The sequence below is a fragment of the Methylobacterium sp. BI1 genome (assembly GCF_056680125.1).
In genome coordinates this window covers 3,473,810-3,529,623 of sequence record NZ_CM155267.1, presented here as the reverse complement: position 1 = coordinate 3,529,623, position 55,814 = coordinate 3,473,810, and the positions used below count along the sequence as shown (strand labels likewise).

At 68.9% G+C, this 55,814-nt stretch carries 54 protein-coding genes and 1 riboswitch (2 of these 55 running past the window's edge); of the genes, 26 read left to right on the top strand and 28 right to left on the bottom strand.

Annotation, left to right across the window (positions count from 1 at the left end):
* On the bottom strand, positions 1–787 hold the 5' portion of the coding sequence (locus tag AC1MGR_RS16645) for a CheR family methyltransferase (RefSeq protein WP_480232302.1). 707 nt of this gene lie to the left of the window's left edge; 787 of the gene's 1,494 nt are visible here — the first part of the coding sequence; its start codon is at positions 785–787; its stop codon lies beyond the left edge, outside the window.
* 28 nt (positions 788–815) lie between these two features.
* A complete protein-coding gene (locus tag AC1MGR_RS16640) occupies positions 816–1,286 on the bottom strand; it encodes a chemotaxis protein CheW (RefSeq protein WP_480234822.1) in 471 nt (156 codons plus the stop codon).
* A 238-nt stretch (positions 1,287–1,524) separates the two neighbouring features.
* Between AC1MGR_RS16640 and AC1MGR_RS16635 the strand changes: the two genes are divergently transcribed.
* From AC1MGR_RS16635 to AC1MGR_RS16605, 7 genes are all read left to right on the top strand, one after another.
* Complete coding sequence (locus AC1MGR_RS16635; RefSeq protein WP_108037297.1) at positions 1,525–1,797, top strand: PepSY domain-containing protein; 273 nt, start codon at positions 1,525–1,527, stop codon at positions 1,795–1,797.
* Positions 1,798–2,122: 325 nt separating this feature from the next.
* Positions 2,123–3,898: an acetolactate synthase 3 large subunit gene (locus AC1MGR_RS16630; protein ID WP_480232301.1), complete on the top strand. Its 1,776-nt coding sequence runs from the start codon at positions 2,123–2,125 to the stop codon at positions 3,896–3,898.
* A 116-nt stretch (positions 3,899–4,014) separates the two neighbouring features.
* A complete protein-coding gene (ilvN, locus tag AC1MGR_RS16625) occupies positions 4,015–4,557 on the top strand; it encodes an acetolactate synthase small subunit (protein ID WP_055949365.1) in 543 nt (180 codons plus the stop codon).
* A gap of 189 nt (positions 4,558–4,746) precedes the next feature.
* A complete protein-coding gene (locus AC1MGR_RS16620; protein WP_480232300.1) occupies positions 4,747–5,385 on the top strand; it encodes a glutathione S-transferase family protein in 639 nt (212 codons plus the stop codon).
* Between the two features lie 92 nt (positions 5,386–5,477).
* A complete protein-coding gene (locus tag AC1MGR_RS16615) occupies positions 5,478–6,122 on the top strand; it encodes a TetR/AcrR family transcriptional regulator C-terminal domain-containing protein (protein ID WP_480232299.1) in 645 nt (214 codons plus the stop codon).
* A gap of 26 nt (positions 6,123–6,148) precedes the next feature.
* The gene (ilvC, locus tag AC1MGR_RS16610; RefSeq protein WP_056219936.1) at positions 6,149–7,168 is read left to right on the top strand and encodes a ketol-acid reductoisomerase; all 1,020 of its coding nucleotides are present in this window, start codon (positions 6,149–6,151) and stop codon (positions 7,166–7,168) included.
* Positions 7,169–7,388: 220 nt separating this feature from the next.
* Positions 7,389–8,042 carry a pyridoxamine 5'-phosphate oxidase family protein gene (locus AC1MGR_RS16605; protein ID WP_480232298.1) on the top strand — a complete coding sequence of 218 codons (654 nt, stop codon included), beginning with the start codon at positions 7,389–7,391 and terminating at the stop codon, positions 8,040–8,042.
* A 46-nt stretch (positions 8,043–8,088) separates the two neighbouring features.
* Here the strand turns inward: AC1MGR_RS16605 and trpS are convergent, their stop codons facing one another.
* Both trpS and AC1MGR_RS16595 read right to left on the bottom strand, forming a co-directional pair.
* Complete coding sequence (gene trpS, locus AC1MGR_RS16600) at positions 8,089–9,156, bottom strand: tryptophan--tRNA ligase (protein ID WP_108037287.1); 1,068 nt, start codon at positions 9,154–9,156, stop codon at positions 8,089–8,091.
* Positions 9,157–9,310: 154 nt separating this feature from the next.
* Complete coding sequence (locus AC1MGR_RS16595) at positions 9,311–10,102, bottom strand: endonuclease III domain-containing protein (protein ID WP_480232297.1); 792 nt, start codon at positions 10,100–10,102, stop codon at positions 9,311–9,313.
* 257 nt (positions 10,103–10,359) lie between these two features.
* A riboswitch (glycine riboswitch) is annotated at positions 10,360–10,468 on the top strand.
* A 51-nt stretch (positions 10,469–10,519) separates the two neighbouring features.
* On the opposite strand from AC1MGR_RS16595, the gene gcvT reads away from it, so the two are divergent.
* The 3 genes from gcvT to gcvP all read left to right on the top strand — a co-directional run bounded on the left by gcvT (position 10,520) and on the right by gcvP (position 15,110).
* Complete coding sequence (gene gcvT, locus AC1MGR_RS16590) at positions 10,520–11,650, top strand: glycine cleavage system aminomethyltransferase GcvT (RefSeq protein WP_480232296.1); 1,131 nt, start codon at positions 10,520–10,522, stop codon at positions 11,648–11,650.
* Positions 11,651–11,716: 66 nt separating this feature from the next.
* The gene (gcvH, locus tag AC1MGR_RS16585; RefSeq protein ID WP_480232295.1) at positions 11,717–12,079 is read left to right on the top strand and encodes a glycine cleavage system protein GcvH; all 363 of its coding nucleotides are present in this window, start codon (positions 11,717–11,719) and stop codon (positions 12,077–12,079) included.
* A gap of 184 nt (positions 12,080–12,263) precedes the next feature.
* Complete coding sequence (gcvP, locus tag AC1MGR_RS16580; RefSeq protein ID WP_480232294.1) at positions 12,264–15,110, top strand: aminomethyl-transferring glycine dehydrogenase; 2,847 nt, start codon at positions 12,264–12,266, stop codon at positions 15,108–15,110.
* A gap of 78 nt (positions 15,111–15,188) precedes the next feature.
* Here gcvP and AC1MGR_RS16575 read toward each other — a convergent pair whose 3' ends face one another.
* Positions 15,189–15,461, bottom strand: a complete 273-nt coding sequence (locus AC1MGR_RS16575) for a hypothetical protein (protein ID WP_480232293.1) — start codon at positions 15,459–15,461, stop codon at positions 15,189–15,191.
* 202 nt (positions 15,462–15,663) lie between these two features.
* Between AC1MGR_RS16575 and AC1MGR_RS16570 the strand changes: the two genes are divergently transcribed.
* Positions 15,664–15,822 (top strand): tudor domain-containing protein, encoded by a 159-nt coding sequence (locus AC1MGR_RS16570; RefSeq protein WP_181259689.1) that lies wholly within the window; start codon positions 15,664–15,666, stop codon positions 15,820–15,822.
* 110 nt (positions 15,823–15,932) lie between these two features.
* Positions 15,933–17,162 carry a glycoside hydrolase family 191 protein gene (locus tag AC1MGR_RS16565; protein ID WP_480232292.1) on the top strand — a complete coding sequence of 410 codons (1,230 nt, stop codon included), beginning with the start codon at positions 15,933–15,935 and terminating at the stop codon, positions 17,160–17,162.
* Between the two features lie 15 nt (positions 17,163–17,177).
* Here AC1MGR_RS16565 and AC1MGR_RS16560 read toward each other — a convergent pair whose 3' ends face one another.
* Together AC1MGR_RS16560 and AC1MGR_RS16555 are read right to left on the bottom strand one after the other, a co-directional pair.
* Complete coding sequence (locus tag AC1MGR_RS16560; protein WP_480232291.1) at positions 17,178–17,579, bottom strand: helix-turn-helix domain-containing protein; 402 nt, start codon at positions 17,577–17,579, stop codon at positions 17,178–17,180.
* A gap of 479 nt (positions 17,580–18,058) precedes the next feature.
* Entirely contained in the window at positions 18,059–19,057 is a 999-nt protein-coding gene (locus AC1MGR_RS16555; protein WP_108037273.1) for a helix-turn-helix domain-containing protein, read from the bottom strand.
* Between the two features lie 391 nt (positions 19,058–19,448).
* On the opposite strand from AC1MGR_RS16555, the gene AC1MGR_RS16550 reads away from it, so the two are divergent.
* Complete coding sequence (locus AC1MGR_RS16550; RefSeq protein WP_480232290.1) at positions 19,449–19,961, top strand: methylated-DNA--[protein]-cysteine S-methyltransferase; 513 nt, start codon at positions 19,449–19,451, stop codon at positions 19,959–19,961.
* Between the two features lie 343 nt (positions 19,962–20,304).
* Here the strand turns inward: AC1MGR_RS16550 and AC1MGR_RS16545 are convergent, their stop codons facing one another.
* Positions 20,305–21,000 carry a GyrI-like domain-containing protein gene (locus AC1MGR_RS16545; protein ID WP_480234821.1) on the bottom strand — a complete coding sequence of 232 codons (696 nt, stop codon included), beginning with the start codon at positions 20,998–21,000 and terminating at the stop codon, positions 20,305–20,307.
* Positions 21,001–21,310: 310 nt separating this feature from the next.
* Here AC1MGR_RS16545 and dapF point away from each other — a divergent pair, with 310 nt between their 5' ends.
* Positions 21,311–22,204 carry a diaminopimelate epimerase gene (dapF, locus tag AC1MGR_RS16540; RefSeq protein WP_480232289.1) on the top strand — a complete coding sequence of 298 codons (894 nt, stop codon included), beginning with the start codon at positions 21,311–21,313 and terminating at the stop codon, positions 22,202–22,204.
* 1 nt (position 22,205) lies between these two features.
* A complete protein-coding gene (gene mtaB / locus AC1MGR_RS16535; RefSeq protein WP_480232288.1) occupies positions 22,206–23,450 on the top strand; it encodes a tRNA (N(6)-L-threonylcarbamoyladenosine(37)-C(2))-methylthiotransferase MtaB in 1,245 nt (414 codons plus the stop codon).
* Positions 23,451–23,473: 23 nt separating this feature from the next.
* On the opposite strand, the gene AC1MGR_RS16530 is transcribed toward mtaB, so the two are convergent.
* Positions 23,474–24,187, bottom strand: coding sequence for an RluA family pseudouridine synthase (locus AC1MGR_RS16530; protein WP_480232287.1), 714 nt, complete (start codon positions 24,185–24,187; stop codon positions 23,474–23,476).
* Between the two features lie 41 nt (positions 24,188–24,228).
* On the opposite strand from AC1MGR_RS16530, the gene ftsY reads away from it, so the two are divergent.
* Together ftsY and AC1MGR_RS16520 are read left to right on the top strand one after the other, a co-directional pair.
* Entirely contained in the window at positions 24,229–25,668 is a 1,440-nt protein-coding gene (gene ftsY, locus AC1MGR_RS16525) for a signal recognition particle-docking protein FtsY (RefSeq protein WP_480232286.1), read from the top strand.
* 67 nt (positions 25,669–25,735) lie between these two features.
* A complete protein-coding gene (locus AC1MGR_RS16520) occupies positions 25,736–26,353 on the top strand; it encodes a septation protein A (protein ID WP_108037478.1) in 618 nt (205 codons plus the stop codon).
* 25 nt (positions 26,354–26,378) lie between these two features.
* Here the strand turns inward: AC1MGR_RS16520 and AC1MGR_RS16515 are convergent, their stop codons facing one another.
* On the bottom strand, positions 26,379–27,131 hold the full coding sequence (locus AC1MGR_RS16515) for a Crp/Fnr family transcriptional regulator (RefSeq protein WP_480232285.1): 753 nt from the start codon (positions 27,129–27,131) through the stop codon (positions 26,379–26,381).
* A gap of 452 nt (positions 27,132–27,583) precedes the next feature.
* On the opposite strand from AC1MGR_RS16515, the gene AC1MGR_RS16510 reads away from it, so the two are divergent.
* Both AC1MGR_RS16510 and AC1MGR_RS16505 read left to right on the top strand, forming a co-directional pair.
* Positions 27,584–27,817: a DUF6894 family protein gene (locus AC1MGR_RS16510; RefSeq protein ID WP_480232284.1), complete on the top strand. Its 234-nt coding sequence runs from the start codon at positions 27,584–27,586 to the stop codon at positions 27,815–27,817.
* Between the two features lie 269 nt (positions 27,818–28,086).
* On the top strand, positions 28,087–28,704 hold the full coding sequence (locus AC1MGR_RS16505) for a Crp/Fnr family transcriptional regulator (protein WP_480232283.1): 618 nt from the start codon (positions 28,087–28,089) through the stop codon (positions 28,702–28,704).
* A 12-nt stretch (positions 28,705–28,716) separates the two neighbouring features.
* On the opposite strand, the gene AC1MGR_RS16500 is transcribed toward AC1MGR_RS16505, so the two are convergent.
* From AC1MGR_RS16500 to AC1MGR_RS16475, 6 genes are all read right to left on the bottom strand, one after another.
* Positions 28,717–29,328, bottom strand: coding sequence for a DsbE family thiol:disulfide interchange protein (locus AC1MGR_RS16500; protein WP_480232282.1), 612 nt, complete (start codon positions 29,326–29,328; stop codon positions 28,717–28,719).
* On the bottom strand, positions 29,325–29,489 hold the full coding sequence (gene ccmD / locus AC1MGR_RS16495; RefSeq protein ID WP_480232281.1) for a heme exporter protein CcmD: 165 nt from the start codon (positions 29,487–29,489) through the stop codon (positions 29,325–29,327). The genes AC1MGR_RS16500 and ccmD overlap by 4 nt, the downstream gene beginning before the upstream one ends.
* A 64-nt stretch (positions 29,490–29,553) precedes the next feature.
* Positions 29,554–30,366, bottom strand: a complete 813-nt coding sequence (locus AC1MGR_RS16490; RefSeq protein WP_480232280.1) for a heme ABC transporter permease — start codon at positions 30,364–30,366, stop codon at positions 29,554–29,556.
* 86 nt (positions 30,367–30,452) lie between these two features.
* Positions 30,453–32,816 carry a PAS domain-containing sensor histidine kinase gene (locus AC1MGR_RS16485; protein ID WP_480232279.1) on the bottom strand — a complete coding sequence of 788 codons (2,364 nt, stop codon included), beginning with the start codon at positions 32,814–32,816 and terminating at the stop codon, positions 30,453–30,455.
* 39 nt (positions 32,817–32,855) lie between these two features.
* Positions 32,856–33,665 carry a Crp/Fnr family transcriptional regulator gene (locus AC1MGR_RS16480; protein ID WP_108037246.1) on the bottom strand — a complete coding sequence of 270 codons (810 nt, stop codon included), beginning with the start codon at positions 33,663–33,665 and terminating at the stop codon, positions 32,856–32,858.
* A gap of 179 nt (positions 33,666–33,844) precedes the next feature.
* The gene (locus tag AC1MGR_RS16475) at positions 33,845–34,096 is read right to left on the bottom strand and encodes a hypothetical protein (RefSeq protein ID WP_480232278.1); all 252 of its coding nucleotides are present in this window, start codon (positions 34,094–34,096) and stop codon (positions 33,845–33,847) included.
* 226 nt (positions 34,097–34,322) lie between these two features.
* On the opposite strand from AC1MGR_RS16475, the gene AC1MGR_RS16470 reads away from it, so the two are divergent.
* Positions 34,323–34,538 carry a hypothetical protein gene (locus AC1MGR_RS16470; protein WP_108037244.1) on the top strand — a complete coding sequence of 72 codons (216 nt, stop codon included), beginning with the start codon at positions 34,323–34,325 and terminating at the stop codon, positions 34,536–34,538.
* 438 nt (positions 34,539–34,976) lie between these two features.
* Here AC1MGR_RS16470 and AC1MGR_RS16465 read toward each other — a convergent pair whose 3' ends face one another.
* The 6 genes from AC1MGR_RS16465 to AC1MGR_RS16440 all read right to left on the bottom strand — a co-directional run bounded on the left by AC1MGR_RS16465 (position 34,977) and on the right by AC1MGR_RS16440 (position 41,920).
* Positions 34,977–35,417 carry a YetF domain-containing protein gene (locus AC1MGR_RS16465; RefSeq protein WP_108037242.1) on the bottom strand — a complete coding sequence of 147 codons (441 nt, stop codon included), beginning with the start codon at positions 35,415–35,417 and terminating at the stop codon, positions 34,977–34,979.
* Between the two features lie 2 nt (positions 35,418–35,419).
* Positions 35,420–35,941, bottom strand: coding sequence for a hypothetical protein (locus AC1MGR_RS16460; RefSeq protein ID WP_108037240.1), 522 nt, complete (start codon positions 35,939–35,941; stop codon positions 35,420–35,422).
* 184 nt (positions 35,942–36,125) lie between these two features.
* Positions 36,126–36,581, bottom strand: coding sequence for a hypothetical protein (locus AC1MGR_RS16455; protein ID WP_480232277.1), 456 nt, complete (start codon positions 36,579–36,581; stop codon positions 36,126–36,128).
* A gap of 404 nt (positions 36,582–36,985) precedes the next feature.
* A complete protein-coding gene (locus AC1MGR_RS16450; RefSeq protein ID WP_108037476.1) occupies positions 36,986–37,243 on the bottom strand; it encodes a hypothetical protein in 258 nt (85 codons plus the stop codon).
* Between the two features lie 390 nt (positions 37,244–37,633).
* Entirely contained in the window at positions 37,634–38,716 is a 1,083-nt protein-coding gene (locus AC1MGR_RS16445; protein WP_480232276.1) for a hypothetical protein, read from the bottom strand.
* Between the two features lie 102 nt (positions 38,717–38,818).
* On the bottom strand, positions 38,819–41,920 hold the full coding sequence (locus AC1MGR_RS16440) for a penicillin-binding protein 1A (RefSeq protein WP_480234820.1): 3,102 nt from the start codon (positions 41,918–41,920) through the stop codon (positions 38,819–38,821).
* A gap of 254 nt (positions 41,921–42,174) precedes the next feature.
* Here AC1MGR_RS16440 and AC1MGR_RS16435 point away from each other — a divergent pair, with 254 nt between their 5' ends.
* From AC1MGR_RS16435 to AC1MGR_RS16425, 3 genes are all read left to right on the top strand, one after another.
* A complete protein-coding gene (locus AC1MGR_RS16435) occupies positions 42,175–43,842 on the top strand; it encodes an alpha-amylase family protein (protein WP_480232275.1) in 1,668 nt (555 codons plus the stop codon).
* 164 nt (positions 43,843–44,006) lie between these two features.
* Positions 44,007–44,288, top strand: coding sequence for a type II toxin-antitoxin system RelE/ParE family toxin (locus tag AC1MGR_RS16430; protein WP_480232274.1), 282 nt, complete (start codon positions 44,007–44,009; stop codon positions 44,286–44,288).
* Positions 44,289–44,310: 22 nt separating this feature from the next.
* Positions 44,311–44,610 carry a HigA family addiction module antitoxin gene (locus tag AC1MGR_RS16425; RefSeq protein WP_480232273.1) on the top strand — a complete coding sequence of 100 codons (300 nt, stop codon included), beginning with the start codon at positions 44,311–44,313 and terminating at the stop codon, positions 44,608–44,610.
* 15 nt (positions 44,611–44,625) lie between these two features.
* Here AC1MGR_RS16425 and AC1MGR_RS16420 read toward each other — a convergent pair whose 3' ends face one another.
* A complete protein-coding gene (locus AC1MGR_RS16420; protein WP_108037228.1) occupies positions 44,626–46,260 on the bottom strand; it encodes an AarF/UbiB family protein in 1,635 nt (544 codons plus the stop codon).
* A gap of 266 nt (positions 46,261–46,526) precedes the next feature.
* Here AC1MGR_RS16420 and AC1MGR_RS16415 point away from each other — a divergent pair, with 266 nt between their 5' ends.
* Positions 46,527–47,171, top strand: coding sequence for an MBL fold metallo-hydrolase (locus tag AC1MGR_RS16415; RefSeq protein WP_108037226.1), 645 nt, complete (start codon positions 46,527–46,529; stop codon positions 47,169–47,171).
* Positions 47,172–47,431: 260 nt separating this feature from the next.
* Positions 47,432–49,879, top strand: a complete 2,448-nt coding sequence (gyrB, locus tag AC1MGR_RS16410; RefSeq protein WP_108037224.1) for a DNA topoisomerase (ATP-hydrolyzing) subunit B — start codon at positions 47,432–47,434, stop codon at positions 49,877–49,879.
* Positions 49,880–50,019: 140 nt separating this feature from the next.
* Here the strand turns inward: gyrB and AC1MGR_RS16405 are convergent, their stop codons facing one another.
* The 5 genes from AC1MGR_RS16405 to solA all read right to left on the bottom strand — a co-directional run bounded on the left by AC1MGR_RS16405 (position 50,020) and on the right by solA (position 54,568).
* Positions 50,020–50,772 carry an amino acid ABC transporter ATP-binding protein gene (locus tag AC1MGR_RS16405; RefSeq protein WP_108037222.1) on the bottom strand — a complete coding sequence of 251 codons (753 nt, stop codon included), beginning with the start codon at positions 50,770–50,772 and terminating at the stop codon, positions 50,020–50,022.
* Positions 50,773–50,801: 29 nt separating this feature from the next.
* The gene (locus AC1MGR_RS16400) at positions 50,802–51,653 is read right to left on the bottom strand and encodes an amino acid ABC transporter permease (protein ID WP_108037220.1); all 852 of its coding nucleotides are present in this window, start codon (positions 51,651–51,653) and stop codon (positions 50,802–50,804) included.
* Positions 51,650–52,396 (bottom strand): amino acid ABC transporter permease, encoded by a 747-nt coding sequence (locus tag AC1MGR_RS16395; RefSeq protein WP_108037218.1) that lies wholly within the window; start codon positions 52,394–52,396, stop codon positions 51,650–51,652. Before AC1MGR_RS16395 ends, AC1MGR_RS16400 begins: the two co-directional genes overlap by 4 nt.
* A 40-nt stretch (positions 52,397–52,436) precedes the next feature.
* The gene (locus AC1MGR_RS16390) at positions 52,437–53,267 is read right to left on the bottom strand and encodes a transporter substrate-binding domain-containing protein (protein ID WP_108037216.1); all 831 of its coding nucleotides are present in this window, start codon (positions 53,265–53,267) and stop codon (positions 52,437–52,439) included.
* Positions 53,268–53,398: 131 nt separating this feature from the next.
* Positions 53,399–54,568, bottom strand: coding sequence for an N-methyl-L-tryptophan oxidase (gene solA / locus AC1MGR_RS16385; protein ID WP_480232272.1), 1,170 nt, complete (start codon positions 54,566–54,568; stop codon positions 53,399–53,401).
* Between the two features lie 516 nt (positions 54,569–55,084).
* Here solA and AC1MGR_RS16380 point away from each other — a divergent pair.
* On the top strand, positions 55,085–55,814 hold the 5' portion of the coding sequence (locus AC1MGR_RS16380; RefSeq protein ID WP_108037211.1) for an ABC transporter substrate-binding protein. 326 nt of this gene lie beyond the right edge of the window; the window shows 730 of its 1,056 coding nt (coding positions 1–730); the start codon lies at positions 55,085–55,087; its stop codon lies off the right edge, out of view.

The following is a 55,814-nucleotide window of genomic DNA, read 5'->3' as shown; positions in this document are numbered from 1 at the left end:
AGCCCTCCGGGGTCAGGCGCCGGCCGAGGGCGCGCACGATGCCGAGAACGGTGTCGGCCTCGAAGTAGATGAGCACGTTGCGACAGAGGATGAGGTCGAACTCCGGCAGGGGCGGCGCGGCCCGCCCGTCGAGGAGGTCCATCAGGTTGCGCCGCTCGAAGCGCACCATCCGGCGGAATTCCGGGCGCAGGGCAAAGGTGCCGTCGCGGCCCGGTCCCGCGACGGCCGGGCCCGGCACGAAGTAGCGCAGGCGCTCGCCCGGCGGCAGGGTCCGCAGGGCCCAGCGTCCGTAGATCCCCGCCCGCGCGGTCTCGAGGGCCGCGGTGCTGATATCGGTGCCGAGGATCGAGACCCGCCACTCGGGCAGGGCGGTTCCGAGGAGTTCGTGCAGCAGAATGGCGATCGAGTAGGGCTCGGCCCCGGTGGAGCATCCGGCGCTCCAGACCCGCAGCGTGCGCTCGGGGGCACGGGCAGCGATCAGTGCGGGCAGGATCGTGGTACGCAGGGCCGCGAACTGCTCGGCGTAGCGGAAGAAGAAAGTCTCGCCGATGGTGATTTCCGCCTCCAGCGCCGCCCATTCCGGCCCGCCGGTCAGGCGGTCGTCGAGGCAGGCGGCGTAGGCCGTCGCATCCGCGAGGCCGAGCGCCCGGAAGCGCTTGCGCAGGCGGTCGAACAGGAGATCGTCCTTGTCGGCGTAGTAATGATGGCCGGTGCGGGCGATGATCCGGGCCTTGAGGGCCGGAAAACCCGGATCGACCTCCAGACCGGAGCGCGGCGGACGCGTCATGGGCGCAGCATGCGGGATGGCGGCCGGGTCAGGCGGCCGGCAGGGTGGCGAGGCGCTCGGCCGCCGCATCCGTCAGGGCCGACAGGCGCGCCCGCTCCTCTGCCGTCAGGAGATGGTCCAGGCCGAGCACGTGGACCAGCCCGTCGTCCCGGGCGATCTCGGCGACGACGCAGCCGTTGAGGGTCCGCTCCGCCGGGACAGGGCGGAGCGCCACCTCCTCGACCGTGATCAGGTCCTCGACGCGGTCGACCAGGAAACCGGTGCCCCGCGGCGCATCGAGGAGAATGTGCCGGTAGGCCTCTTCGGTGTCGCAGTGCGCGGCGTCCGTGCGCAGGCCGAGGAGCCGGGCGAGATCGACCACGGGCACCGGGGTTCCGCCGAGATTGAGGAAGCCCGCGAGCGGCCCACCCCCGGCCGGCGGCGCGTGGAGGTCCGGCAGCGGCAGCACCTCGCTCACCGACGCCCGCGCTAACGCGCAGGCGACGCCCGCCACGTCCAGGAGGAGAAAAGCGCTGGTCTCGGACAGGGGCGGGGATCCTTGTGGGCGGCGGGGACCGGACGCGATCCGACTTCAAACCTTGGACCTTGGCCTTGATAGGACGGCGATGCGGCGGGGGGCAAACACGAATCCGTGGACTCGGCCCGGTGCACGCCCTCGCGCAGCCGGCCAGCCGCCCTAAGTGAGTCTGACCCCGCCCGCCTGTGCCCACCGGGGGCTGTCCTTCAGGAGCTTGTGCATGTCCCGCCCCGCCCATTCCGTTCGGACCGCCGCCGTGGCCCTCATTCTCTTCGCGGCCTCCGGGATTGCTCGCGCCGAGGTTCCGGGTGCCGATTGGCTGACCCCGGCCCAGACGAAGCAGGCCCTGAAGAGTGCGGGTTACAGCGAGATCACAAAACTCGAAGCCGATGACGGCCACTGGGACGGCGAGGGCATCAAGGACGGACGACGCATGCGGTTCGACGCGGACCCGAAGACCGGCGCCATCCTTGGGGAAGTTCCGGTCGAGTAATTCGGCCCGGATCCGGCGCCCGTCGTCTGGGGATGTGCGACGCCTGAACCTGCAAGATCGTGCGACCCGGCGTTGACCGGTGTCGCTGCCTTCGGTAAGACACCCCACACGATTTTCGATTCGCCCTGTCGGGCGGACGAACGAGGCGGACAACGACGCGATGCGTGCCATCCTTATCGTAACGGAAGCGCCACCGACGGGGCGGACCTGACAGCAGGGTCCGCGATCCGAATGGTGGCGCATGCAGGGTCCCTCGGGGCCCTTTTTTATTGCCGTGACGCGCCGGACGACACGAACAGAACAGACAGTTTCAAGGAGCAGGACGATGGGCGGCGAGGTCATGACCGGGGCCGAAATGGTCATCCGGGCGTTTCAGGATCAGGGTGTCGACACGCTGTTCGGGTATCCCGGCGGCGCGGTGCTGCCGATCTACGACGCGCTCTTTCATCAGGAGACCCTCAAACACATCCTGGTGCGCCACGAGCAGGGCGCCGTCCACGCGGCCGAGGGCTATGCGCGCTCGTCCGGCAAGGTCGGCTGCGTCCTGGTCACTTCGGGACCCGGCGCCACGAACATCATCACCGGCCTGACCGACGCGCTGCTCGATTCGATCCCGTTGGTCTGCATCACAGGCCAGGTGCCCACGCACCTGATCGGCACGGACGCCTTCCAGGAATGTGACACGGTCGGCATCACGCGCCACTGCACGAAGCACAACTACCTGGTCAAATCGATCGACGACCTGCCGCGCATCCTGCACGAGGCGTTCTACGTCGCTGCCAACGGCCGCCCCGGCCCGGTCGTCATCGACCTGCCGAAGGACGTGCAGTTCGCGTCCGGCGTCTACGAGCGCCCGACCCAGAACGGCCACAAGACCTACAAGCCGGCGTTCAAGGGCGATCCAGCCCAGATCCAGGCGGCCGTCGAGCTGATGGCCTCCGCCCGCCGTCCGATCCTCTATACGGGCGGCGGCGTCATCAATGCCGGCCCACACGCCTCGGCCCTGCTGCGCAAGCTCGCCGCCGAGACCGGCTTCCCCGTCACCTCGACCCTGATGGGCCTGGGTGCCTTCCCGGCTTCGGACGACCAGTTCCTCGGCATGCTCGGTATGCACGGGACCTACGAGGCCAACCTGGCGATGCATGATTGCGACGTCATGGTCTGCATCGGTGCCCGCTTCGACGACCGCATCACCGGCCGTCTCGACGCCTTCGCGCCGTTCTCGAAGAAGATCCACGTCGATATCGACGCCTCCTCGATCAACAAAGTCGTGAAGGTCGATGTCGGGATCGTCGGCGATTGCGGCTCGGTGCTCGAGGACATGCTGTCCGCCTGGAAGGCCCAGCCGCGCCAGCCGGACAAGGCCCGCCTGGAGGATTGGTGGAGCAAGATCCGCACCTGGAAAGCGCGCGATTGCCTCGCCTACTGGCCATCGGGGACGATCATCAAGCCGCAATACGCCGTCCAGCGCCTCTACGAGGCCTGCAAGGACCGCGAGACCTACGTCACCACCGAGGTCGGGCAGCACCAGATGTGGGCGGCCCAGTACTTCAAGTTCGACGAGCCGAACCGCTGGATGACCTCCGGCGGGCTCGGCACCATGGGCTACGGCCTGCCGGCGGCCATCGGCACGCAGCTCGCCCACCCGGACGGGCTCGTGATCGACATCGCCGGCGAGGCGTCGATCCTGATGAACATGCAGGAGCTGTCCACGGCGGTTCAGTACCGCCTGCCGGTCAAGATCTTCATCCTGAACAACGAGTATATGGGCATGGTGCGCCAGTGGCAGGAGCTGTTGCACGGCTCACGCTACTCGCAGAGCTACTCCGAGAGCCTGCCGGACTTCGTAAAGCTGGCCGAGGCCTACGGCGCCAAGGGCATCCGCTGCGAGAAGCCGGGCGACCTCGACGCGGCGATCGCCGAGATGCTCGATTATGACGGCCCGGTGGTCTTCGACTGCGTCGTCGACAAGAAGGAGAACTGCTTCCCGATGATCCCGTCGGGCAAGGCGCACAACGAAATGCTGCTGTCCGACTACCTCGGCGAGACCGGGGTCGAGATCGGCGACGTCATCTCCGAAGAAGGCAAGATGCTGGTCTGAGCCTCCGGACCCATCCTGACGCATCCGGACCGGGCGCCGCGCGCCCGGTCCTTTTCCGATCGGCCCCGCCGGGCCACACACGACACGCCATCGCAGACGAAGATCCGGGGCACGTTATGAACGCCATGAACACGCACTATCCCGATGCCGGTCGGGTCGAGCCGATCAACCGGCACACCCTGGCCGTCATCGTCGACAACGAGCCCGGCGTGCTCGCCCGGATCTCGGGCATGTTCTCGGGCCGCGGCTACAACATCGAGAGCCTGACGGTGTCGGAGACCGAGGTGGCGCGCCACCTTTCCCGCATCACCATCGTCACCGCCGGCACAGACGCGGTGATCCAGCAGATCAAGGCGCAGCTCGACCGCCTCGTGCCCGTGCACCGGGTCGTCGACCTTACGCTGCAGGGCAAGGCCCTCGAGCGCGAGCTCTGCCTCGTCAAGGTGGCGGGCACCGGCGAGCACCGCACCGAGTCGCTCACCCTCGCGGCGGCCTTCGGCGCCAAGACCCTGGACGCGACCCTGAACTCCTTCGTGTTCGAGGTCACCGGCACCACCGAGGAAATCGATCGCTTCATCAGCCTGATGACGGTGATCGGCCTCGTGGAGATCTCCCGCACAGGCATCGCCGCAATGGGACGCGGTGCCGAGCCGATGTAGGATCGGCCGCGAAGCCACCCCGAGGCGGCGGTCTGCGGCAAAACGGAACACGGGGACAGCGCCGGAGCCGGGAATCGGATGACGCGCGCTTTCTCCGGCTCATCGCCTCGATGCCGAATTCGTCCTCGCCGAAGGCCGCGGGACGTTTGCGGCCCTGATCGGCATCACGTGGAACGGGCCAGAACTCCTATGACAACCCTCTACTACGCCCCCGGCGCCTGCTCGCTCGCTTCCCACATCGCCCTGGAGGAGACAGGCGCAGCTTTCGAGACCGTGTGGCTCGACCTCGCCAAGGGCGACCAGCGGGCGCCCGCCTACCTCGCCGTCAACGAGCGCGGTCGCGTACCGGCGCTGGTGGAGGGCGACTGGGTGCTGACCGAGAACACCGCCATCCTGCGCCACATTGCGCGCGCGCATCCTGGGGCCGGCCTGTGGCCGCAGGATCCGCGCGACCAGGCCCGGGTCGACGAGTGGCTCGGCTGGCTCTCCACCGGCCACCACATCGCCTACGCGCATATCCGCCGGGCGGAGCGCTACACGAACGACGAATCGGCTTACCCCGGCATCCAGGCCAAGGGCGCGGAGACCTGCGGCGACCTGTTCACGATGACCGAGGTCAAGCTGTCCAGCGGCGGCTGGGCATTGGGCGAGGCCTACAGCGTCGCCGACCCCTACCTGCTGCTGTTCTGGACCTGGGGCCGGGGTCCGGCGCTACGCTTCGACATGGCCGAGCGCTTCCCCGCCTGGACGCGCCACGCCCGTGCCATGGCCGCGCGCCACGCCGTGCGCACCGTGTTCGCCCGCGAGGGCCTGACCCTGCCCGAATAGGCAGCCGACACGGATGTTACCCCTTGTCCGAGATGCCGAATCGGACTAGGACCCCGCGTACCGTACGGTACGGTACTGGTTTTCGGATCGGCATGAGCGCGACGGCCACACGCGACGAGACGGTGCAGGAGGCGCCTTCGGCCCGCCAGCAGGCGGTGCTCGATGCCGTGCTCGCCCTCCTCGTCGAGGAGGGGGACCAGCTCACGATGGACGCGGTGGCGCGCCGGGCGAGCTGCTCGAAGGAAACTCTCTACAAGTGGTTCGGCGACCGCGACGGCCTCCTCACCGCCACGGTGCGCTGGCAGGCCTCGCGGGTCCATGCCGGCCGCGATGCGGACGAGGCCCTCGACGCCGAGACCCTGCGCGAGCGGCTGCTCGATTTCGCCGTGAGCTGGCTCGACGTCATCGCAGGCCGTACCTCGGTGGTGCTCAACCGCATCGCTATCGCGCATGCCGGCTCGCGCAAGGGAAACCTCGGCGCCATCGTGCTGGCGAACGGCCGCCTCGCCATCGGCGCGCGGGTCAAGCCCGTCCTGGAGGCGGGACGCGCCGCCGGGCTCCTGGCGTTCGAGGACAGCGAGACCGCCTTCCGGACCTTCTTCGGCCTGGTCGGCCGCGACATCCAGATTCGGCTCCTCCTCGGCGACGCGCTCGACCTCGACGCCGCCGAGATCCGACGCGACGCGGCCCGCGCCGTCGACCAGTTCCTGGCCCTGTACGGCCGGGCCCGTTCCTGACACCCCACGAGAAGAGGATACATTCCATGCGGGTCTATTACGATCGCGACGCCGACCTCAACCTGATCAAGGGCAAGAAGGTCGTCATCGTCGGCTACGGCAGCCAGGGCCACGCCCACGCGCTCAACCTGCGCGATTCCGGCGTCAAGGACATCGTCATCGCGCTGCGCGAGGGCTCGGCCACCGCCAAGAAGGCGGAGCACGAGGGCTTCACGGTGATGTCGGTGGCCGAGGCCGCCAAGCAGGCCGACGTCGTCATGATGCTGACCCCGGACGAGCTCCAGGGCGACATCTATAAGGAGTCGCTCGAGCCGAACATGAAGCAGGGCGCCGCCCTCCTGTTCGCCCATGGCCTCAACGTGCACTTCAACCTCATCGAGCCCCGCAAGGACCTCGACGTGCTCATGGTCGCCCCGAAGGGCCCCGGCCACACCGTGCGCGGCGAGTACCTGAAGGGCGGCGGCGTGCCGACCCTGATCGCCATCGCGCAGGACGCCTCGGGCAACGCCCACGACCTCGGCCTGTCCTACGCCTCGGCCAATGGCGGCGGCCGCGCCGGCATCATCGAGACCACCTTCAAGGAAGAGTGCGAGACCGACCTGTTCGGCGAGCAGGCCGTGCTTTGCGGCGGCCTCGTCGAGCTGATCAAGGCCGGCTTCGAGACCCTGGTCGAGGGCGGCTACGCCCCCGAAATGGCCTACTTCGAGTGCCTGCACGAGGTGAAGCTCATCGTCGACCTCATCTACGAGGGCGGCATCGCCAACATGAACTACTCGATCTCGAACACCGCCGAGTACGGCGAGTACGTCACGGGTCCCCGCATCGTCACGCCCGAGACCAAGGCCGAGATGAAGCGCGTCCTCAACGACATCCAGTCGGGCAAGTTCACCCGCGACTGGATGCTGGAGAACAAGGTCGGCCAGACCTCGTTCAAGGCCACCCGCGCCAAGCTCGCCGCTCACCCGATCGAGGAAGTCGGCGCCAAGCTGCGCGGCATGATGCCGTGGATCTCCGAGAAGGCCCTGGTCGACAAGGCCAAGAACTAAGACGGGATCGGGAGGTCGGCATCGTCCGGCCTCTCCTATCGAATCTGGCCGGCGTCGCTGAGAAAGCGGCGCCGGGTTTTTTTCATGGGCGACCCGGGGCCACGGCGCCCGCGCAGGGCCGCGGCGCAGAGGCGTCGGCGGTTGTGATCCGCGGCGTTTCCCGCGATCATCGCCCGCAACGGCCGCCCGGATGAGAGCGGCCGAAACGCGGAGGACCCCCATGGCATCGCTCTACTACGACGCGCACCGCGCGCTGCAGGAGGAGTTCAAGACCGTCAAGCTCGCCGAGCGCCTGGACACGGGCTGGGTCCAGGAGCGGATCGGCGACACCGAGGCCGCCTTCATCGGCAGCCGCGACATGTTCTTTCTCTCGACCGTCGATCCCGACGGCATGCCGACCGTCTCCTATAAGGGCGGCAGCCCCGGCTTCGTGAAGGTGCTCGACGGCACCACGCTGGTGTTCCCGGGCTTCGACGGCAACGGCATGTGGTACTCGATGGGCAACATCGAGGGGCAGTCCAAGGTCGGCCTGCTGTTCATCGACTTCGAAACCCCGCTCCGGGTCCGCGTCCAGGGCCATGCCCGGATGCTGCGCGACGATCCCCTGATGGCCGAATACACGGAAGCCAAGTACCTCGTCCGCGTCGAGGTCACGAAGGCCTGGATCAACTGCCCGCGCTACATCCACAAGTACCAGAAGGTGGCGCAGAACCGGTACGTGCCCACCCCCGACAAGGAGACGCCGCTCGCCCTCTGGAAGCGCCTCGACATGGTCGCCGACGTCATCCCCGAGGCGGACAAGGCCCGCGTTGCACAGGAAGGCAAGATCGAGCTGCCCGAGTACGAGGCCCGGGTCGCCCGCGGCGAGAGCTGACACGGACAGCGCGCCCTCTCCCTCCGCCGGGAAGAGGGCGCTCCCATCACACCATCCGCAGGCGCGGGCCCCGACGGACGAAACCGACGATGTCCTTGACCGCGTCGAGGGTCGGGGCCGCGATGGCCTCGGCGCGCTCGGCGCCGTCCGCCAGAACGGCGTCGATCTCGGCCGGATCGGCCACCAGGCGCTTCATCTCGGCGCCCAGCGGCGCCAGGGTCTCGACGGCGAGTTCGACCAGCGCACCCTTGAAGGCAGAGAACTGGGCGCCGCCGAAATCGCGCAGGACCTCCTCGCGCGTGATGTCCTTCAGGGCGGCGAAGATGCCCACCAGGTTGTCGGCCTCGGGGCGCCCGGCCAGACCCGCCACCTCGGAGGGGAGGGCGTCCGGGTCGGTCTTGGCCTTGCGCACCTTGGCGGCGATCGCATCGGCATCGTCCGTGAGGTTGATCCGCGAATTGTCGGAGGCATCCGACTTCGACATCTTCTTGGTGCCGTCGCGCAGGCTCATGACGCGCGCCGCCGGCCCGCCGATCAGCGGCTCGGTGACAGGAAAGAAGCCGGCCCCTTCGTCATGCCCATGGGCAGCGATCGACTGTGAAAAATCGTTGTTGAACTTCTGGGCGATGTCACGGGTCAGTTCGAGGTGCTGCTTCTGGTCCTCGCCCACGGGGACGTGGGTGGCGCGGTAGGCCAGGATGTCGGCCGCCATCAGCACCGGATAGTCGTAGAGACCGATCGAGGCGTTCTCCCGGTCCTTGCCGGCCTTGTCCTTGAACTGGGTCATGCGGTTGAGCCAGCCCAGCCGCGCGACGCAATTGAAGATCCAGGCGAGTTCGGCATGCTGAGGCACCTGGCTCTGGTTGAAGACGATCGAGCGCTTGGGGTCGATGCCGGCGGCGAGGAAAGCGGCAGTGACCTCACGGATCTGGCCCTTCAGCGCCGCCGGGTCCTGCCACAGGGTGATGGCGTGCAGGTCGACGACGCAGTAGAGGCACTGCGCATCCCGCGCCTGCATCTCGACGAAGCGCTTGATCGCGCCGAGATAGTTGCCGAGATGAAGGTTCCCGGTCGGCTGTACGCCCGAGAACACCAGTTCCTTGAACGCGCTCATCGCGGCGGGGTCCTCGTGCGGATTGCGGGAGAGCGGCTGCGGACGAAATTCCGCGCTGCCGAGCGCCGGTTTCTGGACGCCGCGCCGGAACCGGTCAAGACTTTGCGCTCCGCAGGCGCTCGCACGGGGTCGTTGGAACGAGACTCCGGCGCCGTTACGGCTCCCGGATCGCGCCGCCGCTCCCCGTCCGCGCCTGTCCTTCGGGGCAGAGGTCGAGGAGCACGCAGCGGGTGCAGGCCGGATTTCGGTGATGGCAGACTTTCTGCCCATGCAGCATCAGCACTTCGTGGTTGTCGTAGAGGGCCTGCGCGCTCCAGTCGGCGGGCATCTGCGCCCGCAGGATCGGATGGGACGGCCCGACGTCGACGCGGGGGCCGATCAGTCCGGTGCGCTGGGCGACGCGGTGGTGGTGGCTGTCCACCGGCAGGGCCGGCATCCGCAGGATGCTGAAGGAGAGCACCGCCGCACTCGTCTTCGGTCCGACCCCGGGGATCGCCTCGAGCCAGGCCCGGGCCTCGTCGACCGTCATGTCCTTCAGGAAGTCGAGCGTGAGCGCGCCATGGCGTGCCTGCACGGCGGAGAGGATGGCCTGGAGCCGCGGCGCCTTGAGTTCAGGCCAGGTCACCCCCGCGATGGTCGTCTCGATGTCGGAGACGGGCGCGGCCAGCATCTGGTCCCAGTCGGGGTAGCGCGCCCGCAGGGCCTTGAAAGCGCGGCCGGACTCGGCGTTGCGCGTCCGGTGGGAGAGGAGCGAGGAGACGAGTTCGCTCAATGGGTCGAGGCTGTGGAAGTAGGGGATCGGGCAGCCGTAGACCGGGCAGAGGCGGGCATGGATCGCCAACGCCTTGTCCGTCAGGGCGGGATCGACCGCGGCCGGTACGGCCTTTGGAGAGCGGGTCCGGCGGGGACGGGGGCCGGCGAGGTCGTGCCCTGATGCGATCGGCATACTGGAGGAATCGAGCCCGAGTCGTCGCGGTTCCCGAAGTCGACGCCAAGCCATGTCCGGACTGACGGATTGGACAAAGCGTAACGCGCCGGCCGGGCAGGGCGCCTTGCCTGATGCAGGGCAATGTGAAACCCTGACTGGGTCATCAAAGACGATACGGGAGAGCCCAGGTCGAGCGTTTCGGACTCAGAAGCCTTCGAACCATGGCGCCGACGGAGCAACCACCCCCGGAAACTCTCAGGCACAATCACCGTACCGTTGGACAATCTGGAGAGAGGCGCCTGAGGGCGTCCACCGAAGGAGAAATCCCGGACCGCAGCCGCGGTCAGGGAGAAGCTCTCAGGTAACCGCGACAGATGGGGGCAGCCGGAAACGCTCAATCGAGCTTCCGGAGGCTTTTCGTCGTGGAGTGATCCGATGTCCCCTGATGTTGCCCGCACGCCCCTGCATGCCCTGCACCTGCGTCACGGCGGTCGCATGGTCCCCTTCGCGGGCTACGCCATGCCGGTGCAGTACCCGGCCGGCTTGCTCAAGGAACATCTGCATACGCGGGCTCAGGCCGGCCTGTTCGACGTGTCGCATATGGGCCAGATCCGGCTCACCCCGCATTCGGGGGATGTCGACGATGCGGCGCGCGCCCTGGAAACCCTCCTGCCCATCGATGTCCTGGGCCTGGAGCCGGGCCGCCAGCGCTATGGGCTGCTCCTCGACGCGGCGGGCGGCATCCGCGACGACCTCATGGTCGCTCATTGCGGCGACAGCCTCTTCCTCGTGGTCAACGCCGCCAACAAGGTCGCCGACGAGGCCTATCTCCGCGCGCATCTCTCCGACACCTGTACGGTGACCGTGCTCGCCCGCGCCCTCGTCGCCCTGCAGGGCCCGGGCGCAGAGGCGGCCCTGGCACGCCTCGCACCGGAAGTGGCCGAGATGCGCTTCATGGACGTGCGGATGCTCGGGCTGCTGGGCGCCTCCGCCATCGTCACCCGCTCCGGGTATACCGGCGAGGACGGCTTCGAGATCTCGATACCGGAGGAGAAGGCGGAGGCCCTGGCCGAGGCGCTGCTGGGCGATCCCGCCGTGCTGCCGATCGGGCTCGGCGCCCGCGATTCGCTGCGGCTCGAAGCCGGGCTGTGCCTGCACGGCAACGACATCGACCCCGGTACCGAGCCGGTGGAGGCCGGGCTGTCCTGGGCCATTCCGAAAGTACGACGCCGTGGCGGAGCCCGGGCCGGCGGCTTTCCAGGTGCGGCGCTCATCCTCGATGCGCTGGAGGCCGGCCCGGCCCGCAAGCGCGTCGGATTGCGTCCCGACGGGCCCGCTCCAGTGCGAGCGAGCGCACCGCTCTTCGCCGATGAGACCGGCGCGGCGGTCGGCCACGTGACCTCCGGTGGTTTCGGGCCGAGCCTTCAGGCGCCGATCGCCATGGGCTACCTGCCGGCCGCGCTCGCCGCCCCCGGCACCCGCGTCTTCGCCGAGGTTCGCGGCAAGCGCCTCGCCGTCACGGTCTCGGCCCTGCCCTTCGTTCCGGCAGGCTTCAAGCGCGCCTGATCGGGCCCGTTCCGTCCCCCTAGCCACCAACCAATCCCCCCATTTGCCAACAATCAGGAGAGAGCGATGCGGAAGTTCACGGACGAGCACGAGTGGCTGGACTGCGCCGGCGACGTCGCCACGGTGGGCATCACCACCAACGCCGCCGAACAGCTCGGGGATCTCGTCTTCATCGAGTTGCCGAAGGTCGGCGCGAAATTGACGAAGGGCGAGGCCGCCGCCGTGGTCGAGTCGGTGAAGGCGGCCTCCGACGTCTACGCGCCGGTCTCCGGCGAAGTCACCGAGGTCAACGACGCTGCGGTGGCCGACCCGTCCAGCGTCGGCGCCGACCCGCAGGGGGCCGGCTGGCTCTACCGCATCCGCCTCGACGATCCGGCCAGCCTCGACGGGCTGATGGACGAGACCGCCTACGCGGACTTCGCGAAGTAACGCGCGCAGACCCCAAACCCTCCCCTTCCGCGATGGAGGATACTTCGCGGAAGGGGCCGGGGAGGGGACGATCTCTCCGGATACGGGGCTTGCCGCTCCCGACCCGCTTCGCGGGCCACCCTCTCTCACGGAAGGGAGAGGGTGCGTCGGCGCAGTCCAGATCCCTCACGAGCCGAGGTCCCCCATGACCACCGATCGCTACGACCCCTATGACTTCGCCAACCGCCGGCACATCGGCCCGACCACGCAGGAAATCGATGCGATGCTCGGCATCGTCGGCGCCGAGACCCTGCATGCCCTGATGGACGAGACCCTGCCGGCCGACATCCGGCAGGAGGAGCGTCTCGATTTCGGGGTCGCCATGACCGAGCGTCGGGTGATCGAGCACATGCGGGGCATCGCCGACAAGAACCGGCTCCTCGTCTCGCTGATCGGGCAGGGCTACCACGGCACCACCATGCCGCCGGTGATCCAGCGCAACATCTTCGAGAACCCGGCCTGGTACACCGCCTACTCGCCCTACCAGCCCGAGATCAGCCAGGGCCGGCTCGAGGCACTCCTGAACTACCAGACCCTGGTCTGCGACCTGACCGGCCTCGACATCGCCAACGCTTCGCTCCTCGACGAGGCCACCGCCGCGGCGGAGGCCATGGGCATGGCCCAGCGCATCTCTGCCCATGGAAAGACCGCCTTCTTCGTCGATGCCGAGTGCCTGCCCCAGACTATCGCGGTGCTGCGCACCCGCGCCGCGCCTTTGGGCTGGACCATCGTGGTCGGCGATCCCGCCGGAGACCTCGACCCCGCCCAGGTCTTCGGGGCGATCTTCCAGTATCCCGGCGTCTGCGGCGGCATTCGCGACCTGACGCAGCCCATCGCAGCCCTGCACGCCGCCGGCGCGGTCGCCGTCATGGCCGCGGATCCGCTCGCGCTCACCCTCCTGAAGTCCCCGGGCGAGATGGGCGCCGACATCGCCATCGGCTCCATGCAGCGCTACGGCGTGCCGATGGGCTATGGCGGCCCGCACGCGGCCTACATGGCGACCCGCAACGCACACAAGCGCACCCTGCCGGGCCGCCTCGTCGGGGTCTCGGTGGATGCCCGCGGCAACCGGGCCTACCGCCTCGCCCTCCAGACCCGCGAGCAGCACATCCGCCGCGAGAAGGCGACCTCGAACATCTGCACCGCGCAGGTGCTGCTCGCGGTCATCGCGGGCATGTACGCGGTCTTCCACGGCCCGCGCGGCCTGAAGGCCATCGCGGCCCGGGTCCACCGCGACGCCGTGCGCCTTGCCGGCGGCCTCGAGGCCCTCGGCTTCACGGTGGAGCCGGAGCACTTCTTCGACACGATCACCGTGCGGGTCGGCGCGTTCCAGAGCCTGATCCTCGGACAGGCGGTGGCCAACGGCGTCAACCTGCGCAAGGTGGGCGACGACCGCATCGGCATCACGGTGGACGAGCGCACCCGGCCCGACATCCTCCAGGCCGTCTGGCGCGCCTTCGGGGCGACGGACCCGGCCTATGACGAGGCCTGGCCGGAGAGCCGCCTGCCCGCCGGGCTGGTGCGGACCTCGCCCTACCTGACGCACCCGATCTTCCACATGAACCGGGCCGAGAGCGAGATGACGCGCTACATGCGCCGCCTCGCCGACCGGGACCTGGCGCTGGACCGGGCGATGATCCCGCTCGGCTCCTGCACGATGAAGCTCAACGCCACCGCCGAGATGCTGCCGATCTCCTGGCCGGAATTCTCGGAGATCCATCCCTTTGTCCCGGCGGACCAGGCGCTCGGCTACCGCGCGCTCATCGACGACCTGTCCGACAAGCTCTGCGCCATCACCGGCTACGACGCGATCTCGATGCAGCCGAATTCCGGGGCGCAGGGCGAGTATGCCGGGCTGCTGGCCATCCGGGCCTATCACCTGTCGCGGGGCGACGCGCACCGGACCGTCTGCCTGATCCCGTCCTCGGCCCACGGCACCAACCCCGCTTCGGCGCAGATGTGCGGCATGAGCGTCGTGGTGGTGGGCGCCGACGCGCAGGGCAACGTCGATCTCGACGATTTCTGCCGGAAGGCCGAACAGCATTCCGAGAATCTCGCCGCCTGCATGATCACCTATCCGTCCACCCACGGGGTGTTCGAGGTGCAGGTCCGCGCGATCTGCGACATCGTCCACGGCCATGGCGGACAGGTCTATCTCGACGGGGCCAACCTGAACGCCCTGGTGGGCCTCGCCCGCCCCGGCGACATCGGGGCCGACGTCAGCCATCTCAACCTGCACAAGACCTTCTGCATCCCCCACGGCGGCGGCGGCCCCGGCATGGGTCCGATCGGCGTCAAGGCGCACCTGATCCCGTTCCTGCCCTCCGACCCGCGGACCGGCGCGGAGGGGGCGGTCTCGGCCGCGCCCTACGGCTCGGCTTCGATCCTGCCGATCTCCTGGAGCTACTGCCTGCTCATGGGCGGGCGCGGCCTGACCCAGGCGACCCGCATCGCCATCCTGAACGCCAACTACATCGCGGCCCGCCTGAAGGGCGCCTACCCGGTGCTGTATTCCGGCGCCAACGGCCGCGTGGCGCACGAGTGCATCATCGACGTGCGGCCGTTCCAGAAGAGCGCGGGCGTGAGCGTCGACGACATCGCCAAGCGCCTGATCGATTGCGGCTTCCACCCACCGACCATGTCCTGGCCGGTGGCCGGCACCCTGATGATCGAGCCCACCGAATCCGAGACCAGGGGCGAGATCGACCGCTTCTGCGACGCCATGCTGGCGATCCGCGAGGAGATCCGCGCCATCGAGGACGGGCGGTTGGACCGGGCCAACAATCCCCTGAAGCACGCGCCCCATACGGTGCGGGACCTCGTGGGCACCTGGGAGCGCCCTTATTCCCGCGAGGCGGCCTGCTTCCCGAGCGGAAGCCTGGGGATGGACAAGTACTGGCCCCCGATCAACCGCGTCGACAACGCCTACGGCGACCGCAACCTCGTCTGCGCCTGCCCGCCGGTGGAGGCCTACAGCGAGGCGGCGGAGTAGGCGCCGTCCAGCGCGCTCCCGGCCCATGCGGGACGGGAGCGCCTTTCCGCGTGGCAGCCACGCGCCGGAGCCCTCGGCCTATCGCCAGTCGGGCAGCGTGATCGTCACCATCTTCCCGGTCAGAGGATCAAAGATCGTCACTGTCATGACAGCCTCCGCTGGAACAGCCAAGGCATAGTCTTTTTCAGGATTGTGGCTGGAACTTGACTTTACAAAGATCAACCCGCGCCGATGCTGTTGATAGCTGTGGAATACATCCCAGCGCCCCCTCGTGATCGATTTCCCCAGTCCGCCGCCGGTCCGGATCGGCGGGGCAGGACGCCGCGGACGGACGGGCCGCAGCGCAGCCATCCGCCCCAGTCTCTGCGCCATGGATCAGACGGCTTTGACGTCAATCCCATAAACGTCTAAGATTAACATCAAATCAATACGGCAGGAAAAAATATCTATATCAATTGTCAGTCGTATTGATCGCCACGGAGGCGCCGCACGAACTGATATTCGGGTTCGAAGATGGCGCACTCCGTTGGCGAAGACGCTGGAGGATACGCCTGTGACCCCTTCCCCCTTCATCCACCTCGACCTCGTGCGCCTGCCGGATGGCCGCGTGGGCGCCGTCGTCGGCGTCTGGAACCTGGGCGAAGCCTACGAGGTCGACGTGGGCAACACCCGTGAGACCTGGTCCGCGGACGATCTGGCCCCCACCGACTAGGGCGCCGGCCACAGGGCGTCCGATCCCGCGAGACCGAAAGAGTCCCGGCCCACGCACGCCCCGTCTCATCACCCAACCAAAATCGTAGAAAAACCAAGGGAGGCACAGCGATGCCCAAGACGGCGATGTATGTCCTGCAAGGCGTGGATCCGGCGGTGATCGCGGCCGCACCGTTCGACGTGAAAGTGGTCGAGGTCTACACCGATGACGGGCGGATGTTCACGCCGACCGAGGTGAAGCAGATGGGCGGCGGCCCGGGGCAGGCCCTGCTCCTGGGCTATTTCAGCCTCGGGGAGGCCGAGGCCTACCGGGACTACTTCGCCACGATCCCGAGCGAAGCGCTCGGGCCGGAGGATCCGAAATGGGCGGGCGATTTCGAGGTCGCCTATTGGACGCCGGCGTGGAAGGCGGTCGCCGAAGCCTCCATCGATCGGATTGTCAAGGCGGGCTATGACGGCATCTACTTCGACGTGGTCGATGCGTTCGAATTGCCCTGGTCGCAGGCGCATGCCCCCGGCGGAGACGCCGCCGGTGCGATGCGGACGCTGGTCCAGGAGCTGAGCGCCTATGCCAAGGCGCAGGCCCCGACCTTCAAGGTCTGGGTCAACGGAGCCGAAGACCTGTTGACGGATAAAGCCTACGTCGACAGCATCGACGGGTTGTTCAAGGAGAACCTCTTCTACAACGATGACGGTTCCGCGAAGCAGCCCGCCGCCGAGACGCAGGCGAGCCTGGAGCATCTCAAGATCGCCCAGGCTGCCGGCAAGGACGTCGTCGCGATCGAGTACGTGACCGGCGCGCAGAAGGTCGCCGATGTCCATGCCAAGGCCGAGGCGGCCGGGATGGGCAGCTACGTCGCTAAGCTGGATCTCGTCGGCGTCGACACCGAGGGGGTCCTTCCGGGGCAGGTCCTGCACGATGACGGCCTCGGCAGTGCGGCGGCTCCGCCCGATCCGGTCCTGCCTACACCGCCCTCCGCCACACCGCCCGCCGCTACGCCACCCGCCGCCGAGGACGACTCCACCGCACCGGCCGGACCCGACCACCACGCCGTTCGGCACCAGGGCCACGGGGACCATGCGGGCAGCCATGGCCACCACGCGCTCGTGAGCGAAGCCGGTGCCGACAGCTTCGTGTTCGCGGATGAGGTTCCGGGACCGCGGGATCCGGCCGCTGACCTGCGCGTCGAGGCCATGGCCATGATGGCCGGAGCCCCGGAGCCCGGACTGCACGGGGCCGGCAATTCCGCAGCCGGGACCGATCCTGGCGCCCAGGGGGAGTTCGTCCCACACCATACCCCACATCTAGGGCCGGACCATCACGACATCCCGCTCTACTGAGCGGGACGCCGCGCATCAGCCCGGGTGGCCGGGGATCTGCGGCGGAAGCCGAGGGACCGGAGGGGCGGCCCGGCTCGCCTTGGCCACAGCGATCGTGCCGCCGTCGAGGGCGACGAAGCGGATGCCCCCGCCGCGCAGGGTGTCGACCACGAGGCGGTAGCTGCGCCGGGTGACGTCCTGCGGCTCCAGCTCGATGCGCTTGATCGTCGAGATCGAGAGTCCGCTCTCCAGGGCGAGATCGGACATCGACCAGTTGAGCAGGGCGCGCGCGGCTCGGAGATGATCGGGTGTCAGACTCCCGGTCGTGGCGATGTCGCTCTCCACTGACAGCAGAGCCGACCTGCCGAGCTTCTCGCAGAGGGTCGAGAACACGATCTCACCAAGGCGCTTCTGCAATTCGTCCTCGAGGCCCACCATATCGGCGGCGGCGAGCGAGGCCGTTTGCGCGTCGCCATCTACCGGACCGCACCCTTCAGTGAGGGTTTGCGGCGCGCCGGTCCGGGCCCGGTTCAGGTTTTCCAGCCAAACAAGCGTGGGTTCAGTGTAGGGCATTTTTGCCACTTTAGGTTGCAAAGTCAGGGCAGCATGCGAAGTGAGTCTGCAACGTCCGCACCGTGCCGGAGCAGCAAACACAACCGCACTTGCGGCGACAGATCGAAAAGTCCTTCGCCGAACATTCGAAGTCCGTCCCGCTGATGCATCGCGCTTCTAACGATTGTTTGCAGGCGAGGAACAACTTACTGAAATTCTTTCAAATGACAGAATCTGTCAAATCTTCGCAATATTGATATGCCGGCGCACGATCCTGATAGACAGGCCCGATCGCGCATCGAGCCGCGAGCGATGAACGATGCGATCTCGGCGGCCCGACACGCCTCCGGGCCGCTCCGAACGCCTCAGAAGGCGCGGCTGATACGGCGGGTTTCCGTGGGCGTGCAGCCGTACTGGCGCCGGTAACGCTGGCCGAAATCGCCCATATGGACGAAGCCCCAGGAGCGGGCGATGTCGGCGACGGACAGGGACGCCTTGGCGGGCGAAGTCAGGTCCTGATGGGCCCGCGCCAAGCGCAATTCGAGGATGACCTGGACCGGTGTGCGGCCCAGGTCGCGGCGGAACCTGTCCTGAAGCGAGCGTACGCTGATCCCCGCCACCGCCGCGATGTCGGCGAGGGTCAGGGCCCGCGAAAGATTCGCTTCGATGTAATCGAGCGCCCGCCCGAGGTTGCGGGAGGGGATCTCCTGCGCCTTGGCCGGTGCGGGGGTGGCGCGCCGGGGCCAGGCCGACAACAGCTGGTAGCTCAGGACCTCCCTGAGCAGCGGCAAGGTCAGGTCATCGTTGCAATCGACTCCCTGGGTCTGCTGCTGGACCCGCTGCAGCGTGAGAAACAGAGCCGTCATGGCCGGGGTCGCCACGGCGGCCGTGGGCGCGAGATCCGGCAGAGTGCCGTGGCTACTGCCCGTCAGGGCCGCGTGGGCGGCCATCAGCACCTCGACGCTGAACGTCCCGCTGATCGCGCTGAACGCTCCGATGGCCTGGACCTCCCGCAGGTCGCTGAAATTGACGAGGGTCGCATGGGTCGGAATGCCATCGACGTCGCCGGACCGGCGCCGATAGACGATGTGGCCGCTCGTCACGAAGCGGATCGTGATCAGCTGTGCGTTGTACTTGGGTTCCGTCACGAAGCCGCTGGATGAGCGGGTCTCCCACAGGCTGAAGGCCTTGCTCTGCGTCCCTGCGATCGCGATGTCGGGCGCGGTCGAACGCAGGATGTCGAAATTGACCGCGAGTCCGCCGCGATCGTTGAACAACTGGAGCTGTCGCATCGAGGCGATGCTGGCGACGAACCGCCCCTGGGAGCGCCAGGTGACCGGCTCGGGACGCGTATGACCCGTCATCGCAACTTGCCTGATGCCCCCACCGTCCGCCAGGTCCGGCAGCGCTCCCCGGTCGGAAAGCGCACCGGTGCGTCGCTCCTGTTAGGGGAGATGCTTCCGATCACGCAAATGATTTGCGCAAAATCTGATGGGTAAAGTGAACCGTGTGCAGCGTCAGATCCAGCTTCGACCAATATCGAACGCAAAAATCGAGCGCTGTTTACTGAAATCCTGAGTTGCAGACCGTTGACGAGATTGATCCAGCTTGGTCCATCAACTCTCCGCACCTACCCTGCGTAGGTCGCGCCGCTGGATTACCGGCCCAAAAAATCTCAGATCCAGAAAGCCCGCCCCCTGGAAATCTCGGCCTGGAAGGGGTCCAAGGTCAGGCCCCACGCTGACGAGCCTCGCCATGCCGGCAATGCGCTACACGATCCTTCCGACCCCCATCGGTCCGCTGGTCCTCGCAGGACCGGACGAACGGCTCGCCTGCATCGGCTTTCCGCGCGGCAAGGGCGCGGTGACGCCGGACACGGACTGGCACCGGGACGACACCGCCTTCGCTCCGGCGCGCGTCCAGCTCGAAGCCTATTTCGATGGGCGCCTCACCCGCTTCGACCTCGCCCTCGCACCACGGGGCACGCCGTTCCAGCACGCGGTCTGGCAGGCGCTCGCCGAGATCCCGCCGGGGGAAACGGTCAGCTACGGCGAACTCGCCCGTCGGATCGGGCGGCCGGGTGCCAGCCGCGCCGTGGGGGCGGCCAACGGTGCCAATCCCCTGCCCATCGTCGTGCCGTGCCACCGGGTCATCGGCGCTGGCGGAGCCCTGACGGGCTTCGCCGGCGGCCTCGACATCAAGCGCTTCCTGCTGACCCTGGAAGGCGGCTGGCGCGCCGCACGCCCCGAACAGCCCAGCCTGTTCTGAAAAGGGCGGCGCACCGTGGATGCCATAAGGCTCCTGTGGCCGATCTGGTCCCCTTCAGGCATTGCCTCGCTCGTTAGGCCCCTGAGTGGCCTCGCCACGGCCGCGGTGCTGGCGACGGTCAACACCGCGATCGATGCCGAAGGCGGGCTACCGGACCAGCGCCCCCCCGGGAGACAGGGCCTCATAGACTTTCACCGCACCGCGCCGATCGCATGCTTCGATCGGCTCGGCCGCCGCCTCCCGGCCTCATGAACTTGGCGGAAGACGATGACTGCGCCCCCGGCCTCCTGGCGCCGGAGACGCCGGGAGGCCCGGCCGGACGCGGTCCGGGCCTGACCGCCCGCTACTTCGGCAGGGCGTAGATGTTCACGTCGAGCTTTTCGTCGGCCTTGTCGTTCAGGTCCGTGACGTATTCCTCGATGAACTTGTCCTGCACGACGATGTCCTTGGCATCGAGGTAGGCGGTCAGGGTCTCGTAGGTGCCGTCGATCTCGTCGTAGGAGCCCTTGTGCGGGAAGCGCAGGGCGCGGCCGCTCGGCGTGGTGCCGAAGCGCAGGCCGTCGGCCTCCGCCGGCTTGGGATCCGGCATCGCGGCGATCGGGATCATCGCGTCGTACTGGAAGCCGTCATCGTCGGTCTTGGCGAAGACGGCGATCGGCCGGCCCACGGCCTGGATCCCGGCCTTGGCGAGGTCGGCCTCGATCCGCTGGAACGCGGCCTTGAGGCTCGGCACCGCCTCCTCCCACTTCGTCCGCCCGGCGAGGATCGCCGCGGGCTTCGCCGGCAGCGAAACCTCGTCGACGTCGTTGGCGTCGCCGGGGGTCGCCACCAGGGTCTGGCGCGGTCCGGCCGGCGGCGTGGCGGAGGGCGCCGTCCCGGCCTGGGCCGGCACCGGGATGTCCGCCGTGCCGGGCGTCTTCGGATCGGGATTGGTGGTGGTCGGCAGCGGGTTGGCCGCGGCCGGCGGCGTGGCGGGTTGGGCCAGGGCGGGATTCCCGGCGCAGGCAGCCGAGAGAGCGACGCATCCGGCGAGCACCATGGCGAGCGACGTGAAGCTTGGTCGGATCAAGGCGGTGGCTCCGGATCGGCGCGGGGCGCGTCGAATCGCACGCTCCCGGGCCCGTGGGGAGAAGTTAGGCGCGATGTTCCCGCCCGGCGAGCCGTCCCGGGTGCCGCGCCGCACGAAGGCGGCAGGGCGCGGCCCTTCTGCAACGCAGCCGCGGCGCCGGGCCCCGTGCGTGCGCGGTCGCTATGCCCTATAGCCCCACCAGGGCCGGGCGCCCTCGCGGGGGTCCATCGACCCGCGCGATCTCGAACACCCCGGACGCACGACATAGAGACAAGGCGGCATGAGCGAGCTTGCCCATCGACGGTTCCTGAAGATGCACGGAGCCGGAAACCAGATCGTGGTGCTGGACCTACGCGGCACGCCGACGCAGGTCACGGCCGGAGAGGCGCGTGCCATCGCGGCCTATCCGCGCTCGGCCTTCGACCAGCTCATGGTCATCCACGATACCCGCACGCCCGGCACCGACGCGTCCCTGCGGATCTACAACACCGACGGTTCGGAAGCCGGCGCCTGCGGGAACGGCACCCGCTGCGTCGCCTACGCGATGCTCGACGATCCGGCCATGGCCCGGCCGGCCGAGAGCGGCCGGCTCCTTCTCGAGACCCGCGGCGGGCTCGTGGGCGTCAAGCGCGTCGCCGAGCGCTCCTTCACCGTCGACATGGGCCGGCCGAAGCTGGCCTGGGCCGAGATCCCCCTGGCCGAGCCGTTCCAGGATACCCGCCGGATCGAACTCCAGATCGGCCCGATCGACGATCCGGTGCTGCACTCGCCGAGCGTCGTGAACATGGGCAACCCGCACGCGGTGTTCTTCGTGGACCGCGATCCCGACACCTACGATCTCGCCCGCATCGGCCCCATGCTGGAGAACCACCCGATCTTCCCGGACCGTGCCAACATCTCGGTCGCCCAGGTCCTGGGACCCGACCGGATCAAGCTGCGGGTCTGGGAGCGCGGTGCCGGGCTGACGCTGGCCTGCGGTACCGCCGCCTGCGCCACGGTGGTGGCCGCTTCGCGCCTGCGGATGATCGGCCGGGGCGCCACCGTGAGCCTGCCCGGCGGCGACCTCGTCATCGAGTGGCGCGCCGACGACCATGTCCTGATGACCGGCCCGGTGGCCCTGGAATGGGACGGCAGCTTCCCGCCGGAGATCTTCCTGGCCGAAGGCGCCCCCTGAGATGGCCGTCGAGACCCTGACCTTCGGCTGCCGCCTCAACACCGTCGAGTCCGAGGTGATGCGCGGCCATGCGGCGGCGGCGGGGGCCTCCGCGGACCTCGTCATCGTCAACACCTGCGCGGTCACGGCCGAGGCCGGGCGCCAGGCCCGCAAGGCCATCCGCAAGCTCGCCCGCGAACGTCCCGATGCCGAGATCGTGGTCACTGGCTGCGGCGCCCAAGTGGAGACCGACGCCTATGCGGCGATGCCGGAGGTGGCGCGCCTCGTCGGCAATGACGCCAAGGGCCGGGCCGAGACCTGGTCCCGTCCGGTCCGGCCGGAAGCGCGCGCCGCCGTCGACGACATCATGGCGGTGCGCCACGCCACGCCGACCCGGATCGCCGGCATCGCTGGGCAGACCCGCGCCTTCGTCCCCGTCCAGAACGGCTGCGATCATCGCTGCACCTTCTGCGTCATCCCGTTCGGGCGCGGAAACTCGCGCTCGGTGCCGGTCCGGGACGTGGTCGACCAGGTGGCCCGCATCGTCGAGGCCGGCGGACACGAGGTGGTGCTCACCGGGGTCGACCTGACCGCTTATGGACGTGACCTCGACGCGACCCCGGGCCTTGGATACCTGATACAGACCCTCCTCGCGCAGGTGCCCGGCCTTGCCCGCTTGCGCCTCTCCTCCATCGATTCCATCGAGGCCGACGCGGCGCTGATGGCGGCGATCGCCGACGAGGCGCGGCTGATGCCGCATTTTCACCTCTCCCTCCAGGCCGGCGACGACCTTATCCTGAAGCGGATGAAGCGGCGGCATGCTCGCGCCGACGCGATCCGATTCTGCAACATGGTCAGGGCCTTGCGCCCCGGCGCCGTCTTCGGGGCCGACCTGATCGCGGGCTTCCCCACCGAGACCGAGGCGCAGTTCGCCCGCTCCCTCGAACTCGTGGCGGAATGCGGCCTGACCCATCTCCACGTCTTCCCATACTCGTCCCGCCCCGGCACCCCGGCGGCCCGGATGCCGCCCGTCCCCGGCGACGTCATCCGGGACCGCGCCGCCCGCCTGCGGGCCACCGGCGACGCCGCCCTCGCGGCCCATCTCGCCGGCGAAGTGGGCCATACCCGCCGGGTCCTGACCGAGCGGGGCGGTCTCGGACGCACGGAAGCATTCACGCCGGTCCGGCTTGCACCGGAGACATCACCCGGGATCTTCGCAGACGTGACGATCATCGGGCACGACGACCGGGCACTCATCGCCGCCTGAGAGGATCGCAGCCGATCGGTCAGCTAAGCGAGGTCCGTTCCCGCGAGCCCGCACACCGCCAATCCCGTCTGCATGTGCCCCGGAGCCGGCGCCTCGACCCGGATCGGGGGCTTCTTTGGGTAGAGCGGGAGCTGGAGCGCTCGGGCATGCAACTGGAGGCCCGGTCCGCCACTGCGGGGAGCGGTGCCGTAGATCGGGTCGCCGAGGATGGGAAAGCCCATCGCGGCGCAGTGGACGCGCAGCTGATGCGTCCGCCCGGTGACCGGCGCGAGCGCGAGCCAGGTCAGGCCGCCGCCGCGCCCGAGCACCGTGAAACGGGTGAGGGCGGCATCGCCCGCCGGGTCGACCTTCATCCACCAGGAGCGGGAATCCTCGGAGCGCCGCGCCAGGGGCAGGGCGATCTCGCCGGCCTCGGTCTCGGGACCTCCCTCGACCAGAGCCCAATAGGTCTTCTCGACCGTGCCGGTCGCGGCGAAGAGCTTGTTCAAGCGGGCCAGGGCCTTGGCGTGGCGTCCGAGGGCGAGGCAGCCCGAGGTATCGCGATCCAGGCGATGGGCTGCCTCCGGACGGCGGGGCAGACCGAAGCGCAACGCATCGAGATGATCGGTGAGGGTTTCCCCGCCCTTTGGGCCGGGATGGACCGGCAAACCTGCCGGCTTGTCGATGACGAGCACAAGGGCATCGCGGTAGAGGAGGCGCGCGCCTATGTCTGTTACGAGGGCATCGGCTGGGGGCATGGCCCTGCGCTAACCATGCCGGGTCCGGGGAGCAAGCGGGAATGAACGAAGACAAGAGGCCGGGCTGGCTGCTGCGCAAGATGTTCGGCACCAAGGAGGAGGAGCGGCCTGCTCCGGTGCCGGTCCAACCGCCGGACCCCAAACCGGTCGCAAAGCCCGTCGTCGAGCCGGTGGTCGAACCGGCCACGCTACCTGTCGACTCCCCTGCCTCGCTGTCCGAGGGCCAACCGGATTTCGCCACGGCCGCGACGGACGTCTCCCACGTCCCGCCACCGCCCGGCGAGCCGGGCGAGGCGACACCGGACAAGAACGCGATCCCGGACGAACTCGAGGGTGCCGACCTCCAGCCCGTGGAGGGCGCGGTGGAGCGCCCGCCCGCCGGAACCGCCGGCGACGATCCCGCAAGGGGGGCCGAGGCCGCCGACTCGACGAGCCAAGCCTTCGCGCCGGAGCCGGCTCAGGCAGTCCCACTCGCGCCTCTGCCCGGACCTGAGCCAGAACCCGAAGTCGAGACCCAGATTTTCATGCCGGAGCCCGACGCGGCTTCCGAGGATCCCAAGCGCGGCTGGTGGAGCCGCCTGACGGGCGGCATGAAACGCACGTCCTCGGCCCTGACCGAGCGCGTCACCGGCCTCTTCACCAAGCGCAAGCTCGATGCCGACACCCTGGAGGAACTCGAGGACGCCCTGATCCAGGCCGATTTCGGCATCGAGACGGCGACCCGGATCTCGGAGGCCGTCGGCAAGGGCCGCTACGAGAAGGGCATTTCTCCGGATGCGGTCCGCGAGATCCTGGCGACGGAGGTGGAGCGCGCGCTCACGCCCGTGGCGATTCCCTTCCGCATCGATGCCTCGAAGAAGCCTTTCGTGATCCTGATGATCGGGGTCAACGGCGCGGGCAAGACCACCACCATCGGCAAGCTCGCCCTGAAGCTCAAGGCGGAAGGGCACTCCCTGATGCTGGCCGCCGGCGACACCTTCCGGGCTGCCGCGATCGAGCAGCTCAAGGTCTGGGGCCAGCGCACGCAGACACCGGTCATCGCCCGGGCGCAGGGTGCGGACGCGGCGGGTCTCGCTTTCGACGCCTACGAGGCAGCCAAGGCGCAGGGGACCGACGTACTCCTCATCGACACGGCGGGCCGCCTGCAGAACAAGGCGGGCCTGATGGCGGAACTGGAAAAGATTCTCCGGGTGATCCGCAAGATCGATCCGGAAGCGCCCCACGCGGTGCTCCTCGTTCTGGACGCTACCGTGGGCCAGAACGCCCTGAGTCAGGTCGAGCTGTTCTCGAAGGCCGCGAACGTGACCGGCCTCGTCATGACCAAGCTCGACGGCACCGCCCGTGGCGGCATCCTGGTGGCACTTGCCGCCAAGTTCGGCCTTCCGGTGCACTTCATCGGCATCGGCGAGGGTGTGGAGGACCTGGAGCCCTTCGCGGCTCGGGACTTCGCCCGGGCCATCGCGGGCCTGGATGCCGGGTGAGGCGACGCTCGCCCTGAAGCGCCGTGTCACGGCAAGCCGTCGCCCGGAACCCTATATGACGGACACCATGCAGATCGAAGCCATCCCCCCACGCCGCCATCTTCCCCCGCTTCTGAAGCTCGCCCTCGAGCTCGGGCCGCTGATGGTGTTCTTCTTCGGCAATGCCTATGCCGAACGCCTTGGCGTCCACCCGGACCAGAAGCTGTTCGTGGCCACGGGCGCCTTCATCGCCGCCACCGTGGCCGCCCTGGCGGTCCATTATACGCTGATGCGGCGCCTGCCCATCATGCCCCTGGTTTCGGGCGTGGTGGTGGTCGTGTTCGGAGGCCTGACTCTGGCGCTCCAGGACAAGACCTTCATCATGATGAAACCGACCATTGTGAACACGCTGTTCGGCCTCGTGCTGCTCGGGGGCCTCGCCTTCGGCAAGTCCCTGCTCTCGGTCGTACTGGATTCGATGTTCGCCCTCACGGAGGATGGATGGCGTAAGCTGACCTTCCGCTGGGGGGTGTTCTTCCTCTTCCTGGCGGTGATCAACGAGGTGGTCTGGCGGACTCAGACGGAGGATTTCTGGGTCAGCTTCAAAGTCTTCGGCATCATGCCGCTGACCATCGCCTTCGCCTTGGCCCAGACCCCACTCCTCCTGCGCCATGAGCGCAAGGAGCCGGATACGGGGCCCGCCTGATATCGCGCGAAACCGGCGGCGTTCCTCAGCCCTCGCCGAGGATGCGGCCATACTCGGCTTCAGGTACGCCGTAGGACGCTCCAGCGACCGCTAGGAGCGCGGCACGATCACGAATTCCGATGCCGCCCCGGCGCATCTTCAGGGCGCCCGCGAGTTCGAGCACGCGCAGCCCGGTCGTGACGCCTGCACGCCGGACGCCGAGCATCAGTGAAAGCGTCTCGTGCGTCAGCGGCAGATCCTCCCGATCGGCCCGGTCGTGACACATCAGGAGCCAGCGGGCGAGGCGCTGCTCGATGGTGAAATGTGCATTGCAGAGACCGGCCTGCGCCAGTTGAACGGCGTAGAACTGCGCGTATCGCAGAAAGTAGGCGTGCAGCGCCCGGCTCTCGGCCAGGGCGGTTCGGAACACCTCCGCCTCGATCCGAAGGGTCCGGCACGGCACCTGAACCAAGGCGGTGTGCGGCGTCCTGTCGACGCCGTTGAGCAGGGCGAGACCGATCATACCCTCCGGCCCGACGATCCCGGCCTCCGATTGTACGCCGTCAGGTGCATGCGCAATCACCGAGATCATGCCCGGCTCCGGAAAATGCACGGCGGCGATCGGCTCGCCCGGGACTTCCAGCACGGCACCTTGCTCGAATGAGCAACGGACCAGCGATGGCCGTAGTCGCTCGAACTCATGCGGCAGCAACGCACGAAGGAGGCGATTGCGAACTTCGGATTGAACAATGGTCGACGTCACAACCCCGGCAATCAATAAGCGGGCGTGCAAACGCAAGGTCACCCGCAGCCCAGACTTACCGCGGGCGACAGAGCGGACATGCCATATCGATGTTGCATTGTGAAGAGAACAACGAGTTGTATTTCGGTTCGTTACCAGACGAAGCAATTATCTAGAAATTTAAATCGTCCTCTTGAGAACCAAAATCACGGCTTATATCTATCCATAATATATATTTTCTTTAAGATATATCGATACAACTCATAAATTCGGCGCTCTACCCTCGATTGCTGTGCCTTCTTCGGGCTTCGGGAGCACCGTTTTGGTGGTGCTGGCCACGAAATATCTGCGTGAGTTCCCACTGCCTTCAGCGGCGTCGGCACTCGGAAACGGGTCTTCAGACAGCGGACCAAGAGGCGGAGATGTTTCCGCAAGAACACGAACCTCGCGGCACCGTCCAACCCTCGCGTGGTGTGAAGACCCTCAGGTAATCACCGGATGAAACCGCCATGCCTCACTACTTCATGAATATCCGGGACCGAGATACATTGATCCGCGACTTCGAGGGCGATGTCCTACCGGGCTTGCCGGAGGCCCGGGCTCTCGTCGAACAGACGGTTCGCGACATTCGCGATCGCCCGGAGACCTATGGTGATCCAAAAATTTGGGAGAGCCGCAGCTTCGAAGTCACGGATTCTTTCGGTAACATTCTGCTCGAAATCGCGTTTTCTACCGTGCGATAGCGTACATTCCGGCGCAGGGGCAGACCTAGCTTAGCCCGCAAATTGTACGACATAGTACAGACGCCCTCTGGTGCAGTTCCTTAAGACCTAGATCCGGCTATGAGAGACGTCTGTCCCTCTGTCCGAGCAGCAAGACGTTCGATGGCTGCTCTATCGAGCCGCTACGTTTCATGCCGGTGCCGTCACAGCGATACGTTCGAAATCACCTCCTCAGCATCCTCAGTCCTGATGATTTTGAGGCGATCCAATCCGTTGCCGAAGGCGTCGCGTTGGGGCGCCGAGACATCCTGATCGCCGCCAACAAGTCGATCACGCACGTCTATTTCCTCGAATCGGGCATCGCCTCGGAGGTTGCCGCTACGCCCGAGGGCCGACGGATCGAGGTGTGTATCACCGGGCCCGAGGGGATCGTCGGGGTCCCACTGCTCCTCGATGTCGACCGGACACCCCACGAGACCTTCGTACAGATCGAGGGGGACGCCGTGCGGGTCGAAGCCGCGGCATTCCGGCGCCTCATCGAGGAACGGCGGGTCCTCAGAGGGATCTTCGCGCATTACGCCTATGTGGCCCATCTGCAGACTGCCGGCACCGCGCTCTCCAACGGCAGCCACACACTGGAGGAGCGCCTCGCACGCTGGCTCCTGATGTGCCACGATCGGGTGGACGGAGACGAATTCCCCGTCACCCACGAGTTCCTCTCGACGATGCTCGGCGTGCGCCGCCCTGGCGTGACGACGGCGATCCATAGTCTGGAGGGCGCCGGCATGATCAAGGCACGGCGTTCGCATGTCCAGGTGCTGGACCGCGACAAGCTCAAGGCTGCGGCAGGGGACAGCTACGGCGTGCCGGAGACGGAATATCGCCGCCTGCTGCCGGCCGGGCGCTGAGCGCCCGTCGAGTCATCGAGGGGCGGCGGTCGCCGATCCGATGGATCGGATCTTGTCCAGCACACCGGGATAGCTCTCCGGGGTCAGAATTCCGACGAGCTTGTCGCGGATGGTACCATCCGGTCCGATGATGAAGGTCTCGGGGACACCGTAGACGCCGAAATCGATCCCGGTTCGTCCCTCCGTATCGAGGCCCACGGCCTGGAATGGAACGCCGTTCCGGGTCAGGAAACGGCGCCCATTCTCCGACGTGTCCTTGTAGTCGATGCCGACCAAGTGGACGCCAGGCTCGCGCGCCAATCGCATGAGCTGTGGATGCTCGATCTGGCAGGGCGCGCACCACGAAGCCCAGAAGTTGACCACCGTGACCTTGCCGAGGAGGTCGGCATGGGAGAGGCCGGGAACGGGCGCCCCCTGGGCAACCAGGCCCGGCATCGCCGGAAGGGTGAAGGTTGGGGCCGGCTTGCCGATCAGGGCGGAGGGAATGGCGGCGGGATCGGCGCCCGAGCGCAGGCGCAGAAAGAAGATCCCGGCGAGAACCGCGAAGGTGACGAGCGGCAGGATGACCAGCAGCGAACGCCGGACCGGTTCCGGGGTCTGCGCCGAGGGTTGCGGAGCGCTCACGCGCGGACTCCCGACCCGTCTTGCACCTCGCCCTGCAGGCGATCCAGCTCCCGCTTCCGGGCGCGATGATCGCGTAGCGCATGGAGAATGAGCCCGCCGATCACCACAGCGGTGAAGGCATAGGCGCCGAGGATGTAGCCGGCGTGCTGGCCAAGGGTCATGGGTGGGACTTCACGCGTGAGGTTTCCAGGGTGCCGGTCGCTTCGGCCCGCATCGACGCCGGGCTCACAGGCTCTGCACGACCCGACCGATCGGCGCCTGCCCCTTCGGCCCCTGGCTCATCGACGCCCCACGTGCGGCGGACGGGCCGGCATCCAGGCGTTCGGCTTCGCGCAGGGTCAGGGCCCGAACGCGGCGGCGCAGAATCTCGGTGCGCATGGCATAGAGGTGCAGGGTGACGCCGAGGATCGTGAAGGCGAGGATCATCTCGAGCAGCGGGTAGAGCATGCTCGGATCGATGGACGAACCGCCCATACGCATGATCGAGGCCGGCTGGTGCAGGGTCGACCACCAGTTCACCGAGAACTTGATGATCGGCAGGTTCACCGCGCCGACCAGGGTCAGGATGGCGATGGCACGGGCGGCCCTGTTGGGATCTTCGATCGTCCGCCACAGGGCGATGATCCCGCAATAGATCAGGAACAGCACGAGCATCGAGGTCAGGCGCGCATCCCAGACCCAGTAGGTGCCCCACATGGGCTTGCCCCATAGAGACCCCGTCACGAGGCAGATGAGCGTGAACGCGGCCCCGATCGGCGCGGCGGCGCGCTGGGCGACATCGGCCAGGGGGTGACGCCAGACGAGGGTTCCGATGGCCGAGATCGCCATGGCGCCGTAGAAGAAGACGCCGAGCCAGGCCGCAGGCACGTGGATGTACATGATCCGTACGGTCTCGCCCTGCTGATAATCGGGCGGCACGACGAACCAGGTGAGATACAGACCGGCCACGAGGAGCAGGCCCGACAACCCGGCGAGCCAGGGCATCACGGGCTGGGTCCAGCGCAGGAAGTGACCGGGATGGGCGAGGCGTGTCCACATGGTCTCGCCCTCTAGCGCAGGGTGCGGTGCAGCGGCAATGCGTGGGTTACGCGCAGGAGGCGCGACCCGCTCACGTCCTCGGGTGATCAGCCACTGGACTGGAAACCTTCCAGCGGTGCCACCACGCAGCAGACGAGGCCGGTGGGACGGTAATCCAGCTCGATCGTACCGCCGACGGCACCGACAAGGCCGCGCTCGATCAGTCGCGATCCGAACCCCTTGTGCGTGGGCGGCGTGACCGGCGGCCCGTCCGCTTCGGACCAGATCAGCCGAACGGTCGCCCCGCCCGCGGTGCCGTCTGGGTCGAGGGTCCAGTGGACGCTGACCCGTCCGTCGGGAACCGAGAGCGCACCGTACTTGGCGGCGTTGGTCGCCAGTTCGTGCAGCATCAGGGCGAGGGCCAGGGCCGCCTTCGATCCGAGAAGGACCGGCGGGCCCGCGACCTCGAAGCGGCCGGGTTGCCGATCGTCGTGAATCGAGAGGGCGCCACGCATCACCGCCTCCATCTCGGCGCTCTCGTGCACCCCGGCGAGGAGGATATCGTGCGCCTTGCCGAGGGCGATGAGACGGGCGGCCAGGGCTTCCTTGGCGGCCTCGATGTCGGTGACGTTGCGCAGGGTCTGCGAGGCGATGGCCTGGACCATCGCGAGGGTGTTCTTGAGACGGTGGCTCAACTCCCGGTTCAACGTGCGCTGCTGCTCGTCGGCCTCGACGCGGGTCAGGCCGCCCCAGGCGCGCTCCGCCACCTCGCGCGCGAAGGTGATCTCGCCGGCGCTCCAGTCGCGGGGATGGCGATCCAGGACGTAGAGAATGCCCACGAGGCGGCCGCGCCGGAGGACCGGCACCTTGATCACGGCGCGCATCCCGAGCCGGGCATAGCCCTCCGGGTCGTCGACGCGTTCGGGCGTCGCCGCGATGTCGGCCACGCTGATGACGTCGCCGCGCCCCAGACGGTCGACGCTCGCGGCCAGGGTCGAGCGAGAGGCGGTCGGAAGGCCGACGGCGCAGGTCGGATCCGCGTCTCCCTCGGCGGTCCAGTCCGGGTTGAGGGAGGCGATCTGGCCGCCGGGATCGACCTGGGCATAGCCGGCCCGGGCGACCAGGAGGGTCCGGCCCAGGCTCTCGGCCGTGGCGGCGACCACGTCGGCGTGGGTGTGCAGGTCGCGCAGGCGGTCGCCGAGGGCGATCAGCGCCTCGCGGCGGGCATCGGCGCGCTTCTCCTCCGTGATGTCCTCGATCATCGCCGTGGCGTGGACCTCGCCGCCGAGGCGCTGCGAGACGAGGTTGACCCGTGCCCAGATGATGCGCCCGTCCATGCGGCGGTAGCGCTTCTCCAGGCGGAGCTGCAGGGTCTCGCCGGCCGCGAGGCGCTCGTGCAGCGCCGACCGGTCGTCGTCGTCCTCGGGCGGTGTCCAGCGGGCGAGGGAATGGCCGAGGATCTCGGATTCCGGCGCCCCCCAGATCTCGCAGAGCTTGGCGTTGACCGCGAAGGCGCGCACGGTCCGCGGATCGAACTGGACGATGCCGATATTGGCGCCCTGGAACACCGCGCGGAACTGGGCGCCGACGCGGTTGCGCTCGGTGAGATCGAGCATCGCGGCGATCATCCGCAGGGGGCTCCCGTCCGGGCCGCGGACCAGGGAGCCGCGGTCGAGGACCTCCGCGTAGGTGCCGTCGGCGCGCCGGAAGCGGTACTCCTGGCTCCAGGATTCGCCGCCGCCGGCGAGGGCGGCGCGCAGGCCGGCCTCGACGCCGGGGCGATCGTCCGGGTGGATCCGGGCGAGCCACCAGGCGTGGGTCGGCACGACCTCCGGGGGTGCCCAGCCGTAGGCTGTGGTCAGGGCGGCATTCCATTGGACGGCGCCGGTGGCGAGGTCCCAGTCGCGCAGGGCGTCGTGGGTGGCGCGCGCGGCGATCTCGGCCGACCGCGCCGCGGTGAGGTCCTGCAGGGTGCCGACGAGGCGGGCGGGGCGCCCCTGGTCGACCACCCGTCGCGCCCGCGCCTGTATCCAGCGAGGTCGTGTCGAGGTCGCGCATCGGACCGTGCAGTCCAGCGTCCCGGACCCCGCCGGATCGAGGGCCGCGCCGAACGCCGCGGCCAGAGCGGTGCGATCCCCGGAATCGAGGGTCGCGAGGAGGGTGTCCATGTCGATGACCGGCTCCGGCGCGGCGAGGCCGAGCAGGTGCCGGATTCCGGCGTCGCACCGGAGGGTGCGGGAGGCGGGGTCGTAGGCGAACAGGCCGAGGCCGGCCGAGCCGGCGGCGAGGCGCAGGAGCAGCGCCGCGTCGGCAGGATCGAAGGACGGGTCGTCGGAGGATGGGTCGTCGAAGGATGGCTCGTCGGACGACGGGTCGCAATTCGGCGCGCCCGCAGACGTCCGGTCCCCGGCGGCCGGGAGCGGCTCGTCCGGGGCCTGGCCGGGCTGCGGGTCTGCGGCGGGTTGGATCATCGGGGCAGGCGGAGGGGCGGAGCTCTGCGGAGGGGAGGGTCAGGCCGGTTCGGATGTGGCGAGTTCGCGCGGTGCGTCCGTCTCCCGCCGGTCGGGGGGCGGCTCCACCGCCACGAGGGCGCCGCCGGGATCGTAGACCGCACCGAGCACCGTCTCGTAGTGCCGCCGGACGACGCCGTGGCACTCGCAGGCGGCGGTCTCCGCCAGCACGCGGTTGCGGACGCTGATGCGACCGCGCCCGACCTCGATCAGGCCCTGCTGCTGCAGGGCCCGCAGGATGCGGGTGAGGTAGGTCCGCTGGACGCCCAGCATGGTGGCGAGGAGCTCGTGGGTCACCGGCAGGACGTCCGTGCCGATGCGGTCCTGCAGGGTCAGGAGCCAGCGCAGGCAGCGCGACTCGATCGGGTGCAGGGCGTTGCAGGCCACCGATTGCAGGACCTGGGCGAGCAGGCAGTCGGCGTAGCGGGTGAACAGGTTGCGCAGGGCCGGGGATTGGCGCTTGGCCTCCTGGAGGCGCAGGGCGTCCATGCGCAGGATCGGGCCGCCGATCTGGACCACGGCGTTCGTGGAGGCGGGCAGGAACCCGCTGCTGACGACGCCGCCCGCCGCCCCCTCGCGCCCCACCGTGGCGACCTCGGCGCTGCGGCCGTCGCGCATGGCGACGATGAAGGTCACCACCGTCTGACGGCACGGGAAGGCGATGGAGGTGACGTCGCTGCCGGCCTGGAACAGGGCTTCGCCGCGGTCCCGCGAGAGGCGATCGAGATGGGGGTCGAGAAGCGCGCGATCCTCGGGCCGGAGGCCGTCGAGGAGGAGGTTGCCCGTAGGTCGATCGGAGGCCGGGCCCATGCAGCGCGCTGTGTTCACCGTCTGTCTCTCCGGCCTCTAGCGCAGGGCCGTCGCATCCGTCTGTCTACAAGTAGACCCTTGGTGAGACAAATTTGTCGATTTGATGGGAACCCGGTGCAGGCATGCGCCAAATCGGATCGCAGCGTGGGCCGGACGCCGGGTCGGCCGCTGATCGCGCCTCAGCGCGCCTGGCCGGCCTCGTCGCCTTCGCCGATGCAGTCGAGGGCCCGCTCCACGGCCGTCACGGCGTCGAGGAGGTTCTGGACCGTGCGCTCGACCTCGCGGGCCGGGCGTCCCATGGCGGCGGCCCGGGCGCTCACGAGCTCCAGCTGCTCCAGCAGCGCGAAGAGATCGTCGGCGACGGCCACCACGTCGGTGACGACGACCGGTGGAGCGGCGGGGCGGCGGAGGAAGGGGAGGACGTTGCTCATCGGCACTATGTCTCGCGTGTTCGCGGGCAAAGCGCCAGCCTGTGCGGGCCCCGATTCCCCATCTTCACCCCGCGAACCGCCGCTTCCTTGCCGAGGTGGTGAGCATTTTCGTGGCACGGCGACATCAGTGCGGCAGGAACCGGCGACGATTCGTTAGCCTTGCGCTTGACGGGTGCGGGGCCCGGGCAGCACCACAGACACTGCTTTCGCCACAGGATCCACCCCGATGCGTCTCGCTTCCTTCGCCCTCGCCGCCACCCTCCTCGGCGGGCTCTGCGCCTGCAACAGCGACAGCCCGAGCGGGCGCAGCGGCATCTCGGATGCCTTCGACACCAGCAACTACCGCCAGTCCAGCGACACCAACGGGACCCAGACCCGCCGCGACGTCAACCGCCAGTACACCCAGCCGTCGATTCCCTCGATCGCCTTCCGCGGCAACTGAGCCGGCGGGCTTCGCCCCGGCGCACGGCCCGGACGCGGGGCGTGTCCCTCTCCCCCGTGTGGGGAGAGGTGAGGTGTGGGGGTGGTTGGGTGACCCTCAGCCGGCTGAGGCCAGCGGAGCCACCCCCACCTCCAACTCCCCCCACAAGGGGGAGGAGGGCCGCGCGCGCATCTCCCTCGCGCGGAGGAGAGGTTCGGCGTCGGGATAATGGGGTGACGCTCGGTCCGCGGAGGCTGGGGTCGAAACGGATTCCGCTCGTCCCTGCGAAGGGTTGCTGCGGGTAGGAGGCGCCCCCAAACCTTCTACCCTCATGCGGACGTTCCGGATCCGACCCAACCCCGCCATGGCGACTGACCCACGTCGTGCTTGAAAACGGACGGCCCTCACAACGCGCTTCGAGGCCGGCAGTACCCGGCACCTGACGCCTTACGATAGGTACTACTCCCTCTCGACGATCGACACTTTGCCGTCGCGCTCGACAATGGCGACTTCGACTTGGTCCATGTCGTCGAGGCCCTGCTGGCGAGCGGCGGTCCGCACGTCGGCCTGCTGCATCCGCAGGCGCCGCATCTGGGTCTCGTCCCAGTCGCCGTCGCGATAGACCACGATGGGCGTGCCATCGCAGATGCGCTCGAACCAGACGTAGCGCAGCTTCAGCCAGGACACGGCCACATGCATCAGGCCGACCGTGAAGATCGCGCTCATGGCGCCGACGAACGACTTGTCGTCGCCAAGCACGGCGCTGACGCTCATGCCGCCGAACAGGAACAGCACCACCATGTCGATAGGGGCCTGCTGGCTGGCGGTTCGGCGCCCGATGAGGCGGATGACGAAGAGGACGACGAGGTAGGCCGCCGCGGCCTTGAAGACGGTGCTCATGGCTACGGGACCGAGTACTGCGACCAGGACAGGGTCTCGCCCGCGTCCAGACGCGCCCACAGGTCGACGCCACCGCGAAAGCCGGGCGAGCCCGCGAACAGAACGGTGACCCGCTCCTGACCCTTCACCACCGGGAACTCCATGCGGATGCTGTCGGCGCCGGCCTCCCAGCGCGAGGGGCGGGGAATGATGCTCTCCAGCCCGAAATGGTCGGCGAGCCCCTTGGCCATGGTCACAGCGACCTTATCGCCGCCCGGCGGGACGCGGGTGTCGAACTGGACCTTGGTGGGGGCTCCGAACCGGACGACCGGCTCGTAGCGGAGCCTGATCGAGGCATCCGCGTTGGCGGCCTCGCGCTCGCTGAACAGCCCCTGGCCGAACGCCCCTAGGACGTTGGCGCCGACGAAGGCGACCATGACCCAGCGGCCGACGACCTCGGCCCGCCGCCACCTGTCTTCGAACGCCGGGTAGAAGCCGCGCGCAATCTCCTCGCGCATCGGCGGGTCGGGATGGATGACTTCCAAGATGTCTTCCCCGGGGCATGGGTATGGGCGGGACCGCCCTGGACGGGAGCCAAGTCGCCGGACCTGCCGTCGGGTCCCAGACGAAGCGCCGTGATCTGCGATGACGCGGGATCGTGATCGCTCTGTCCGGTCGGCGGGGCCGGATCACGCCCGCCGGAATGCGGCTGTGATCCGACTCGGTGACTCAGGCGGCCAGCGGATTGGCCTTCCGGATCCTTCCATCGAGCTCAACGTGAATCTCGTGACGGACCCCGTCCTTCGCTCCGACGACCTCGAAGTGCTTCGGCTTGCGCTTGGGCTCCCCCTCGACGGCGTAGCCCTCGGCCTTGACCGCGGCGAGCGCGGCGGCCGGGTCCGCCGGTCCGTGCTTGCCGTCCGCACCCTCGCCATCGGCCCCCTGAGGTTTCTTCGGCCACAGGATGTCGCGCGTCGTGCCGTCCGCGAGGGTGATGGAAAGCACCTTGATCTCCGAGGGCTTGCGCGCGCCCTGGATCGTGATCCTGTCGCCCTCGGCGATCGCGATGTCCTCGGCACCCTTCGGCCCCAAGTCGGCGAGGACCCGGCCGTCCTTGCCCTCGAGGGCGAAGCGGTGCCCGAAGACGGCCCAGACGGTGCCGGTGACGGTCTGCATGTCGTTCATTGGAAATCTTCCTCAGGATGTCGTTGCCGGCCTTGCGCACGGATTTCTCGCCGTGCCCCGGCGGGCCCTGTCCGTGGAGCGCCGATGGAAAGAGGCGCCTGGGCCTGCTGGGGTTGAGGGCTTTCTAGGCCAGAGCTCCCAACTCATCCTGAACCGGACCATTCAGCTCCCATTAGGGAGCCGCAACCCGTGTCGACATCGCGAAGCAAGCGGAAGAACGCTCTGCACCCCGCCGTGGCAGACTTCACCCACGCAGGCACCGGATGCGCGCATTCGCCACCGCATCGGGCGTAAGCGGCGCCGGAACCCCGGAGGCTGGGAGACACGCCACGCCCGGCAATCGGCGAATGTGCGGGCCAGACCTAGCCCGCCGGCATGAACCGGCGGCCGGAGCCTGCCGGGGATCAGCGCCCGCCGGCGCTGCTGTTCGGGATAGCCTGCTCGGGACGCCCGGCATTGCCGCCGGCGGCCGAGTCCGTCTCGATGGTGTCGGCGCCCGTCGCGCCGCGCGAAATGACGAGGTCGCGATCGTTACCGGTGCTGTTGGGCTCCCGCACGACGGTCGCGCCGTCGGTGCCGGGCTGGCGGAGAACCCGGTCGCTTTGTGCCATTGCCGGGGACAGCATCAGGGTGGCCAAACCTGCCAGGAGAAGCGTTTTCATGAAGGAGGACCTCAATCCGGCGTCCACGCCTTCGCGGACGACCGGGGATAAGCAGATCGCCCTCGTCGCGTTTCCGTCTCCCGGCTTCACAAGCGCGATATCCGTTCAAGACAGGTCCCGCGCCAGCTCCGATCAGCCTTTCGAACGCCAATGTCCGCTGTTCCGGACTCATCTTTCAAAGCGAACCGGCGGAAAACCACCCACCTCGATCTTAGATCGCCGCGGATCGAACGGCCGCGGAGCGGACCGTCCGAGGGTCCGAGAAGGGTCGAGTTCAACCCCGCGCGGGGCCAAGCGGGTCGGGTTTCGACCCGAGCGGAGCCACCCCCGCCTGCGCCTCCGCCCCACGAGGGGCGGGAGGCCGGCGCTCCCGCCCACAGGCCATCCCCATCAGTTCTTCGCCAGCGCGTCCGCGAAGGCGATCATGCGGTTGCGGGCGTAGGTCGGCAGGCCGGCGCTGATCGAGGTGCCGGTGTTGAAGGACGAGTTGCCCATCAGCACCTGGGCCGGGAGCAGGTTCTTGAGCACCGGCACGCGGGCGTATTCCTGCTTGCGGTCGAGGACGTCGCCCTTGATCGCCAGCGCCACGTAGGTGGTCACCACGGTCTTGGCCGGATCGCCCGGCATCGGCTGGAACACCGCCAGGAACTTGCCGAAGCGCAGGATCTGGTTGACCCAGAAGATCGTCTGCTCCAGCCCGCCGGTCACCGGCGTGTCGAGCTTGGTGAGGGTGCCGAGCGCCGCGATCTCCGCCGGGGGCAGGGTGCGCAATTCGCTCTGGAACGCGACGAACTCGGCGATCTTCTTCGAGGCCCCGTCCTCGAGCCGGTTGGCGAGCTTCACGCCCAGGGGCAGCTTGCCCTCCAGGTCGTAGCGCGACTCGATGCAGGTGGTGCCGACCTCGCACCAGGGCCGGTCCGGCCGCTTGGCGAAGGCGGCGGCCGGATCCTTGTTCGGGGTGGCGTCGGCCGGGTTCAGGGCCTTGTGCTTGATCACCGGGTCCATCTTGGCGACGAAGCCCAGGGTGGCGTAGGCGGCGAGGTCGATGCTCTCCGGGGGCTTGGCCACCACGAAGCGACCCTGCGCCACGTAGACCTTCAGGGTCTCGTGCCGGCGCTTGGCGACCCCGTTCAGGGTCTGCACGTAGTCGGGCTCGACGTAGCCCGGATGCGGCGCCAGCGCGGCCCGCTCGCCGGGGCGCAGCTTGCCCCAGTCGAGATAGGGCACGAGGCCGTTCTCCGGCTTGGCCGGATCGTCGCGATGGTCGGTGAACAGGATGGTGCCGGGCTTCAGGCCGGTGACGCCGGCCGCCTCGATGGCGGGCACGTCCTTGATCCGCTCCGAGACCGCCGGGTTGGCGGGCGGGCTCGCGGGCGGCTGGAGCTTGATGCCCTCCTGGGCGCGGGCCGGGTCGCGGGCAGCGCCCGTCAGGGCGAGGGCGAGGAGAAGGGTTGCCGGAAGTGGGCTGCGCACGTCGGGGCCTCGCAAGTCGGGAGGAGGAGGTCGGGAAGAGAAGGTCGGGAAGAGGGGGTCGGGAAGCGGGGCGGCGCGGGCCGCGCCCGGGGCGGAGCGCCCTCAGAAGCGCGGCTCGTCGCCGAACAGGTAGTCGGGATCGCGGCGGCGCTGGCGCGGCCGGATCTCCTCGTCGTCGCCGAAGGGCGAGCGCTGCGTGCCCGGCCAGGGCTGGTAGGTCTCGGACTGCGCCCGGCGGTTGCGGCGCTCGCCGTAGGGGTCGAGCAGATCGGCTTCGGGCTGCGCCCGTCTGGCGCCTTCGAGGCCGCCGAACAGGCCGCCGGCGACATCGGGGGCCTCGTCCTCGGCGCCGAGGTCGCCGTCCTCGGGATCGGGCCGCATGGCGGTCCGGGTCTCGCGCGGCAGCAGCTTGTACTGGGTGTCGGCCATCCGGCCGTCCTTGATCCGGAAATGCTCCAGGACGCCGCCGCCGTCGACGCGCTGGCCGCTGCGCGGATCGATGCTGGCGTCGAGGAGGTCCTGGCGCGCCTCCGGGGAGGGCGGGGCCAGGGTGGTGCGCGGCACGCCGTTGGCCCAGGCCGCCTGGAGGATCGTGCCGGCGATGGGCACCGCGAGGTGGCCGCCGGTCTGTCCGCGCCCGAGGGTCCGGCGGGTGCCGTCGGCATTGTCGTAGCCGACCCAGACCACGATGGTGATCTCGTTGGTGAAGCCGGCGAACCAGGCGTCGTTCTCGTTCTCGGAGGTGCCGGTCTTGCCCGCGATGGAGGACGAGAACCGGCTGAGCGCCGCGGCCGTGCCGTGGTTCGTCACCCCCTGCAGCATGGTCTTGAGCTGGTAGAACGCCACCCGGTCGGCCGAGCCGATCCGGGTCGGGGCCCGGGCCTCGCGGGTGTAGAGGGTCTTGCCGTCGCGCTCGACGGATTCCAGCGCGTAGGGCGCCGGGCGGGCGCCCTCGTTGGCCACCGCGGCGTAGAAGGCCGCCAGGTCCACCATCCGCACCGGCTGGGCGCCGAGCACGAAGGGATAGTAGCGCTCGCACTCGGCGTAGATCTGCGCCTCCAGGGCGAGGTCGCAGACCTTCTGCAGGCTGGCCGGCGCCTTGTCGGCGATGCCTCCCTGGAGCAGGCGGGCGGTGACGAGGTTCTTGGAGAATTCCAGGCCCCGGCGCAGGGTCGTGGCCCCGGCCCCCGTGCCCTCGTAGTTCTTCGGCGACCAGGAATCGCCGACCCCGCCGATGGGCGGCAGGGTGATGGCGGAATCCAGCACCAGGGTGTTGGGCTGCAGGCCCGCATTGAGGGCGGCGAGGTAGGTGAGGGGCTTCAGGGTCGAGCCCGGCTGGCGCACGGTCTGGGTGACGCGGTTGAGCTGGCTCACCGGATAGGAGAAGCCGCCCGCCATGGCGAGGATGCGCCCGGTCCGGTTCTCCAGCACCAGGGCGGCGCCCTGGACGCTCGGGCGCACCCGCAGGTCGGCGCGCGGCACCTTCGCGTTCGGGTCGCGCAGCTTCACCCGCACCACGTCGTAGGGCTGGAGCTTGCCGCGGGCCGGCCCGGGCTCGAGGCTGGCGGTGCGGCCGTCGGCGAGGCCGACCTTCGCGGTGCCGCCGCGCCCGGTGTCGAGGACCACGGCCAGCGGCCAGTGCACGTCGTAGAGGACCGGGCGCGCGGTCTCCAGCGCCCGCTGCCAGGCCGGCTTCGGGCGCTCGACCTTCGGGGAGGCCTGGGCCACCGCCTTCTCCGAGGCGGCCGCGGCCTTCCCGGCGGCGGCCGCCGCCCGGCGCTCGGCCCTGGTCTTCGGGACCGGCGTCCCGGTCAGGTCGGCGTTCGGGGCCGGATCGGCCTTGGGGGCCGGTTTGACCGGATCGCCCGTGAGCAGGGGGACGCCCAGGGGCGAGGCCTCGGCGGCGGGGACCGCGGCCTCGAGCTTGCGCACGGCCTCGGCGAGGTTGAGCTCCGGCCCCTCGTAGCGGGCGCGCCCGGTGGAGCGCTCGTAGGTGGAGAGCCCCTCCTGCAGGGCGGTCTCGGTGGCGGTCTGCAGGCCGGCATTGAGGGTGGAGCGCACCACGTGGCTGGCGGCGGTGAGGGAGTCCACGCCCGCGAAGGTGCGCACCTCCCGGGCCAGGTGGTCGACGAAGTAAAAACCGGAATCCCGCCGCGTGGCGTCGATCGGCTTCAGGCCGAGGGGCGCGTTGGCGGCCTCGCCGAGCTGCGCCTCGGTGATGACGCCCTCCTCCTTCATGCGCGCCAGCACGTAGGCCCGGCGCTCGCGGGCCCGGTCGGGATACTTGTCGGGGCTGTAGAAGTTCGGGCCCTTGGGCATGCCGGCGAGCAGCGCGGCCTCCGGCACGGTGAGCTGGCCCACCGATTTGCCGAAGTAGCTGCGCGCCGCCATCTCGATGCCGTAGGCGCCGCGGCCGAGATAGATGCCGTTGAGGTAGAGTTCCAGGATCTGCGGCTTGCCCAGAATGTGCTCCAGGCGGGAGGCCACGATCATCTCGCGGATCTTGCGCTCGTAGGTGACGTCGTCGCCGACCGAGAGGTTCTTGACCACCTGCTGGGTGATGGTGGAGCCGCCGGCCGGGCGGCCCGGGGAGGCGAGGTTGCCGATGAAGGCGCGGATCACCCCGCGCTCGTCGATGCCCCGGTGGGTCTCGAAGCGCTTGTCCTCGGCCGCCACGAACGCCTTCTGCACCATCACCGGCACCTCGGCGATCGGCACGCTGAGGCGCCGGCCATTGGCCTCGAAAGCCTCGGCGTAGCGCTTGCCCGCGCCGTCGAGGATGAGGCTGGCGCCGGGGAGCTTGCGCTCCTTCAGGGCCTCGGCCGAGGGCAGGTCGGCCACGGCCTTGTTGTAGAAGGCGATGACCTCGGCCGCGTCGAAGGGCGAGTCCTTGGGGTTCTCGCCCTTGCAGAACTGGCGGTAGCTGACGTTCAGCTCGCCGATGTCGAGGCCGTGCAGGATCTTGGGGGCGCTGGCGCCCGCCACCGCGCTCGGGTCCTCCATGGCCGTGGAGATCAGTTCGTCGAGGTTGATGTCCTCGATGTCGAAGGCCTTGCGCATGTGGGCGCAGCCGTCGCGCAGGATCTGCACCACCTGGGCCTTGTCGGCCACGGGATCGAACTGCGTCTTCACCGCGTCCGGCCGCGTCGTGACCTGACTGAGCGTCAGCGCCGTGGCGAACAGCTTGATCAGGATGATGTTCATGCGGGCCGGGATACCGGAGGTTGGGTCGTGGCGGGGCGGGAGCCGCACGGGTCATAGCCGAGGCCGCGCGCCGGAGCGTGGCAGATGCGCTGCATAAGGCGGCTGATTTAAGGACGGGACGGCCACGCTTGGGGCGTTGCGGCAGGGCCGGGCGCACGGCCAGGCTCCGGGTCGCGCGCCCGCCCGCGCCTACGGCAACGCTTTCGCACGGGGCCGCGTTGTGGCCCGGGGCGCCCGCCCCCGGGGATGACGGCATGATCAAGGACCTGTGGTACAAGAACGCCGTCGTCTACTGCCTGTCGGTGCGGACCTTCCTCGACGGAAACGGCGATGGGATCGGCGACTTCGCCGGGCTGGAGCGCCGGCTCGACTACCTCCAGGGCATCGGCATCACGGCGATCTGGCTGATGCCGTTCCAGCCCTCGCCGAAGCGCGACGGCGGCTACGACATCACCGACTATTACGGCGTCGACCCGGATTACGGCTCGCTGGGCGACTTCGTCGCCTTCACCCACGCGGCCAAGCAGCGGGGCCTGCGCGTCCTCATCGACCTCGTGGTCAACCACACCTCGGACCAGCATCCCTGGTTCCAGTCGGCCCGCTCGGACCCGGATTCGCCCTACCGGGACTGGTACGTCTGGTCGAAGACCAAGCCGCCCCACGCCGACGAGGGCATGGTCTTTCCCGGCGTGCAGACCACCACCTGGACCCGCGACGCCAAGGCGGGGGCCTATTACTTCCACCGCTTCATGCCGTTCCAGCCGGATCTCAACACCGCCCACCCGGCGGTGCGGGCCGAGATCCAGAAGATCATGGGCTTCTGGATCCAGCTCGGCGTCTCGGGCTTCCGCATGGACGCGGTGCCGTTCGTCATCGCCAAGAAGGGGCCGGAGGTCACGGGCGAGCCCGACGAGCAGTTCGACATGCTGCGCGACTTCCGCGAGTTCCTGCAATGGCGCCAGGGCGACGCCATCATCCTGGGCGAGGCCAACATCCTGCCCAAGAAGGACCTCGACTATTTCGGCGACGACGCCGACCGGCTCCACATGCTGTTCAACTTCCAGGTCAACCAGGCCCTGTTCTACGGCCTCGCCGCCGGCGACGGGCGCCCCCTGGCCAAGGCCATGCGCAAGACCTGGAACCGGCCCGATTCCGCCCAGTGGGCGGTGTTCCTGCGCAACCACGACGAGCTCGACCTCGGGCGCCTCACCGAGGCCCAGCGCCAGGCGGTGTTTTCCGCCTTCGGGCCCGAGAAGGGGATGCAGCTCTACGACCGGGGCATCCGGCGCCGCCTCGCCCCGATGCTCGGGGGCGACCAGCAGCGCATCGAGCTCGCCTATTCGCTGATGTTCACCCTGCCGGGCACCCCGGTGCTGCGCTACGGCGACGAGATCGGCATGGGCGACGACCTCTCGCTCAAGGAGCGCGAATGCGCCCGCACGCCGATGCAGTGGAGCGGCGAGGCCCAGGGCGGCTTCACCAAGAGCGAGACCCCGACCCTGCCGGTGATCGACCACGGCGCCTACGGCTTCGACCACGTCAACGTGGCGCGCCAGCGCCACGACCGGGGCTCCCTCCTGAACTGGATGGAGAGCGTGATCCGCACCCGCAAGGAGGTGCCGGAGATCGGCTGGGGCGACTTCGCGGTGATCGAGACGGCCTCTCCGGCGATCCTGGCGATCCGCTACGACTGGGAGGGCAACTCCGTGCTCTGCGTGCACAACCTCGCGGGCACGCCGATGGAGATCGAACTCTCGGCCGGACTCGAGGGGCCGGAGGGCCACCTCCTCGTCGACCTCCTCACCGGCCGCCGCTGCGAGGCGGACGCCGAGGGCCGCCACTGCCTGATGATGGAGCGCTACGGCTACCACTGGTTCCGCGTCGGCGGCCTCGACGCGCCGCTGAAGCGGCGGGTGGGGTGAACCGGTCTCCCTGTCACGCCCCAGCAGCACCAGACTGACGGGCTGCAGCTGACCACAAGGCACAGTCGATCCTTCGTATGTGGAAGACACCACGGAGGTCCGGCATCCCACACTTGCAAACACCACGAATGATCGATACGTTTAACGTATCGCGTACAAAACCCATGATCCAGAGCTTCGCAGACAAGCACACCGAGGCGCTCTTCGATGGTGGCCCCTGCCATCGTCAGTGGCGCGCCTTTGCGAAGGTTGCGACCCGCAAGCTCGATATGCTCGACGCGGCGACCACCCTGGACGATCTGCGCTCACCGCCGGGAAACCGGCTGGAGCTTCTGAAGGGAAACCGCGCCGGCCAGTACAGTATCCGCATCAACGATCAGTGGCGGATCTGTTTTGTCTGGACGGAGCAGGGCCCGGAGCACGTCGAGATCGTCGACTATCATTGAAAGACCGCACAGGAGATCGGCCATGGCCCGCATCCGCACCCATCCCGGCGAAATCCTCGTGGAGGAGTACCTGACGCCGCTCGACCTCTCCGCGCGGTCCTTCGCGGCGGAGATCGGGGTCCCGGCCAATCGCGTCTCCGAGATCATCCGCGGGCGACGCGGCATCACCGCCGACACCGCGATCCGGCTCGGCGTCCGGTTCGGAACCACGCCTCAGTTCTGGCTCAACCTGCAGAACGCCCACGACCTCTCGAAGGCGCGGGCGACGGTGGACTACTCCGGCATCCGGCCCCGCGAGGCCGAATCGGCCGCGCCGTCCTGAGGATCGCCCGAGGCGCTACTTGTTGCGCCCGAGCAGCACCAACCAGCCGATCCCGATCACGCAGACCACGGCGCCGACGGTGATGAAGGCGGGCGTGCCGAGGTCCATGAAGCGCGGGGCGAGCTGCGTCGCGAAGGCGGCGACGATGAGCGCCACCGCGATGCGGGCGGCGGCGCGCTCGATGCCGCGGGTGAGCTTCTCGATGCCCTTGAGCTCGATCTCGACGGTGACCCGGCCCTGCTTCAGGCGCACCAGCATGAGGTGGATCAGGGTCGGCAGCTCCGAGGCCGCGCCGAACAGGCCCGCGCCCACCGCCTCGACCTTGCGGGTCAGGCCCTTGATCGAGAACTGCGAGGCGAGCTTGCGCTTCACGGTGGGGCCGGCGGCCGAGAACAGGTCGAAGCCGGGGTCGAGCTGGCGCATCACGCCGTCGGCCGTCACCAGCCCCTTGAACAGGATGGCGAGGTCGGTGGGCATGGCGAGGTCGTTCTCGCGGGCCATGGTCATGAAGTCGGTGAGCAGCGCCCCGAAATCGAGGGTGGCGCCGGTGTGGCGGGCGACGAAGGCCTGCGACGAGGCCTCGAGCTTGGTCAGGTCCGGGTTGCTCGAGCCGCTCCAGTCGAGGAGCACGGCCATCAGCCCGTCGGAATCCTCCTTGAGCATGGCGCCGATCAGCATCAGGAGCTGGGTCCGCCGGCGCTGGGACAGGCGCCCGATGATGCCGAAGTCGATGAAGCCGATCCGGTTGTCCGGCATGATCAGCATGTTGCCGGGATGCGGGTCGGCGTGGAACACGCCCTCGATCAGGGCCATCTGCAGGAAGGCGTCGGTGCCCTTCTGGGCGAGCAGCACCTTGTCGTAGCCGGCGGCGTCCAGGCGGGCATGGTCGTTGGGCGGGATGCCGTGCACGAATTCCTGCACCAGCACCCGCTCGGAGGTCCATTCCCAGTGGATCTTGGGCACCACAATGTCGTCGCGGTCGGCGAAGATCGCCGCGATGGTCTCGCAGTTGCGCGCCTCGTTGATGAGGTCGAGCTCGCCGTAGAGGCCGCTGGCGAGGTGGCGCATCTGCTCCTGGGGCTGGTAGCGCCCGAATTCCGGCCACTCGTCCACGACGATGCGGGTGGCGTGGCCCATCAGGCGCAGGTCCGCCTCGATGGTCTTGCGCAGGCCCGGGCGCAGCACCTTCACCACCACCTCCTCGCCCGTCTGCAGGCGGGCGCGGTAGACCTGGGCGATGGAGGCGGCGGCCAGGGGCGTGGTGTCGAACTCGGCGAAGACTTCCAAGGGGGGAGCCCCCAGATCCTCCTCCAGCTGGGGCCGGATGCGCTCCCAGGGGATCGGCGAGACCTGGCTGTGGAGCTTCTCCAGTTCCTCGGTCCATTCCGGGGTCAGGAGGTCGGGCCGGCTCGCCAGGATCTGGCCGAGTTTGACGAAGGTCGGACCCAGGGTCTCGATCGCCCGGCGCACCCGCTGGGGCTGCGACAGGCGGGCGATGTCCACCTGCGGCGTTCGGCGCTTGGCGAGGCGCGCCACCTGGGCGAGGCCGAGGCGCTCGACCACCTTGGTGACGCCGAAGCCGATGAGGACGGACGCGATCTCCCCGAGGCGCTGCCGGTCCCGTGCGGCGACGAAGGCGGTTTTCAGCATGTGCGCAAGGGGCCCGGATGGGGAAGGGGACGGTGGCTCGCCCGGCGAGGCGTGCGGCCGGACCGTGGTTAAGGCCCCGTTAGGCCCGTGGCGAGGCCGAAGTTTGACCGTGGGTCCGCGGAATGCGCGGCGGATTCGCGCCCGCACCGATCTCGGGCTAGACAGGCCGCCACCGGCGCCGCGGCTTCGCGCGCGCTCACGCCCACCCCGCGCTCCGGCGGCGCCGAACCCTCGCGCCGCCGCGGCGCCATCCCGCGAGACCAGCGATGCCAGGCACGCCCCGCGCCGGAATCATTCCGGTGACCCCCTTCCAGCAGAACTGCACCCTGATCTGGTCGGACGAGACCAAGGTCGGCGCCGTGGTCGATCCGGGCGGCGACCTCGACCGGATCGAGGCGGCGATCGCCGCCCAGGGCATCACCATCGAGAAGATCCTGCTCACCCACGGGCATATCGACCATGCCGGCGGCGCGGCCGAGCTGCGCGAGCGCCTCGGCGTCCCGATCGAGGGGCCGCACGAGGCCGACCGCTACCTCCTCGACAGCCTGCCGGAAACGGGCGCCAATTACGGCCTCGACGGCGCCCGCGTGGTGACGCCGGACCGCTGGCTCGCCGACGGCGACGTGGTCGAGGTCGGCGGCCTGGCCTTCGACATCCTGCACGCACCCGGGCACTCCCCCGGCAGCGTGGTCTTCATGAGCCGCGACGCCCGCTTCGCCCTGGTGGGCGACGTGGTGTTCAAGGGCTCGGTCGGCCGCACCGACCTGCCGGGCGGCAACCACGATCAGCTGATCCGGGCCATCAAGGACAAGGTCCTGCCGCTGGGCGACGACGTCGCCTTCATCCCCGGCCACGGCCCCACCAGCACGCTCGGCGAGGAGCGCGTGTCGAACCCGTTCCTGCAGGATTAGCGTCCGCAGGCGCCGCATGTCGGGTCCGGGCTCGCCCGCGGCGCCCCGGTCCGGCACCCTTGACCCATCGTTAAAGTCCGCCCCCCATCATCCCGTCGTTTCCAGCCTCCCGGAGCGCCGGAAACGATGCATTTCCAGTGGGAAATGCTTATATTGCCTGGGTCAAGAAGAAACGCAGGCGGCGGGGGCCCGGCCTGGGCCGGCCAGCCCCGCCCGGGCCGGCAAACCCGGCCTGAATGCCCGCCTGCCCGAGGAAGTTCATGTCCGACAGTTCCCACAACCTCGCCGCCGATGCCTACGGCGCGGAATCCATCCGGGTCCTCAAGGGCCTCGACGCGGTGCGCAAGCGCCCCGGCATGTATATCGGCGACACCGACGACGGCTCGGGCCTGCACCACATGGTCTACGAGGTGGTCGACAACGCCATCGACGAGGCGCTCGCGGGTCACGCGGACCTCGTCACCGTCACGCTGAACGCCGACGGCTCGGTCACGGTCTCCGACAACGGCCGCGGCATCCCCACCGACATCCACAAGGAGGAGGGGGTCTCGGCGGCCGAGGTCATCATGACCCAGCTGCACGCGGGCGGTAAGTTCGACCAGAACTCCTACAAGGTCTCCGGCGGCCTGCACGGCGTCGGCGTCTCGGTGGTCAATGCTCTCTCGCAATGGCTCCGCCTGCGCATCTGGCGCAACGGCAAGGAGCACGCCATGGAGTTCCGCCACGGCGACGCGGTCTCGCCGCTGATCATCGTGGGCGACGGCAACGGCCGGCGCGGCACCGAGGTGTCGTTCCTGCCCTCCACCGACACCTTCACGATGATCGAGTTCGACTACGCGACGCTGGAGAAGCGCCTGCGCGAGCTCGCCTTCCTCAATTCCGGCGTGCGCATCGTCCTCACCGACGCCCGCCACGCCGAGCACAAGCGCGAGGAGCTGTTCTACGAGGGCGGGATCGAGGCCTTCGTGCGCTACCTCGACCGCTCGCGCAAACCGATCGAGGGCATGCAGAAGCCCGTGATGGTGCGGGCCGAGCGCGACAACATCCGCGTCGAGGTCGCGTTCTGGTGGAACGACTCCTTCAACGAGACCGTGCTGCCCTTCACCAACAACATCCCGCAGCGCGACGGCGGCACCCACATGGCCGGGTTCCGCGCGGCCCTGACCCGGCAGATCACCGGCTATTCCGAGTCCTCGGGCATCGCCAAGCGCGAGAAGATCTCGCTCACCGGCGAGGATTGCCGCGAGGGCCTCACCGCCGTGATCTCCGTGCAGGTGCCGGACCCGAAATTCTCGTCGCAGACCAAGGACAAGCTCGTCTCCTCCGAGGTGCGGCCGGCCGTGGAGAACGTCCTCAACGAGGGCCTCTCGAACTGGCTGGAGGAGAACCCGGCGCTCGCCCGCTCGGTGATGGCCAAGGTCATCATGGCGGCCTCGGCCCGCGAGGCGGCGCGCAAGGCCCGCGAGACCGTGACCCGCAAGGGCGTCCTCGACATCGCCTCCCTGCCGGGCAAGCTCGCCGACTGCCAAGAGCGCGACCCCTCGAAATGCGAGATCCTGCTGGTGGAGGGCGACTCCGCCGGCGGCTCGGCCAAGCAGGGCCGGGACCGGACCTTCCAGGCCGTTCTTCCGTTGCGTGGAAAAATCCTCAACGTCGAGCGGGTGCGCGCCGACCGGATGCTGTCCTCGGCCGAGATCGGCACGCTGATCACGGCGCTGGGCGCCGGCATCGGCCGCTCGTCCACGGACCGCGAGGGCTTCAACCCCGACAAGCTGCGCTACCACCGCATCATCATCATGACGGATGCCGACGTGGACGGCTCGCACATCCGCACCCTGCTGCTGACCTTCTTCTTCCGGCAGATGCCGGAGGTGATCGAGCGCGGGCACCTCTACATCGCCCAGCCGCCCCTCTACAAAGCCGCCAAGGGCAAGTCGGCGCTCTACCTCAAGGACGAGCGGGCGCTGGAGGATTACCTCATCGACGCCGGCGTCGAGGGCGCCGTGCTGCGGCTGGCCTCCGGCACCGAGTTCGGCGGCGCGCAGCTGAAGTCCCTGGTGGAGGAGGCCCGCCAGTTCAGAAGCCTGATGCAGGCGCTCCACACCCGCTACGACCGCGCCGTGGTCGAGCAGGCCCTGATCGCCGGCGCCTTCCGGGCCAATGTCGACGAGAACGCGGCCGAGGCCGAGGTGCTGGCCGAGGAGGTCGCCCGGCGCATGGACCGGATTGCCGACGACATCGAGCGCGGCTGGGAAGGCTCCGTCGCGGAGGGCGGCTACGTCCTCAGCCGCACCCTGCGCGGCGTGCGCCAGGTGGCGACCCTGGACGCGGCGCTGCTGGCCTCCCAGGAGGCCCGCCGCCTCACCGACCGGGCGGAGGCCCTCCGCGAGATCTACGACCAGCCCGTCACCTACGCCCGCAAGGGTGACGAGACCACCCTGCACGGGCCCGTCGGCCTGTTCGAGGCGGTGATGGCCTTCGGCCGCAAGGGCCTGCAGCTCCAGCGCTACAAGGGCCTCGGCGAGATGACGGCCCAGCAGCTCTGGGAAACCACCCTCGACCGCGACGTGCGCTCACTCCTGCAGGTCAAGGTGAAGGACACCCAGGACGCCGACGACCTGTTCGTGAAGCTGATGGGCGACGTGGTCGAGCCCCGCCGCGAGTTCATCCAGGACAACGCCCTCAGCGTCGCCAACCTGGACGTCTGAGGACGGCGGCGTCGATGTCCGCTTCGAGACCTCGGAGCCGAAACGATGCGCGCCGGCGCCGGGTCGCGAGCGACCGGCCGCCTTCCGGGCAGGCCGGGGGGCGATGCCCCGGGCTTTCCGGCCTGCCCCGGGCGGGGTCCTCAGAGCACCTGGGATAGAAATCGTCGGGTGCGCGGATCGACGGCGGACGAGAACAGGGTCCCGGGGGGACCGTGCTCGACGATGACGCCGCGATCGGTGAAGTAGACGTGGTCGGCGACCTCGCGGGCGAAGTTCATCTCGTGGGTGACGAGGAGGCAGGTCATGCCCTCCTCGGCCAGTTCGCGGATGGTGACCAGCACCTCCTTGACCGTCTCGGGATCGAGCGCGGCGGTGACCTCGTCGAACAGCATCACGTCCGGCCGCATCGCCAGCGAGCGGGCGATGGCGACCCGCTGCTGCTGCCCGCCCGACATCTCGCCCGGATAGGCCGCCTCCTTGCCGGCGAGCCGCACCTTGGCGAGGAGCGCCCGTGCCCGGGCCTCGACCTCCCGCTTGTCCTGGCCGAGCACGTGGATGGGCGCCATCATGACGTTCTGCAGCGCCGTCTTGTGCGGAAACAGGTTGTACTGCTGGAACACCATGCCGACCTTGCGGCGCAGGGCCAGCTTGTCGAGCTTCGGATCGACCACCTCGATCCCGTCGACCCGGATGGTGCCGGAGGTGACCGGCACGAGGGCGTTGATGCAGCGGATCAGCGTCGACTTGCCCGAGCCCGACGGCCCGATGATGCAGACGACCTCGCCCCGGCGCACGTCGAAACTGATGCCCTTGAGGACCTCGGCCTCGCCGAAGGCCTTGTGCACGTCGAGCAACTGCACGATCGGGCGATCGGCGGGCGGGACACGCGACATCGGGGACGCACCATCGGACAGGGGAGGCCTCACGCCGTCTCGAACCGCCGCTCCAGGCGCGCGGTCAGCCGGTCGATCGGGTAGCAGTAGAGGAAGAAGCACAGAAGGGCGAAGCCGTAGAGCGGCGCGAACAGTTCGGGCCGGCCCCCTTCCGCCGCGTGCACCTGCGCCGTCAGCGTCAGCATCTCGGTGACGCCCACGATCGAGGCCTGCACGGTGGCCATCGCGATCAGGGCGTAGACGTTCATCCAGGGGGGCAGCATCCGCTTCAGGCACTGGGGCAGGATGATGCGGAACAGCGTCTGGCGCCGGGTGAACGCCAGGGATTCGGCCGCTTCCCACTGGGTGGCCGGCACGGAGCGCACGGCGCCGCGCACGATCTCGGCGACGTTGGCCATCACCGGCAGCGCGAACCCGACCGTCGCCTTGACCCAGTCGGGCAGCGGCACGCGCAGGCCGAACACCGTGACCTGGAACGGCACCAGGAACATCACGAAGAACAGCAGCACCAGCCAGGGCACGTTGCGGAAGAACTGCGTCAGGCCCCAGGCGACGCGGCGCAGGATCGGCCCCTCGCTGACCAGGGCGAGGCCCAGCCCGATTCCCGCCCCCGTCCCGAGGAGCATCGCCACCAGCGAGATCGCGACGTTGAAGGCAAAGCCCGTGAGCAGCAGCGGTGCCCAGCGCAGGATCACCTGGAGCGGCGACAGCACCGCGTCGGCGCCCTGCGCGAAGGCGGGCATCACGAGAACGAGGCCGGCGAGCCACGCGCCGAGGAGCCAGGCCTGCACCGGGCCGGGGGCGAACCGGGCCCGGGTACGCGAGACCCGGAACGGCAGCAGCACCGGCAGGTCGCCTCGGGTCCGCGCCGGCGCCTTCACCGGCTGTAGCCCGGGATCCGCAGGGCCCGCTCCCAGCGGTGCATGAGCCAGACCAGGACGCCGACGAGGACGGCGTAGGTCGCCAGCAGGACGACCATCATCTCCAGCACGTTCTGCGATTCCGACCAGATCTGCTTCACCGCGTAGAGCGTCTCCGGCACCGCGATGGCGTAGGCCAGGGTGGTGGTCTTGAGGAGGTTGATCAGGTTGTTGTTCAGGGCCGGCAGGCAGACCCGGAGGGCGAGCGGCAGCACGACGTAGAGGTAGGCCTTGAGCCGGGTGTAGCCGAGGGACTCGGCCGCCTCGACGGTGGTGCGCGGCACCGCCTCGATGCCCGAGCGGAAGATCTCGACGTTGAAGGCCCCGGCGAACAGGGCCAGCGAGACGATGGCCCATTGCACGTTGTCGAGGAGCGGCACGCGCAGGCCGTCGGCGGTCTGGGTGGCCGGCAGCAGGGTGCCGAGCCCGAAGTAGAAGAAGAAGATCTGCACCAGGGGCGGCGTATTGCGGAACACGACGACGAAGCCGTTGACGAGGCCGCGCAGGAGCCGGGAAGGGCCGCCCTGCAGGAGCGCGCCCACGGCGCCGATGACGAGGCTCGCCAGGATCGTCGTCACCGCGAGCAGAAGGGTGGTCTTCAGGCCGTTGACGTAGCGGTTCCAGTCATAGGAATCGTAGAAGACCGTGAAGTTGTAGCCCGTGGTCTCGTAGAGGCCCCGGAACCAGTTCGGAACGGCGTCCATCGTGCTCCTCGAAACGGCCGGTCGTTCGGCCCGGCGCGGTTCAGTTGGTCGCGTTCTTGTACTTCTCGTGCATCGCCTTCGAGTATTCCGTCGGCTCGATGCCCCACTTCTTCTCCTCCTCGACGATGAAGCCGGACTTCATCCAATCCTTGGTCGTCGTCTCCAGGAGGCCCTGCAGCGCGCTGTTGCCGAGCGCCACCGCCATCATCCAGGGGGCGTCGAGGATGCCCTTCAGCGGCAGCCCGTAATCCGCCTTCCAGTCGGCATCGAGGAGTTTCCCCTGCAGCATGCTCTGGTCGTAGACGTAGCCGAGACAATTGCCCTGCTTGAGCGCGAAGAGCGGCTTCTCGGAGCCGTCGAATGCGACGATCTCCGCACCGTAGGTCCGGGCCACGTCCTTGTTGTACCAGGCGCCCGAGGTGGCGCAGAGGGGCTTGCCCTTCAGCTGCGCCCAGTCGGTGATGCCGGCTTTCTTGGGCAGCATCACGTTGACGAAGTCGGAATAGTATTGCGGGTCGATCGCCTGCACCACGCGGCGGCGCTCCGGCTTGTCCGAGAGCGTGGCGATGAGGAGGTCGACCTTGCCCTGCTGCAGGAACTCGATCCGGTTGGAGGAGACCACCGGCACGAGCTCGAGCTTCACGCCGAGGCGCTTGGCGACGTCGGCGGCCAGGTCCGGTTCGAGCCCGATGATCGCCCCGCTCGGATCGCGGAAGCCGAAGGGCCGGTAATCCGCCTTCACGCCGACGATGAGGGTCCCGCGCTGCTTGATCGCCTCGATCCCATCCGCCGCCGTCGCCAGGGAAGCGGACAGCAGGATGGCCGCCGCGAGCAGACCTGAGCCGAGACACGTCACAGTCGGCTTGTGCATGGAAGGATACCTTCTGCTGAGCACATCCGGCTCGACCGGAGACGAGACCGGGGCTCGACGCGCGTTCTACGGGAAGACTGCCCTGTCGGGTCCGATCCGGTCAAGCAATCGGCAGGCCATTGCTGTGGGGATCAGCCGAACCGCGCGAGCGTATAAGGTGCGAGATCGATGCGCCGGCCGCCCTCCAGCATCTCCTCGGCCACGGCCTCGCCGATGCCGGCCGAGTGCTTGAAGCCGTGCCCGGAGCAGGCCGACACGACGAGGACCCGGTCCATCCGCGGGTGGCGGTCGATGATGAAGCCCCGGTCGGGCGTCACGGTGTAGAGGCAGGCGGCGGCCCGGGTGACCCGCGCCGACGCGCCGGCGAGCCGGCCCGCCACGTGGTGTCGGTGCATCGCGGCGGATTCCGCGGGGCTCACGACGCGGTCGAGGGCCTCGGCCTGCGTCGAGGTCTCGTACTGCTCGGTGGCGACCTTCACCGCGGTCTCCCCCGGCAGGGGCGGGAAGCCGTAGAGGTAGTCCGTGTCGCCGGAACCGTGCATCCAGATGAAGACCGGCGCATCGGACCCGTAGGCCGAGGCGTCGTCGAGGGCGTACCAGTGCAGCAGCTGGCGGTTGACGGTGAGCAGGTCCGTGAAGGGCGCGCCGAGCAGGGGCGCGGTCCAGGCCCCGGCGGAGACCACCACCTGATCGGCCTGGAGGACGCCGCGATCGGTCTCGATCCGGACACCGCCCGGCTCCTGGAGGATCGATCGCACCGTCGTTCCGGTGCGGATCTCGGCACCGAGCGCGCCGGCCCGGTGGAGCTGCGCGGCGATGCAGCGTTCGGGCCGGACGTAGCCGCCGCCCGGCTCGTAATACGCCCTCTCGTCGCCGCTGAGATTGCGGAACTGCGGAAAGCGGCGCGCCACCTCGCGCCCGTCGAGAACCTCGTGCGGGATCGCGAAAGCCCTCGCGGCATCGATCGAGCGCCCGACGAAATCCGGCTTCCCGTGATGCGAGGATACACCGCTGCCCGGCCCCATCACGAGCGCGCCGCAGGTCGTCAGCAGCGTTTCGCCGGTCTCCGCCTCCAGGCTCCGCCAGATCCGGTGGGAGGCCAGGACGAAGGGGACGTAGGCGCGGCCCTCGCCGACGGCCTGCCGGGTGATGCGGCTCTCGCCGTGGCTCGACCCCGAGGTATGCGGCGGGGCGAAGCGATCGAGGCCGACCGCCTTCGCCCCGCGCAAGCCCAGTTGATAGAGGGCCGCGCTGCCCATGGCGCCGAGTCCGACGACGGCAATCTCAAAACGGTCTTCCATCGCAGGATGCGCTCCGGTCCGCCCTCGGGGAGAATGCCGTTCGCTTGCGGGAAAATCGATCCTGAGGCAATGCGCCCGGCGGGATGCCGGGCCCAGCCGCGATCGGTCGCGGAGGCGGCGGTCGCGGGCCGCGGAGATCGACCGCGCGCAATGTCGTCCGTCGATATCCTCCGAGATCGATCACAGTAAAAATGCGCGTTCCTGCATTATGCTCGTCGATCAAGACCTGCAGGAACAGGTCTTCGCGCGATGGATCCGGCTTCGCGCGATGGATTCGGCTTCGGGCGAATGGATCGGACGGCGAACGGCCGGGGCAGGCGGCTTGGCGCACGCCTTGCATGAGTCGGCGGGCAGCGCAGAGCCATCGGCTCTCATGGGTTGGCGTGCCCATCCGACGATGCCCGTCCTGGACGGTGCTGCCCGGTCCGACTGCATCATGCCCTCCTCGATGCAGCCCTGCGTCTGGCAGACCGAACGGTCGCGGTGCCATCGCCCTCTGCGGGATCGGAGAGCATCATGTGCGAACGTGACGGCCTGTTCTTTCAACGCTTCTCCCGACGTGGCCTTCTCCGCGCGGCGGGATCGGCGAGCGCCGCCATCGCGCTGCCGGCCCATCTCGCGGCCCTAGTCGCACCGGCCGCCGCGGCGGGCGCGACGACCACCGTCAAGGCGACCCACGGGTCCGGCTTCTGCAACCTCGGCATGTTCCTCGCCCATGAGCGCAAACTGACGGAGGGCGACGGGGTCAGCCTGGATTTCGTGGTGACGCCCTCGAACGCCGAGATCACGACCATGTTCGGTGCCGGGCTCGTCGACATGTCGATGATCCCGTACTCGAACTTCATGACCCTGTACGATGCCGGCGCCCCGGTGAAGATCGTCGCCGGCGGCGGTGTCCAGGGCTGCATGATCGTGGCCCGGGAGGGCATCCGGTCCGCGGCCGACCTGAAGGGCAAGACCCTCGGCACCTTCCAGGCGGACACCCTCGAGGTCCTGCCGTTCGACTACCTCAAGAAGGCCGGACTGACCTTCCAGGACCTCGACATACGCTACCTCGATACCTCACCTGAGCTAGCCCAGGCCTTCATCGCCGGCGCGGTCGATGCGATCTGCCATATCGAGCCCTACGCCACGCAGTGCCTGCAGTCGCGCAAGGGCGCCACGCTCCTCTCGGACGGAACCGACGTCTACGGCGCCGGCTATTCCGATTGCGTCCTGGCGGCCCGGACGCCGCTGATCGAGAAGA

Bases quoted from the DNA above. Each gene is read 5' to 3' on its own strand.
- AC1MGR_RS16635 (WP_108037297.1), top strand. From the start codon at position 1,525: ATGTCCCGCCCCGCCCATTCCGTTCGGACCGCCGCCGTGGCCCTCATT.
- AC1MGR_RS16630 (WP_480232301.1), top strand. From the start codon at position 2,123: ATGGGCGGCGAGGTCATGACCGGGGCCGAAATGGTCATCCGGGCGTTT.
- ilvN (WP_055949365.1), top strand. From the start codon at position 4,015: ATGAACGCCATGAACACGCACTATCCCGATGCCGGTCGGGTCGAGCCG.
- AC1MGR_RS16620 (WP_480232300.1), top strand. From the start codon at position 4,747: ATGACAACCCTCTACTACGCCCCCGGCGCCTGCTCGCTCGCTTCCCAC.
- AC1MGR_RS16615 (WP_480232299.1), top strand. From the start codon at position 5,478: ATGAGCGCGACGGCCACACGCGACGAGACGGTGCAGGAGGCGCCTTCG.
- ilvC (WP_056219936.1), top strand. From the start codon at position 6,149: ATGCGGGTCTATTACGATCGCGACGCCGACCTCAACCTGATCAAGGGC.
- AC1MGR_RS16605 (WP_480232298.1), top strand. From the start codon at position 7,389: ATGGCATCGCTCTACTACGACGCGCACCGCGCGCTGCAGGAGGAGTTC.
- trpS (WP_108037287.1), bottom strand. From the start codon at position 9,156: ATGAGCGCGTTCAAGGAACTGGTGTTCTCGGGCGTACAGCCGACCGGG.
- AC1MGR_RS16595 (WP_480232297.1), bottom strand. From the start codon at position 10,102: ATGCCGATCGCATCAGGGCACGACCTCGCCGGCCCCCGTCCCCGCCGG.
- gcvT (WP_480232296.1), top strand. From the start codon at position 10,520: ATGTCCCCTGATGTTGCCCGCACGCCCCTGCATGCCCTGCACCTGCGT.
- gcvH (WP_480232295.1), top strand. From the start codon at position 11,717: ATGCGGAAGTTCACGGACGAGCACGAGTGGCTGGACTGCGCCGGCGAC.
- gcvP (WP_480232294.1), top strand. From the start codon at position 12,264: ATGACCACCGATCGCTACGACCCCTATGACTTCGCCAACCGCCGGCAC.
- AC1MGR_RS16575 (WP_480232293.1), bottom strand. From the start codon at position 15,461: ATGGCTGCGCTGCGGCCCGTCCGTCCGCGGCGTCCTGCCCCGCCGATC.
- AC1MGR_RS16565 (WP_480232292.1), top strand. From the start codon at position 15,933: ATGCCCAAGACGGCGATGTATGTCCTGCAAGGCGTGGATCCGGCGGTG.
- AC1MGR_RS16560 (WP_480232291.1), bottom strand. From the start codon at position 17,579: ATGGTGGGCCTCGAGGACGAATTGCAGAAGCGCCTTGGTGAGATCGTG.
- AC1MGR_RS16555 (WP_108037273.1), bottom strand. From the start codon at position 19,057: ATGACGGGTCATACGCGTCCCGAGCCGGTCACCTGGCGCTCCCAGGGG.
- AC1MGR_RS16550 (WP_480232290.1), top strand. From the start codon at position 19,449: ATGCCGGCAATGCGCTACACGATCCTTCCGACCCCCATCGGTCCGCTG.
- AC1MGR_RS16545 (WP_480234821.1), bottom strand. From the start codon at position 21,000: ATGGTGCTCGCCGGATGCGTCGCTCTCTCGGCTGCCTGCGCCGGGAAT.
- dapF (WP_480232289.1), top strand. From the start codon at position 21,311: ATGAGCGAGCTTGCCCATCGACGGTTCCTGAAGATGCACGGAGCCGGA.
- mtaB (WP_480232288.1), top strand. From the start codon at position 22,206: ATGGCCGTCGAGACCCTGACCTTCGGCTGCCGCCTCAACACCGTCGAG.
- AC1MGR_RS16530 (WP_480232287.1), bottom strand. From the start codon at position 24,187: ATGCCCCCAGCCGATGCCCTCGTAACAGACATAGGCGCGCGCCTCCTC.
- ftsY (WP_480232286.1), top strand. From the start codon at position 24,229: ATGAACGAAGACAAGAGGCCGGGCTGGCTGCTGCGCAAGATGTTCGGC.
- AC1MGR_RS16520 (WP_108037478.1), top strand. From the start codon at position 25,736: ATGCAGATCGAAGCCATCCCCCCACGCCGCCATCTTCCCCCGCTTCTG.
- AC1MGR_RS16510 (WP_480232284.1), top strand. From the start codon at position 27,584: ATGCCTCACTACTTCATGAATATCCGGGACCGAGATACATTGATCCGC.
- ccmD (WP_480232281.1), bottom strand. From the start codon at position 29,489: ATGACCCTTGGCCAGCACGCCGGCTACATCCTCGGCGCCTATGCCTTC.
- AC1MGR_RS16490 (WP_480232280.1), bottom strand. From the start codon at position 30,366: ATGTGGACACGCCTCGCCCATCCCGGTCACTTCCTGCGCTGGACCCAG.
- AC1MGR_RS16485 (WP_480232279.1), bottom strand. From the start codon at position 32,816: ATGATCCAACCCGCCGCAGACCCGCAGCCCGGCCAGGCCCCGGACGAG.
- AC1MGR_RS16480 (WP_108037246.1), bottom strand. From the start codon at position 33,665: ATGGGCCCGGCCTCCGATCGACCTACGGGCAACCTCCTCCTCGACGGC.
- AC1MGR_RS16475 (WP_480232278.1), bottom strand. From the start codon at position 34,096: ATGAGCAACGTCCTCCCCTTCCTCCGCCGCCCCGCCGCTCCACCGGTC.
- AC1MGR_RS16470 (WP_108037244.1), top strand. From the start codon at position 34,323: ATGCGTCTCGCTTCCTTCGCCCTCGCCGCCACCCTCCTCGGCGGGCTC.
- AC1MGR_RS16465 (WP_108037242.1), bottom strand. From the start codon at position 35,417: ATGAGCACCGTCTTCAAGGCCGCGGCGGCCTACCTCGTCGTCCTCTTC.
- AC1MGR_RS16455 (WP_480232277.1), bottom strand. From the start codon at position 36,581: ATGAACGACATGCAGACCGTCACCGGCACCGTCTGGGCCGTCTTCGGG.
- AC1MGR_RS16450 (WP_108037476.1), bottom strand. From the start codon at position 37,243: ATGAAAACGCTTCTCCTGGCAGGTTTGGCCACCCTGATGCTGTCCCCG.
- AC1MGR_RS16440 (WP_480234820.1), bottom strand. From the start codon at position 41,920: ATGAACATCATCCTGATCAAGCTGTTCGCCACGGCGCTGACGCTCAGT.
- AC1MGR_RS16435 (WP_480232275.1), top strand. From the start codon at position 42,175: ATGATCAAGGACCTGTGGTACAAGAACGCCGTCGTCTACTGCCTGTCG.
- AC1MGR_RS16430 (WP_480232274.1), top strand. From the start codon at position 44,007: ATGATCCAGAGCTTCGCAGACAAGCACACCGAGGCGCTCTTCGATGGT.
- AC1MGR_RS16425 (WP_480232273.1), top strand. From the start codon at position 44,311: ATGGCCCGCATCCGCACCCATCCCGGCGAAATCCTCGTGGAGGAGTAC.
- AC1MGR_RS16420 (WP_108037228.1), bottom strand. From the start codon at position 46,260: ATGCTGAAAACCGCCTTCGTCGCCGCACGGGACCGGCAGCGCCTCGGG.
- AC1MGR_RS16415 (WP_108037226.1), top strand. From the start codon at position 46,527: ATGCCAGGCACGCCCCGCGCCGGAATCATTCCGGTGACCCCCTTCCAG.
- gyrB (WP_108037224.1), top strand. From the start codon at position 47,432: ATGTCCGACAGTTCCCACAACCTCGCCGCCGATGCCTACGGCGCGGAA.
- AC1MGR_RS16405 (WP_108037222.1), bottom strand. From the start codon at position 50,772: ATGTCGCGTGTCCCGCCCGCCGATCGCCCGATCGTGCAGTTGCTCGAC.
- AC1MGR_RS16395 (WP_108037218.1), bottom strand. From the start codon at position 52,396: ATGGACGCCGTTCCGAACTGGTTCCGGGGCCTCTACGAGACCACGGGC.
- AC1MGR_RS16390 (WP_108037216.1), bottom strand. From the start codon at position 53,267: ATGCACAAGCCGACTGTGACGTGTCTCGGCTCAGGTCTGCTCGCGGCG.
- solA (WP_480232272.1), bottom strand. From the start codon at position 54,568: ATGGAAGACCGTTTTGAGATTGCCGTCGTCGGACTCGGCGCCATGGGC.